At 72.0% G+C, this 40,638-nt stretch carries 38 protein-coding genes and 4 pseudogenes; 22 read left to right on the top strand and 20 right to left on the bottom strand.

All coding sequences use genetic code 11. The annotated features are described in order from the left end of the window. Positions 1-270, bottom strand: a pseudogene (locus B9S58_RS38530) (IS200/IS605 family accessory protein TnpB-related protein); the annotation flags it as partial. Between the two features lie 244 nt (positions 271-514). On the opposite strand from B9S58_RS38530, the pseudogene B9S58_RS30780 reads away from it, so the two are divergent. The 3 genes and pseudogenes from B9S58_RS30780 to B9S58_RS30770 all read left to right on the top strand — a co-directional run. Further along, positions 515-874: pseudogene (locus B9S58_RS30780) on the top strand (radical SAM protein); the annotation flags it as partial. 155 nt (positions 875-1,029) lie between these two features. Next, the gene (locus tag B9S58_RS30775) at positions 1,030-2,616 is read left to right on the top strand and encodes an alpha/beta hydrolase (RefSeq protein ID WP_103535217.1); all 1,587 of its coding nucleotides are present in this window, start codon (positions 1,030-1,032) and stop codon (positions 2,614-2,616) included. A 92-nt stretch (positions 2,617-2,708) separates the two neighbouring features. Then, a complete protein-coding gene (locus tag B9S58_RS30770) occupies positions 2,709-3,272 on the top strand; it encodes a GNAT family N-acetyltransferase (RefSeq protein WP_103535216.1) in 564 nt (187 codons plus the stop codon). Here the strand turns inward: B9S58_RS30770 and B9S58_RS30765 are convergent. Beyond that, positions 3,250-3,822 carry an adenylosuccinate lyase gene (locus B9S58_RS30765; protein WP_374935722.1) on the bottom strand — a complete coding sequence of 191 codons (573 nt, stop codon included), beginning with the start codon at positions 3,820-3,822 and terminating at the stop codon, positions 3,250-3,252. The two genes, B9S58_RS30770 and B9S58_RS30765, sit on opposite strands and share 23 nt — an antisense overlap. Positions 3,823-4,191: 369 nt before the next feature. Here B9S58_RS30765 and B9S58_RS30760 point away from each other — a divergent pair, with 369 nt between their 5' ends. From B9S58_RS30760 to B9S58_RS38295, 12 genes and pseudogenes are all read left to right on the top strand, one after another. Continuing rightward, entirely contained in the window at positions 4,192-5,973 is a 1,782-nt protein-coding gene (locus tag B9S58_RS30760) for a 3-hydroxyacyl-CoA dehydrogenase family protein (protein ID WP_103535215.1), read from the top strand. 91 nt (positions 5,974-6,064) lie between these two features. Beyond that, complete coding sequence (locus B9S58_RS30755; protein WP_103535214.1) at positions 6,065-6,883, top strand: TetR family transcriptional regulator; 819 nt, start codon at positions 6,065-6,067, stop codon at positions 6,881-6,883. A 65-nt stretch (positions 6,884-6,948) separates the two neighbouring features. Further along, positions 6,949-7,746, top strand: coding sequence for a GNAT family N-acetyltransferase (locus tag B9S58_RS30750; RefSeq protein WP_103535220.1), 798 nt, complete (start codon positions 6,949-6,951; stop codon positions 7,744-7,746). A 353-nt stretch (positions 7,747-8,099) separates the two neighbouring features. After that, the gene (ccrA, locus tag B9S58_RS30745) at positions 8,100-9,461 is read left to right on the top strand and encodes a crotonyl-CoA carboxylase/reductase (RefSeq protein ID WP_103535213.1); all 1,362 of its coding nucleotides are present in this window, start codon (positions 8,100-8,102) and stop codon (positions 9,459-9,461) included. Positions 9,462-9,470: 9 nt separating this feature from the next. Continuing rightward, positions 9,471-11,483, top strand: a complete 2,013-nt coding sequence (locus B9S58_RS30740; protein WP_103535212.1) for a protein meaA — start codon at positions 9,471-9,473, stop codon at positions 11,481-11,483. Continuing rightward, positions 11,480-12,502 carry a CoA ester lyase gene (locus B9S58_RS30735; protein WP_258045143.1) on the top strand — a complete coding sequence of 341 codons (1,023 nt, stop codon included), beginning with the start codon at positions 11,480-11,482 and terminating at the stop codon, positions 12,500-12,502. The genes B9S58_RS30740 and B9S58_RS30735 overlap by 4 nt, the downstream gene beginning before the upstream one ends. 2 nt (positions 12,503-12,504) lie before the next feature. Beyond that, positions 12,505-13,041 carry a MaoC family dehydratase gene (locus B9S58_RS30730; protein WP_103535211.1) on the top strand — a complete coding sequence of 179 codons (537 nt, stop codon included), beginning with the start codon at positions 12,505-12,507 and terminating at the stop codon, positions 13,039-13,041. Between the two features lie 48 nt (positions 13,042-13,089). After that, positions 13,090-14,295 carry an acyl-CoA dehydrogenase family protein gene (locus tag B9S58_RS30725; protein WP_103535210.1) on the top strand — a complete coding sequence of 402 codons (1,206 nt, stop codon included), beginning with the start codon at positions 13,090-13,092 and terminating at the stop codon, positions 14,293-14,295. A 180-nt stretch (positions 14,296-14,475) separates the two neighbouring features. After that, positions 14,476-15,123 (top strand): phosphatidylserine decarboxylase, encoded by a 648-nt coding sequence (locus tag B9S58_RS30720; RefSeq protein ID WP_030588983.1) that lies wholly within the window; start codon positions 14,476-14,478, stop codon positions 15,121-15,123. Then, positions 15,110-15,973 carry a CDP-diacylglycerol--serine O-phosphatidyltransferase gene (gene pssA / locus B9S58_RS30715; protein ID WP_181009515.1) on the top strand — a complete coding sequence of 288 codons (864 nt, stop codon included), beginning with the start codon at positions 15,110-15,112 and terminating at the stop codon, positions 15,971-15,973. The genes B9S58_RS30720 and pssA overlap by 14 nt, the downstream gene beginning before the upstream one ends. A gap of 282 nt (positions 15,974-16,255) precedes the next feature. Further along, positions 16,256-16,784 (top strand): annotated as a pseudogene (locus tag B9S58_RS40070) (hypothetical protein); the annotation flags it as partial. Continuing rightward, positions 16,764-17,189: pseudogene (locus tag B9S58_RS38295) on the top strand (serine/threonine-protein kinase); the annotation flags it as partial. The pseudogenes B9S58_RS40070 and B9S58_RS38295, both read left to right, overlap by 21 nt. A gap of 141 nt (positions 17,190-17,330) precedes the next feature. Here B9S58_RS38295 and B9S58_RS30705 read toward each other — a convergent pair. Genes B9S58_RS30705 through B9S58_RS30685 form a run of 5 tightly spaced genes read right to left on the bottom strand, consistent with a single transcriptional unit; the run spans position 17,331 to position 22,269 of the window. Continuing rightward, on the bottom strand, positions 17,331-18,584 hold the full coding sequence (locus tag B9S58_RS30705; RefSeq protein WP_103535208.1) for an ABC transporter substrate-binding protein: 1,254 nt from the start codon (positions 18,582-18,584) through the stop codon (positions 17,331-17,333). Continuing rightward, on the bottom strand, positions 18,581-19,795 hold the full coding sequence (locus tag B9S58_RS30700) for a branched-chain amino acid ABC transporter permease (protein WP_103535207.1): 1,215 nt from the start codon (positions 19,793-19,795) through the stop codon (positions 18,581-18,583). The genes B9S58_RS30705 and B9S58_RS30700 overlap by 4 nt, the downstream gene beginning before the upstream one ends. Further along, entirely contained in the window at positions 19,788-20,678 is an 891-nt protein-coding gene (locus B9S58_RS30695) for a branched-chain amino acid ABC transporter permease (RefSeq protein ID WP_103535206.1), read from the bottom strand. The genes B9S58_RS30700 and B9S58_RS30695 overlap by 8 nt, the downstream gene beginning before the upstream one ends. Beyond that, the gene (locus B9S58_RS30690; protein ID WP_103535218.1) at positions 20,675-21,475 is read right to left on the bottom strand and encodes an ABC transporter ATP-binding protein; all 801 of its coding nucleotides are present in this window, start codon (positions 21,473-21,475) and stop codon (positions 20,675-20,677) included. Before B9S58_RS30690 ends, B9S58_RS30695 begins: the two co-directional genes overlap by 4 nt. Further along, positions 21,472-22,269 carry an ABC transporter ATP-binding protein gene (locus tag B9S58_RS30685; protein ID WP_103535205.1) on the bottom strand — a complete coding sequence of 266 codons (798 nt, stop codon included), beginning with the start codon at positions 22,267-22,269 and terminating at the stop codon, positions 21,472-21,474. Before B9S58_RS30685 ends, B9S58_RS30690 begins: the two co-directional genes overlap by 4 nt. 248 nt (positions 22,270-22,517) lie before the next feature. Here B9S58_RS30685 and B9S58_RS30680 point away from each other — a divergent pair, with 248 nt between their 5' ends. Beyond that, a complete protein-coding gene (locus B9S58_RS30680) occupies positions 22,518-23,255 on the top strand; it encodes a CdaR family transcriptional regulator (RefSeq protein WP_103535204.1) in 738 nt (245 codons plus the stop codon). Between the two features lie 211 nt (positions 23,256-23,466). Here the strand turns inward: B9S58_RS30680 and B9S58_RS30675 are convergent, their stop codons facing one another. Beyond that, the gene (locus B9S58_RS30675; RefSeq protein WP_103535203.1) at positions 23,467-24,585 is read right to left on the bottom strand and encodes a glycerate kinase; all 1,119 of its coding nucleotides are present in this window, start codon (positions 24,583-24,585) and stop codon (positions 23,467-23,469) included. Positions 24,586-24,735: 150 nt separating this feature from the next. On the opposite strand from B9S58_RS30675, the gene B9S58_RS30670 reads away from it, so the two are divergent. Beyond that, on the top strand, positions 24,736-25,233 hold the full coding sequence (locus B9S58_RS30670; RefSeq protein WP_103535202.1) for an NUDIX hydrolase: 498 nt from the start codon (positions 24,736-24,738) through the stop codon (positions 25,231-25,233). Positions 25,234-25,243: 10 nt separating this feature from the next. Here B9S58_RS30670 and B9S58_RS30665 read toward each other — a convergent pair whose 3' ends face one another. Further along, on the bottom strand, positions 25,244-25,444 hold the full coding sequence (locus B9S58_RS30665) for a DUF2191 domain-containing protein (protein ID WP_103535201.1): 201 nt from the start codon (positions 25,442-25,444) through the stop codon (positions 25,244-25,246). Positions 25,445-25,509: 65 nt separating this feature from the next. On the opposite strand from B9S58_RS30665, the gene B9S58_RS30660 reads away from it, so the two are divergent. After that, positions 25,510-26,238 (top strand): Sir2 family NAD-dependent protein deacetylase, encoded by a 729-nt coding sequence (locus B9S58_RS30660; RefSeq protein ID WP_103535200.1) that lies wholly within the window; start codon positions 25,510-25,512, stop codon positions 26,236-26,238. 185 nt (positions 26,239-26,423) lie between these two features. On the opposite strand, the gene B9S58_RS30655 is transcribed toward B9S58_RS30660, so the two are convergent. Then, entirely contained in the window at positions 26,424-26,828 is a 405-nt protein-coding gene (locus B9S58_RS30655; protein ID WP_103535199.1) for a (2Fe-2S) ferredoxin domain-containing protein, read from the bottom strand. 373 nt (positions 26,829-27,201) lie between these two features. On the opposite strand from B9S58_RS30655, the gene B9S58_RS30650 reads away from it, so the two are divergent. Beyond that, positions 27,202-27,786, top strand: a complete 585-nt coding sequence (locus tag B9S58_RS30650) for a TMEM165/GDT1 family protein (RefSeq protein WP_103535198.1) — start codon at positions 27,202-27,204, stop codon at positions 27,784-27,786. 101 nt (positions 27,787-27,887) lie between these two features. On the opposite strand, the gene B9S58_RS30645 is transcribed toward B9S58_RS30650, so the two are convergent. From B9S58_RS30645 to B9S58_RS30605, 8 genes are all read right to left on the bottom strand, one after another. Continuing rightward, the gene (locus tag B9S58_RS30645) at positions 27,888-28,424 is read right to left on the bottom strand and encodes a methylated-DNA--[protein]-cysteine S-methyltransferase (protein WP_103535197.1); all 537 of its coding nucleotides are present in this window, start codon (positions 28,422-28,424) and stop codon (positions 27,888-27,890) included. Between the two features lie 22 nt (positions 28,425-28,446). Then, entirely contained in the window at positions 28,447-29,919 is a 1,473-nt protein-coding gene (locus B9S58_RS30640) for an AlkA N-terminal domain-containing protein (protein ID WP_103535196.1), read from the bottom strand. 245 nt (positions 29,920-30,164) lie between these two features. Continuing rightward, positions 30,165-30,701, bottom strand: a complete 537-nt coding sequence (locus B9S58_RS30635) for an O-acetyl-ADP-ribose deacetylase (protein WP_103535195.1) — start codon at positions 30,699-30,701, stop codon at positions 30,165-30,167. Positions 30,702-30,746: 45 nt separating this feature from the next. Beyond that, complete coding sequence (locus B9S58_RS30630; RefSeq protein WP_103535194.1) at positions 30,747-32,162, bottom strand: NAD(P)/FAD-dependent oxidoreductase; 1,416 nt, start codon at positions 32,160-32,162, stop codon at positions 30,747-30,749. A 95-nt stretch (positions 32,163-32,257) separates the two neighbouring features. Then, a complete protein-coding gene (locus B9S58_RS30625) occupies positions 32,258-33,103 on the bottom strand; it encodes an inositol monophosphatase family protein (protein WP_103535193.1) in 846 nt (281 codons plus the stop codon). A 58-nt stretch (positions 33,104-33,161) separates the two neighbouring features. Further along, positions 33,162-35,006 carry a gamma-glutamyltransferase family protein gene (locus B9S58_RS30620; protein WP_103535192.1) on the bottom strand — a complete coding sequence of 615 codons (1,845 nt, stop codon included), beginning with the start codon at positions 35,004-35,006 and terminating at the stop codon, positions 33,162-33,164. A gap of 68 nt (positions 35,007-35,074) precedes the next feature. Further along, the gene (locus B9S58_RS30615; RefSeq protein WP_258045142.1) at positions 35,075-35,239 is read right to left on the bottom strand and encodes a hypothetical protein; all 165 of its coding nucleotides are present in this window, start codon (positions 35,237-35,239) and stop codon (positions 35,075-35,077) included. A 386-nt stretch (positions 35,240-35,625) separates the two neighbouring features. Beyond that, the gene (locus tag B9S58_RS30605; protein WP_103535191.1) at positions 35,626-36,591 is read right to left on the bottom strand and encodes a LysR family transcriptional regulator; all 966 of its coding nucleotides are present in this window, start codon (positions 36,589-36,591) and stop codon (positions 35,626-35,628) included. A 107-nt stretch (positions 36,592-36,698) separates the two neighbouring features. Between B9S58_RS30605 and B9S58_RS30600 the strand changes: the two genes are divergently transcribed. After that, entirely contained in the window at positions 36,699-37,394 is a 696-nt protein-coding gene (locus tag B9S58_RS30600) for a type 1 glutamine amidotransferase domain-containing protein (protein WP_103535190.1), read from the top strand. 33 nt (positions 37,395-37,427) lie between these two features. Here the strand turns inward: B9S58_RS30600 and B9S58_RS30595 are convergent, their stop codons facing one another. Next, positions 37,428-37,796 carry a Zn-ribbon domain-containing OB-fold protein gene (locus tag B9S58_RS30595; protein ID WP_103535189.1) on the bottom strand — a complete coding sequence of 123 codons (369 nt, stop codon included), beginning with the start codon at positions 37,794-37,796 and terminating at the stop codon, positions 37,428-37,430. A gap of 125 nt (positions 37,797-37,921) precedes the next feature. Next, a complete protein-coding gene (locus B9S58_RS30590) occupies positions 37,922-38,602 on the bottom strand; it encodes a TetR family transcriptional regulator (protein WP_103535188.1) in 681 nt (226 codons plus the stop codon). A gap of 169 nt (positions 38,603-38,771) precedes the next feature. Between B9S58_RS30590 and B9S58_RS30585 the strand changes: the two genes are divergently transcribed. Together B9S58_RS30585 and B9S58_RS30580 are read left to right on the top strand one after the other, a co-directional pair. After that, positions 38,772-39,557: an electron transfer flavoprotein subunit beta/FixA family protein gene (locus B9S58_RS30585; RefSeq protein WP_103531570.1), complete on the top strand. Its 786-nt coding sequence runs from the start codon at positions 38,772-38,774 to the stop codon at positions 39,555-39,557. A 63-nt stretch (positions 39,558-39,620) separates the two neighbouring features. Then, positions 39,621-40,583 carry an electron transfer flavoprotein subunit alpha/FixB family protein gene (locus B9S58_RS30580; RefSeq protein ID WP_103531571.1) on the top strand — a complete coding sequence of 321 codons (963 nt, stop codon included), beginning with the start codon at positions 39,621-39,623 and terminating at the stop codon, positions 40,581-40,583. The last annotated feature ends 55 nt before the right edge of the window (positions 40,584-40,638 follow it).

The raw sequence follows: 40,638 nt of genomic DNA, 5'->3' as shown, positions 1-40,638 counted from the left end.
CTCCAGCGACCGGATGTGTGCGGCCTGGCAGCGACGGGCGAGCGCCCACTGATCATGACTGGCCTTGGTGATCGCCCCGGCGATCCGCGACGACGACACCTTCGTCAGCCCCCGCTTACGCGCAGCCCAGGAATCAGCACCAGGTTCCAGACCCTGCGCGCAGCGAACCTTCAGGTCACGTGAAGCGAGCACGCCCTGATGTTCACCGACCGCCCGCAGCACCCGCTCATCCTGCGGGGTGAGGTGTTTGAGACGGTCCCGGACCGCCACCCCCGAAGGTCCGGGCACCACGAACGGGCCGCCAACGCGCGCACACCATCCACCACCACACCCCCGCCCCAAAGCCGTGCAACCTGTCACCCGGCACAACGAGCAACCATCATCAAGGTCACCCATTCGACCCCAGAACACCCGTACCCGGTTTCCCGCCCTCACCCGTCACACCACCGGACCCACCCCCTGGCGCCACAACCCACTCACGCACACCAAACCAGCAACAGCTCACAACTGAGGGGCCCCGGTCATCCCGTTCCTCGGCGACCGCCCGGAGCAGTTGCGCGCCACCGTCGCCGCCGTCGCGAAGGCGGGAGCGGCCTCGGTGACCCCGCTGGTGCTGCATCTGCGCCCCGGCGCGCGCGAGTGGTACCTGCACTGGCTGGGGCAGCACCACCCGCGTCTGGTGGAGCGCTACGAGCGGATGTACGTGGACGGGGCGTACGCCCCCACCTGGTACCAGCGCCGGATCACGCGTCAGGTGCACGAGCTGGCGGACGAGTTCGGGATCGGCCCGGCGCACCGGGGCGAGGCCCGGCGGATCGGCCCGGCTCCGGCCGCTGCACCGGAGCCGGGACCCACCCAGCTGACCCTGCTGTGAGGTCCGCGTCGGAGTCCGGGGGACCGCGCGCAGGGCCGATGGCGTGACCGTACGGGTCGACTCCGCGCGGAACGGATCCGTCCGCCGGGGAATTCGGGGAGCATGCGGCGGGGACCGGTGATCCGGCGCCGCGTCCCGCCACCCCGGGAGGCCCCATGACAAAACGTGCAGGAATCCTGGTCGCCGTCGGTGCGACCGTCGCCGGTCTGCTGACCGCCGCGCCCGCGCCGGCCGCCGCCACCGCGGCAAGCGCACCGCCCGCCCCGAAGCTCAAGTGGACCGACTGTCCGACCGAGAGGTACCCGACGCTCCAGTGCGCGAAGGTCCGCGCCCCGCTGGACCACCGCCGGCCGTCGGGCCGTCAGGTCACGCTCGCCCTGTCCCGCATCCCGCACACCGCGAAGACCTTCCAGGGCCCGCTGCTGGTCAACCCGGGCGGTCCGGGCGGCAGCGGCCTGTCGATGGCCGGGTTCGTGGCGTCCTCGCTGCCGAAGAAGGTCGCCGCCCAGTACGACGTGATCGGCTTCGACCCGCGCGGGGTCGGCAGGAGCACCCCGGCCCTGAACTGCCTGCCCGGACACTTCGATCCGGTGCGCCCGGACTCGGTGCCGGACTCCTTCCGCTCGGAGCGGATCAACCGCGACCGGGCGGAGTCCTTCGCCAGGGCCTGCGGGGAGAAGCACGGCGACGTGCTGCCGTACATGGACACGGTCAGCGCCGCCGAGGACCTCGACGTGATCCGCCGGGCGCTGGGCTCCCGGCAGATCAACTACTTCGGCTACTCCTACGGCACCTACCTCGGCGCGGTCTACGCCAAGCTGTACCCGGAGCGTGTGCGCCGCCTGGTCCTGGACTCGGTCGTCGACCCGGACGACGTCTGGTACGAGGGCAACCTCGGCCAGGACCCCGCGTTCGACGACCGCCACAAGGCCTTCGCCGCCTGGGTCGCGAAGAACGACGCCGCGTACGGCCTGGGCACCGATCCGGCAGGTGTCGAGGCCGCCTGGTACCGGATGCGGGCGGACGTGGCACGGGAGCCCGCGGGCGGCACGGTCGGCGCGAGCGAGCTGGAGGACACCTTCCTGCCCGGCGGGTACTACAACGGCTACTGGCCCTACCTCGCCGAGGCGTTCGCCGCGTACGTGAAGAACCGGGACGCCGAGGCGCTGGTCGAGGTGTACGAGAACTTCGGCGCGGTCGACGCGAGCGGCGACAACGGCTACTCGGTCTACACCGCCGTCCAGTGCCGTGACGCCGGCTGGCCCGAGCACTGGAGCACCTGGCGCAACGACAGCCGCCGGATCCACAAGAAGGCGCCGTTCATGACCTGGAACAACACCTGGTACAACGCGCCGTGCGCGAACTGGCCGGTGGCGCCGCTGCGCCCGGTCCGGGTGAACAACCGTCAGCTGCCCCCGGCGCTCATCCTCCAGGCCACGGACGACGCGGCGACCCCGTACGGCGGCGCGGTCAGCATGCACCGCAAGCTCAAGGGCTCCAGCCTCGTCGTGGAGGAGGGCGGCGGCAACCACGGCATCACGCTGAGCGGCAACGACTGCCTGGACAAGCACCTGACGGCCTATCTGACCGACGGAACGGTCCCGCGCGGCCGGGGCGGGGCGGACGCGGTCTGCGCCGCTCTCCCGGACCCGGAGCCGCTGCCCGCCGAGAAGGCGGCGGCCCAGTCGGTGGACAACAGCAAGGGCAGCCGCCTGCACGGCCTGCTCGGCTTCCGCCACTGAGCCTGACGGGCCCGCCCCGGCCGCCCGGCCGGGGCGGGCCCACCGGAAAACAGGGCGCGCGCTTCACGGGTCGCACGCGAGGATGGACCGCCATGAGGCACTCCACCACTCCCCCGCGCCCGGCCGGCACCACCGTCCGCGACATGCGGATCGAGGACTGCGAGGCGGTCGCCACGATCCGGGTGCGCGGCTGGCAGCACGCGTACCGGGGCATGATTCCGGGGCCGTACCTGGACGCGATGGACATCGGCCGCGAGACCGAGCAACGACGCGCGCACTTCGCCGAACGCGGCGATACCGTCCACGTGGTGGCGGAACGGCCGGACGGCGCGGTGACCGGCTGGGCCTGCACCGGCCCGCACCGCGCCGCGGGCCGCCTGCTGCCCGGCTGCGAGCTGTACGCGATCTACGTGCTGCCCGAGCACGTCGGGACCGGGACCGGCCGCGCCCTGCTGACCGAGCTGACGGCCCGCGCCGCCGTCGCCGGTTCTCCCGGCATGGCGCTGTGGGTGCTCCGGGAGAACGCGGCGGCGCGCCGGTTCTACGAGCGGGCCGGGTTCCGGCCGGACGGGGCGGAGGAGGACTTCGCGGCCGGCGGGGTCATGGTGCCGGAGGTGCGCTACGTCCGCCCGCTCACCGCTCCGGCAGCCGGCTGAGCGCCTCCGCCGCGGCCGGGCCGAGGCGGGGATGCGGGAGGGCCGCCGTGAGGACCGGGCGGGCCTGTTCGTCGGCGAGGTGGCCGAGGCCCTCGACACAGGCCAGGGCCACGCGCCAGTGGGGGTCGCCGGGGGCCAGCAGGCGTTGGAGGGTGACGACCAGGGCGGGGACCGACTCGGGAGCCCGCAGGTCGGTCAGCAGGCGCACCGGGTGCAGGGCGTAGGCGGTGCGCAGGGCGTTGGTGGCGAGGGCGGCGGCCGCCCTCGGGGTGCGGGGGTCGTTGAGGCGGGCCAGGGCGTGGGCGGCGGATACGCAGCGCTCGGGGTCGCGGTGGTTGAGCAGCAGCACCAGCGCCTCGAATGCCCGCCGGTCGCCCGCGCAGCCGAGCCGGAAGGCGGCCATCTCGCGGGCCCACAGGGGCCGGTGCGGCTCCACGAGGACCAGGGCCAGTTCCTCGGGGTCCTCGGTGGCGACGAGCCGGGCGTACTGCGGTGACCCTGCCGCCTCGGGTTCCAGCCGGTCCATGAGTGAACGGAACTCCTCATCCATGACGCTCAGCGTATCGACGGACACGTTCCGTGCGGGCCGCATCGGGGAGTCATCGCGGAGTCCATGTGGTCCAGGGCACAAGGATCCAGGGGTGGCGCGCTCGTTACTCGCCAGTTAGTCTCATCTGAGCGGGGCACACTCCCCGCAGGCTCCGGTGGCCTGGTGACGCAGCCATCCGGAGTGCTTGTCGGTTCGGCTTTTCCGTGCGACGCGGCTCCGGGACAGAGTCCGTCACCCCTCACGGCCGGGCGCGCCTCTCGCGCGTCGGCCTCGTGCTCCACGACACGCAACTTCCGCACGCCACGCGCCGCTCCCTCATCGCCGCGCGTTCCGTGCTCCCCCAGTCGTCACTCACTCTGGAGTCCCGTGATGGACACCCCTCTCTCCACCATCGCCGTCGTCGGCCTCGGCACCATGGGCACCGGCATCGCCGAGGTCCTGGCCCTGGCGGGCCGCGAGGTCATCGGCATCGACATCAGCGAGGCGGCCGCCCTGGGGGCCGTCGCCTCCCTCGAAACGTCCACCGCACGGGCCGCGAGCCGTGGACGGATCACCGAACAGGAGCGGAGCGACGCCCTGGCCCGGTTCCGCACGTCCGACGAACTGCGCACCGCCGCCGAGGCCGAGCTGGTCATCGAGGTGGTGCCCGAGACGTACGAGATCAAGCAGCAGGTGTTCCGGGAGCTCGACGCGATCGTCTCCCCCACCGCGATCCTGGCGACCGGCACCAACGCCCTGTCGGTGACCCGGCTGGCCGCCGAGTCCCAGCACCCCGAACGCGTCCTCGGCCTGCACTTCTTCAACCCGGCGCCCGCGATGAAGCTGGTCGAGGTGGTCTCCTCGGTGCTGACCGCGCCGCCCGCCGTCGAGGCCGTCACCAAGCTGGCCCGGGAGCTGGGCAAGGAGCCCGTCGCGGTCGGCGACCGGCCCGGGTTCGTCGCGGACGGGCTGCTCTTCGGCTATCTCAACCAGGCCGCCGCGATGTACGAGTCGCACTACGCCTCCCGCGAGGACATCGACGCCGCGATGAAGCTGGGCTGCGGGCTGCCGATGGGCCCCCTCGCCCTGCTGGACCTGATCGGGATCGACACCGCCCGTACCGTCCTGGAGGCGATGTACGCCGAGTCCCACGACCGGCTGCACGCCCCGGCCCCCGTCCTCGGGCAGCTCAGCGGCGCGGGCCTGACCGGCCGCAAGGCCGGGCGCGGCTTCTACACGTACGACGCCCCGGGCGGCCAGGACGTGGTGCCCGACGCGCTGACCCCGGCGGCGGACGCCGCCTCCGGGGCCGGGCGCGATGTGGCGTCCGTCGGCGTCGCGGGCTCCGGCACCATGGCCTCCGGGATCGCGGAGGTCTTCGCGAAGGCCGGTTACGGCGTGGTGCTGGCGGCCAGGTCCCAGGAGAAGGCCGACGTCGCCAAGGGCCGGATCGCGAAGTCGCTGGAGCGTTCGGTGGCCAAGGGGCGGCTCACCGCCGGGGCCCGGGACGAGACGCTGGCACGGATCACGGCGGCCGGTTCGCTGGACGCGTTCGCCGAGGTCGACCTCGCCGTCGAGGCGGTCGCCGAGGACCTGGAGATCAAGCAGCAGCTGTTCGCCGCGCTGGACAAGGTCTGCCGGCCGGGCGCGGTGCTCGCCACCACCACCTCCTCGCTGCCGGTCGTCGCCATCGCCCGGTCGACCGCGCGCCCCCAGGACGTCATCGGGATGCACTTCTTCAACCCGGCGCCCGCGATGAAGCTGGTCGAGGTCGTCCGTACGGTCCTGACCGCCGACGATGTGCACGCCACGGTCCGCGCGGTGTGCGCGAAGATCCGCAAGCACCCGGTGGACTGCGGGGACCGGGCCGGGTTCATCGTGAACGCGCTGCTGTTCCCGTACCTCAACAACGCGATCAAGATGGTCGAGGAGCACTACGCCTCGCTGGACGACATCGACGCGGCGATGAAGCTGGGCGGCGGCTACCCGATGGGTCCGTTCGAACTGCTCGACGTGGTCGGTCTGGACGTCTCGCTGGCCATCGAGAAGGTGCTGCACGCGGAGTTCCGCGATCCGGGCCTGGCTCCCGCGCCTTTGCTGGAGCACCTGGTCGCCGCGGGCTGCCTCGGCCGCAAGACGGGGCGCGGCTTCCGCGAATATGCCCGTCGCTGACCCGGGAGCCGGGTGGGGCGGGCTGCTGGGACCCTCCGGCGGCCCGCCCCCGCAGGCGCGCTCTCCTGCGCCGATGCGTTACGTTCATGCCATGTCCCAGCCCGCCAAGTCACCCCGTGCCACCGCCGCGACCGACGCCCCGGAGACCACCACCGCGGGGACGCGCGCCGCCGCCCAACGGCTCAAGATGCGCCGCGAACTGGCCGCCGCCGCGATGGAGCTCTTCGCCACGAAGGGCTACGAGGCAACCACCGTCGACGAGATCGCGGGCGCCGCGGGCGTCGCCCGACGGACCTTTTTCCGCCACTTCCGCTCCAAGGAAGAGGCCATCTTCCCGGACCACGACGACACCCTCGTCAGGGCCGAGGCCGTCCTCAACGCCGCCCCCGCGCACGAGCACCCGCTCGACACCGTCTGCCGCGGCATCAAGGAAGTCATGAAGATGTACGCGGCCAAGCCCGCCGTCTCCGTGGCCCGCTACAAACTGACCCGTGAGGTGCCGACCCTCCGGGAGGCCGAGATCGCGTCGGTGGCCCGCTACGAGCGGCTGTTCACCCGCTATCTCCTGGGCCACTTCGACGAGCGCGACCACCATGTGGGCAACGACGACCCGCTGCTCGCGGAGGTCGCCGCGTCCGCCGTGGTCACCGCGCACAACCATGTGCTCCGCCGCTGGCTGCGGGCGGGCGGCCAGGGCGATGTGGAGGCCCAGCTCGACCGCGCCTTCGCCATCGTGCGCGACACCTTCGGCACGGGCATCGGAGCGGGGCGGACCGCGGGGGCCGAGCCCGAGCGGGCCCCTGCCGCGACGGTGGCCGCGGACGGCGAGGTCCTTGTGGCGGTGGCGCGCACCGACGCCCCGCTGGACGAGGTCATGCGGACGATCCAGCAGGCGCTCAAGGAGCGTTGAGGGTCCCTGCGGGCCGGGGCGTGAACCCGTTCGCGGTGGCCCCGGGCCCGTGGTGTGGTTCGCCCATGCGAACCGATGAAGTACGTGACCTGTACGACCGCACGATGCGGGAACACGCCTGCGCCGAGGGCCCCGGGGTCGGGGTGGAGCGCGCCGGGCCCCTGGTGCGCCAGGTCGGCGGCCCCGACGACTGGAACGGGGTCGTCTGGTCGGACCAGGCACTGGACACCGCGGGGGCCGACGCGGCGATCAGGGCCCAGATCGAGCACTACACCGCGCTCGGCCACGAGGAGTTCGAGTGGAAGCTCTACTCCCATGACCGGCCGGCCGACCTGGGCGACCGGCTGCGGGCGGCCGGATTCGTACCGGATCCGCCGGAAACCCTGCTGGTCGCCCCGGTCGAGGCGCTGACCTCCCGGCCCGGGGCCGGGCTGCCCGATGGTGTCGTCCTGCGTCCGGTGACCGACGCGGCCGGGGTGGAGCTGATGGCGCTGGCCCACGAGCGGGCGTTCGGCACGGACGCGGGCCGGCTGCGCCACCAGGTGCTGGCGCGGCTGGAGCGGGCGCCGGACGACTTCGTGGCGCTGGTGGCGACGGCCGGCGGGGAGCCGGTCAGCTCGGCCCGTATGGAGCTGTACCCCGGCACCGGCTTCGCAGGTCTCTGGGGTGGCGGAACGGTCGCCGAGTGGCGCGGCAGGGGCCTGTACCGGGCCCTGGTCGCCCACCGGGCCACCGTGGCCGCCGAGCGCGGCTACCGCTACCTCCAGGTCGACGCGAGCGACATGTCGGCCCCGATTCTGGCCCGGCTCGGCTTCACGGCGCTCGGCACGACGACGCCGTATGTGTACCGACGGGCCGGGTAGCCGCCCGCCAGCAGGACAGAACGTCTCGTAGCGCCCATCGTGTTGCTCATGCGTGCCCACGAGATGACAAGTGAGAGAAATTGTTGGCACTGGGTGCCTTGTCAGGTGTCACAGAGTGCCATACGTTGAAGGTGTCCGGGCGGCCGGCGTGCTGAGACCTCACACGTACGCCGGCTGTCCCCGCAACCACCGTGCTGCGCGCCCGGACGCCTGCGTCACAGGCACCCTTCTGCTCCACCGGGCAAAGCCGAGCTCCACCCGCCGAACCGACGGCAAACACCTCCACACCGCACCCCCCTGCCAGCAGGGCCCCTCAAGCGTTCCCTCGACGCCGCATCACCGGAGGCAACACCGTGAAGGAAATCCTGGACGCGATCCAATCGCAGACTGAATCGAAGGGCGGCTCCGCCGCGGGCAGGGCTGCGGACTTCGCGGCCCTGCCCCTCCCCGAGTCCTACCGCGCGATCACCGTGCACAAGGACGAGGCGGAGATGTTCGCGGGGCTCGAAACCCGTGACAAGGACCCGCGCAAGTCGCTCCACCTGGACGACGTCCCGGTCCCCGAACTCGGCCCCGGCGAGGCACTCGTCGCCGTGATGGCCAGTTCGGTGAACTACAACTCCGTCTGGACCTCGATCTTCGAGCCGGTGTCGACGTTCAGCTTCCTGGAGCGCTACGGCAGGCTCAGCGAGCTGACCAAGCGCCACGACCTGCCGTACCACGTCATCGGCTCCGACCTGGCGGGCGTCGTCCTGCGCACCGGACCCGGCGTGAACGCCTGGAACCCGGGCGACGAGGTCGTCGCCCACTGCCTGTCGGTCGAACTGGAGTCCTCCGACGGCCACAACGACACGATGCTCGACCCCGAGCAGCGGATCTGGGGCTTCGAGACGAACTTCGGCGGGCTCGCCGAGATCGCGCTCGTCAAGTCCAACCAGCTGATGCCCAAGCCCCAGCACCTCAGCTGGGAGGAGGCCGCGGCCCCGGGCCTGGTCAACTCCACCGCGTACCGCCAGCTCGTCTCGCGCAACGGCGCGGGCATGAAGCAGGGCGACAACGTGCTGATCTGGGGCGCCAGCGGCGGACTCGGCTCCTACGCCACCCAGTTCGCGCTGGCCGGCGGCGCCAACCCGATCTGTGTCGTCTCCAGCCCGGAGAAGGCCGAGATCTGCCGTGCCATGGGCGCGGACGCGGTCATCGACCGCAACGCCGAGGGCTACAAGTTCTGGAAGGACGAGCACACCCAGGACCCCAAGGAGTGGAAGCGGCTCGGCAAGCGCATCCGCGAGCTGACCGGCGGCGAGGACGTCGACATCGTCTTCGAGCACCCCGGTCGCGAGACCTTCGGCGCGAGCGTCTACGTCACCCGCAAGGGCGGCACGATCGTCACCTGCGCCTCGACCTCGGGCTACAACCACGAGTACGACAACCGCTACCTGTGGATGTCGCTCAAGAAGATCGTCGGCTCCCACTTCGCCAACTACCGCGAGGCGTGGGAGGCCAACCGGCTCATCGCCAAGGGCAAGATCCACCCGACGCTCTCCAAGGTCTACTCCCTTCAGGACACCGGCCAGGCCGCGTACGACGTCCACCGCAACCTGCACCAGGGCAAGGTCGGCGTCCTGGCGCTGGCGCCGCGCGAGGGCCTGGGCGTGCGCGACCAGGAAATGCGCGAGCAGCACATCGACGCCATCAACCGCTTCCGCAACGTCTGAGGTTCTCCGATGAACGAACGTCAGAAGGACCGGCCCTGGCTCATGCGGACGTACGCCGGTCACTCGACCGCCGAGGCGTCCAACGAGCTGTACCGCCGCAACCTCGCCAAGGGCCAGACGGGTCTCTCGGTCGCCTTCGATCTGCCGACGCAGACCGGATACGACCCGGACCACATTCTCGCCCGCGGCGAGGTGGGCCGTGTCGGTGTTCCCGTCTCGCACCTCGGTGACATGCGGCGGCTGTTCCAGGACATCCCCCTGGAGCAGATGAACACCTCGATGACGATCAACGCGACCGCCATGTGGCTGCTGGCGCTCTACCAGGTGGTCGCGGAGGAGCAGGGGGCCGACCCCGACAAGCTCCAGGGGACCACGCAGAACGACATCGTGAAGGAGTACCTCTCGCGCGGGACGCACGTCTTCCCGCCGGTGCCCTCACTGCGGCTGACCACGGACATGATCACGTACACGGTCAACCGCATCCCCAAGTGGAACCCGATCAACATCTGCAGCTACCACCTCCAGGAGGCGGGGGCCACCCCGGTCCAGGAGATCGCGTACGCCATGTCGACCGCCATCGCGGTGCTCGACGCGGTCCGCGACTCGGGCCAGGTGCCCGAGGAGAAGTTCGGTGACGTGGTCGCCCGGATCTCGTTCTTCGTGAACGCGGGCGTCCGCTTCATCGAGGAGATGTGCAAGATGCGCGCCTTCGGCCGCATCTGGGACCGCGTCACGCGCGAGCGCTACGGCATCGAGAACCCCAAGCAGCGCCGCTTCCGCTACGGCGTCCAGGTCAACTCCCTCGGACTGACCGAGGCCCAGCCGGAGAACAACGTCCAGCGCATCGTCCTGGAGATGCTGGCCGTCACCCTCTCCAAGGACGCCCGCGCCCGCGCCGTACAGCTGCCGGCCTGGAACGAGGCGCTGGGCCTGCCCCGGCCCTGGGACCAGCAGTGGTCGCTGCGGATCCAGCAGGTCCTGGCGCACGAGAGCGATCTCCTGGAGTACGAGGACATCTTCGCCGGTTCGCACGTCATCGAGACAAAGGTGGACTCGCTGGTCGAGGAGTCGCTGGCGGAGATCGACCGGATCCAGCAGATGGGCGGCGCGATGGCGGCCGTCGAGTCCGGCTACCTCAAGTCCGAGCTGGTCTCCTCGCACGCGGCCCGGCGGGCCCGGATCGAGGGCGGCGAGGAGAAGATCGTCGGCGTCAACATCTACGAGAGCACCGAGCCCAACCCGCTCACCGCCGACCTCGACGGCGCGATCATGACGGTCGACCCCGAGAACGAGGCCCGGGTCGTCGCCGCCCTGCACGAGTGGCGGGACAACCGCGACGAAGCGCGCGCCTCCGAGGCACTGGCCGCGCTGAAGAAGGCCGCCGCGGGCACCGAGAACATGATGGAGGCCACCGTCGAGTGCGCCCGCGCGGGCGTCACCACCGGCGAATGGTCCTGGGCGCTGCGGGACGTCTTCGGCGAGTTCCGCGCACCCACCGGGGTCTCCTCGGCCCCGGTGGCCGTCACCGCCGAGCCGGGCAGCACACTCGCCCTGGTCCGCGAGAAGGTCACCCGCACCTCCGCCGACCTGGGCGTGGGTCGGCTGCGCCTGCTGGTCGGCAAGCCGGGCCTGGACGGGCACTCCAACGGCGCCGAGCAGATCGCCGTACGGGCCAGGGACGCCGGGTTCGAGGTGGTCTACCAGGGCATCCGGCTGACCCCCGAGCAGATCACCGACGCGGCGATCGCCGAGGACGTGCACTGCGTCGGCCTGTCGATCCTGTCCGGCTCGCACGCCGAGCTGGTGCCCGACGTCCTGCACCGGCTGCGCGAGGCCGGGGCCCCGGACATCCCCGTGATCGCGGGCGGCATCATCCCGCCGGCCGACGCCGCCGCACTCATCGAAGCCGGTGTGGCCGCCGTCTTCACCCCGAAGGACTTCGGCATCACCGAGATCATCGGCCGTATCGTCGACGAGATCCGGAAAGCGAACGAGCTCGACCCTCTGGAGGTCCCCGCATGACCACGCCCGCCCACCCGTCGCCCGCCACCACCCCGGCACAGAGCGGCCATGCCGCGCCCCCCTCGTGGAACCGGCTGCGCCCCCGGCGCTCGTGTCTGGCCGTGCCGGGCTCGAACCCGCGCTTCCTGGAGAAGGCCCAGGGCCTCCCGGCCGACCAGGTCTTCCTCGACCTGGAGGACGCCTGCGCGCCGCTCGCCAAGGAGGGCGCCCGCCACCACATCGTGGACGCGCTGAACAACGGTGACTGGAGCGGCAAGACCCGGGTCGTCCGGGTCAACGACTGGACGACGCACTGGACGTACCGGGACGTCATCACGGTCGTCGAGGGCGCGGGTCCGAACCTCGACTGCATCATGCTGCCGAAGGTCCAGGACGCCCAGCAGGTCGTGGCGCTCGACCTGCTGCTGACCCAGATCGAGAAGACGATGGGCTTCGAGGTCGGGAAGATCGGCATCGAGGCGCAGATCGAGAACGCCAAGGGCCTGGTGAACATCGACGACATCGCCGCCGCCTCGCCGCGTCTGGAGACGCTGATCTTCGGCCCGGCCGACTTCATGGCCTCGATCAACATGAAGACGCTGGTCGTCGGCCAGCAGCCGCCCGGCTACCCGGCGGACGCCTACCACTACATCCTGATGCGCATCCTGATGGCGGCCCGTACGCACGACCTCCAGGCGATCGACGGCCCGTTCCTCCAGATCCGTGACGTGGACGCCTACCGCGAGGTGGCCGGACGCGCCGCCGCTCTCGGCTTCGACGGCAAGTGGGTACTGCACCCCGGTCAGGTCGACGCGGCCAACGAGGTGTTCTCGCCCTCGCAGGAGGACTACGACCACGCCGAGCTGATCCTCGACGCCTATGACTGGTGCACCTCCGAGGAGGGCGGCAAGAAGGGCTCCGCGATGCTCGGCGACGAGATGATCGACGAGGCCAGCCGCAAGATGGCGCTGGTGATCGCGGGCAAGGGCCGGGCCGCCGGCATGCAGCGCACCTCCAAGTTCGAAGCCCCGGAGGCCTGATCATGCAGTTCGGACGCACCTTTGAGGAGTTCGAGGTCGGTGCCGTCTACAAGCACTGGCCCGGAAAGACGGTCACGGAGTACGACGACCACCTCTTCTGCCTGCTGACCATGAACCACCACCCGCTGCACATGGACAGCAATTACGCGGAGAAGACGACCGACTTCGGGAAGAACGTGGTCGTCGGCAACTACATCTACTCGCTGCTGCTCGGCATGTCGGTGCCGGACGTCTCCGGAAAGGCCATCGCCAACCTGGAGGTCGAATCGCTCAAGCACATCGCGCCGACCTTCCACGGCGACACGATCTACGGCGAGACGACCGTGCTGGACAAGACCCCGTCGAAGTCCAAGAACGACCGCGGCATCGTGTACGTCGAGACCAAGGGGTACAAGCAGGACGGCACCGTGGTCTGCGTGTTCCGCCGCAAGGTGATGGTCCCCACCGAGACGTACATCAAGGAGCGCGGGAGGGGGCACCTCCCTGGCCATTCAGACCTTGGGGGAGAACAGCCGGGCCGCCCGACGCCGTCCAACTAACCGTGTGAAGCCTCAAGGCCACCGCGTGAAGCCACAGGAGAAGCAGCCATGACGCGACTCGCCCAGACCGCCGGTCTGAACGACATCCAGCGGGAAATCCTCGCCACGGTCCGGGATTTCGTCGACAAGGAGATCATTCCGGTCGCGACCCAGCTGGAGCACCGCGACGAGTACCCCACTCACATCGTCGAGGGGCTCAAGGAACTCGGCCTGTTCGGGCTGATGATCCCCGAGGAGTACGGGGGGCTGGGTGAGTCGCTGCTCACCTACGCACTGTGCGTGGAGGAGATCGCGCGCGGCTGGATGAGCGTGTCGGGCATCATCAACACGCATTTCATCGTGGCCTACATGCTCAAGCAGCACGGCACCCAGGAGCAGAAGGACACGTTCCTGCCGCGGATGGCACTCGGCGAGGTGCGGGGCGCGTTCTCGATGTCCGAGCCGGCGCTCGGCTCGGACGTCTCGGCGATTTCGTCGAAGGGCGTCAGGGACGGCGAGGAGTACGTTCTCAACGGCCAGAAGATGTGGCTGACGAACGGCGGAACGTCCAATCTGGTGGCCGTTCTCTGCCGAAGTGACGAAGGCCACCCCGAGGGCACCGCGCCCCACAAGTCGATGACGACCTTCCTCGTCGAGAAGGAGCCCGGCTTCGGAGAGGTCCGGCCCGGCCTGACCATCCCCGGAAAGATCGACAAGATGGGCTACAAGGGCGTCGACACGACCGAGCTCATCATGGACGACCTGCGCATTCCGGCCAATCGCGTCCTCGGGGGCACGACGGGCCGAGGGTTTTACCAAATGATGGACGGCGTCGAAGTCGGGCGGGTGAATGTCGCCGCGCGTGGCTGCGGCGTCGCACAGCGTGCATTCGAACTGGGCGTTTCGTACGCACAGCAGCGCCACACCTTCGGCAAACCGATCGCCCAGCACCAGGCGATCCAGTTCAAACTGGCTGAAATGGCCACCAAGGTCGAAGCCGCTCATGCGATGATGGTCAATGCGGCACGCAAAAAGGACTCCGGGGAACGAAACGACCTGGAGGCAGGGATGGCGAAGTACCTCGCCTCCGAGTACTGCAAGGAAGTCGTCGAGGACGCCTTCCGCATCCACGGCGGTTACGGCTTCTCCAAGGAGTACGAGATCGAGCGCCTCTACCGCGAGGCCCCGATGCTGCTGATCGGTGAAGGTACCGCCGAGATCCAGAAAATGATCATTGGCCGGCGCCTCTTGGAGGAGTACCGATTCCAGGGCTGATTGCCCCTTTCGAGGGGATTTGGTGGCGAAGAACATCACACCGAGTCATCCTCGGCGGGTGCCTTTCCGCCGTCCGACTCGGCTGCTGGCTTGCCCAGTTGCGCCCGGCAACCGATAGCATCGCCGGAAAGCCGCCGTCCCCCGTTGCCAGCGCGGCATCATCCGCTACGAAGGTCATCCATGCCCGACAGCCCTATCTCTGCACCCCGCGGCGGGGTCCGCATCGCCCGCGGAGCATCGCCGTGGCTCCTGCCGACCGTCGCCACCGCAGCCCTCAGCCTGGCCCGCGCCCGCAAGTCGGGCCGCTGGGCGGCCGTGGCCGTGCCCACCACCGCGCTCGCGGCGGGCATGCTGTGGTTCTTCCGTGACCCCGAGCGCGAGATCACTGACGGCCGGGTCATCTCCCCGGCCGACGGTGTGGTGCAGAGCATCATGCCGTGGAAGGACGGGCGCACCCGCGTCGCGATCTTCATGAGCCCGCTCAACGTCCACGTCAACCGCGCGCCGCTGGCGGGCACCGTGACGTCGGTCGAGCACATCCCGGGCGGGTTCGTTCCGGCGTTCAACAAGGAGAGCGAGAACAACGAGCGCGTTGTCTGGCACTTCGACACCGAGCTCGGCGACATCGAGATGGTGCAGATCGCGGGAGCGGTCGCCCGTCGGATCGTGCCGTACCTCCCCGAGGGCACGAAGGTGGAGCAGGGCGAGCGCATCGGCCTGATCCGCTTCGGCTCACGCGTGGACATCTACCTCCCGGAGGGTATCGATGTCGCGGTCGAGGTCGGTCAGGCCACCACCGCGGGGGTGACTCGAATTGACCGTGATTGATCCTGATACCAAGGCCGGCTGGGTACCGGAGGCCGCCGAGGAGAGCGACGCCGACGGCACGGAGGACATGCCACTGTCGATGCGGCTGTCGATAGCGGACACACTCACGCTCGGTAACGCGACGTGCGGGTTCATGGCGGTGTACTTCACCACCACGGGCATTCTGATCCCGCACCTCACGGGCAGCGACGAGACGGGCATGGCCCGGCACTCGGCCGCCACCGCGGTGATCCTCATGCTGATGGCCGCGATCTTCGACCTGTTCGACGGTCTCGTGGCGCGCAAGCTGCGCTCCTCGCCGATGGGCGCCGAGCTGGACAACCTCTCGGACCTGATCAGCTTCGGGCTCGCGCCGGCCTACTTCGTGCTCGTGTACGGCATGGTCGCCGACGACGCCCATCAGCGGGTATCGGCGCTGGCGGCGATCGTCGTGTTGCTGGCGGTGGTCCTCAGACTCGCGAGATTCTCCTGCGTGACGCTGAAGGACGGCATGTTCCAGGGCATGCCGAGCCCCTTCGGAGCGCTGACGGTCGTCTCGATCGTGCTCCTGGAGCTGCCCTTCCCGCCCACCCTCCTGGCGATCGTCGGTGTGGCCTGGCTGATGGTGAGCCGGGTGGAGTACCCGAAGCCGCGGGGCATCCTCGCGGTGGCGATGCTCGGCTGGATCGTGGCCGCGATGGGACTGCTCGCCGCGTGGGCGTTCGACGCGCCGGGCGGTCAGCTGCTGCTCCAGACGGGCTGCGCGCTCCAGGTGGTGCTCGGCGCGGTGATCCCGCTGTTCGCCACGGCGCGACGGGTGAACACGTTCCGTGACAACCGGCGCGAGGCGCGGGCGGCACAGCTGCCGTAGCGGCGGGACGACGGACAGGCGACAACAGGGCGAGGGCCCGGATGCTCCACGGCATCCGGGCCCTCGTGCGTTCCCGTCACGCCCGGGAGGGCGGCTCGATGCCACCTACCACCGCGCGCGCCGCGCCGCCAGAGGCGAAGCCCTCCCGGTGGCTGAGAGGTTTCGGCACCGAGGTGAGTACCGGTTCCCGTCCCTCCGCCGTACCCGGCTTCTAGAATCGCCTCGCAACCGACACCCGGGCCATGTCCGCCAGGGTGCGGTCCGGGGACCAGGGGGGCCGGGATGAAGCTCATACCGGTGGGGACACGCGTGGTGACGGTCGCGGCGGCGGGGGTGCTGCTGGCCGGATGCGGTGGGTCGGCGTCGAAGGACGGGGACGGGCCGGATCCGGGACGGAGCGGGTCGGCGAAGCAGGGCGGCCCGGCGCCCGACGGCGAGGAGACGGGGGCGACGGGGAAGCCGAACGCCAAGGAGTCCAACGCTGCCGGGAGCGCTGCCCAGCGCCTACGAGTTCACGCCGAATCCGGCGCGGGTGCCGAAGAACGCCGCCCAGGCCCGGAAGCTGACGCGCAATGCCGCGCTCGGGGAGGCCGACTGGACGGCGGGGATGGTCCGGCACGCACCGTACGAGAGCGGCGGCACCTGGCCCGTGCTGGCGGACTCCTGCGTCTGGAGCCGCTCCGCGCTGCCCGACGGCGTACTGGACAGTTTCACGCGGCGGCTGGACGTACCGGCGCAGGACGGCAAGGGCCGGGTCCAGGGGGCGGTGACCGTGACCGTGCGCCGGAGCGTGGCGGGCGCCGACACGGAGGCGCCGGCCCCCTGGCTGGCGACCGAGTTCGTGCCGGGGCCCGCCCTCGGCGAGGCGGTCGGCGGCGGGCCACTGCCGGAACGCGGGGTGCGGGCGCTGGGCTCGATGCTCGCGGAAGCACTGGAGGCCGTCCACACGGCGGGGCTCGTGCACCGGGACGTGAAGCCCGGCAATGCGCTGCTGGGCCTTGACGGGCCCCGGCTGATCGACTTCGGGATCGCGCGGGCCCTGGACGACACCGTCCTCACGGCGACGGACGTCATCGTCGGCTCCCCCGGCTTCCTCTCGCCCGAGCAGGCGCAGGGGCGGCGGATCGGCCCGGCGAGCGACGTCTTCTCGCTGGGCTGCGTCCTGGTGTACGCGGCCACCGGCGGGCGGCCGTTCGGCACCGGCCCGGTGGAGGCGTTCTTCGTCTACCGAGTGGAGCGGGGCCGCTTCCGGTACGTCGGGATGGACGGCCGGAAGGTCTGACCAGTCGGCCCCCTCAGCGCGGGAAGGCGTACGGGCACGGCCGCCCGTACGCCTTCCGCCGAGCTGGGAAGGGGCTCAGGAACCGGGAGTGAAGGACTCGGCTGCCGCGGCGACCTCGGCCGGCCGGACCACCTTCAGTCCGCCGGAGGCCTTGGCGTCCGGCTTCATGATGACGCTCTCCCGGGTGGACGGCGCCTTCGGGTCCGAGAAGTCGTGCGACACCCCGAACTCGCTCCCGTACCCCTTGATCGTGAGCAGCGCCTTGTCGATGCCCTCGCGGGTGAGGTCCTTGTCGTCGCACGCCTTCGACAGCGCCTCACCGAACAGGGAGGCCGCCGTGTATCCGGCGACGACGCCGTTGTCGAGGACGTCCTTCGGGTACTGGGCCGCGTACTCCTTGGCGAGCTTGGCGGGGCCGTCGCCCGGGTCCCCGACGGGCAGCGTGGAGGCGGCGACGTAGTAGTCCTTGAGCAGGGCGGGGCCCGCCTGGGTCTTCAACAGCTGCGGTGCGAAAGCCGAGTTGTTGCCGACGACCGGGACGTCGAAGCCGGTGGCCGCCGCGACGCCGACGAGCGATGCCGCCTGGCGCGGGCCCGCGCTGACGACCACGGCCTTGACCCCGGCCTGCTTGAGGGCGGCGACCTGGGCCGTCATGTCGTTGTCGGTCGGCTTGATCTTCTGCTCGACGACGGTGAGACCGGCCTCCTTCGCCGCGTGCTTCGAGCCGACGAGCGCGTTCTCGCCGTAGTCGCCCTCGAAGTACACGTGACCGATCTTGTCGCCCTTCGCGATGCGCTTCTCGGCGAGGAGATAGTCGATCAGGTTGATCGTCTCGACGTCGTAGGTGGCGCCGATGACCCGGATGTACGGGGAACCCAGCAGATTCGCCGACCAGGCCTGCGGCAGGACGAGACCCTTGTCCTGGCCGTCGATGCGCTGCTCGACGGCGGCGACGAACGGGGAGCCGATGAACTGGGCGAAGCCCAGCACCTCCGGCTCCAGCTCGGTGTACGCGGAGATCGCCTTCTGCGGGTCGTATCCGTGGTCGCGGACCGTCAGTTCGATCTTCCGGTCGCAGATGCCTCCCTCCTCGTTCGTCTGCTTGACCCACAACTGCTGCGCCTGGGTGACGCTCTTGCCGAGCGAGGCGTAGACGCCGGTCATGTCGGTCAGCACGCCGAGGGAGATCGTCGAGGAGGAGACCCCGGGGCCGGTCTTGATCCCGCCCTCGCTCTCCTCGTCCGCCTTTCCGTCGGTCGCCTTGCCGCTGCACCCGACGAGGGTGACGGCGAGGGTCGCGACCACGGCCGTGAGCACTCTCAGTTTCATGACTTCTCCCCTGGATTCTTCGGAGCCGCTGATTGCTTCGGAGCCGCTGGTTGCTTCGGAACACCCGGCTTCTTCGGAGCCTTCGGCTTCCTCGTGCGTGCGAGGCCGAGGCGGGCGAGGCCGCCGGGCAGGAACAGGACCACCGCGACCACCGCGGCGCCGTACAGATAGCGGGACGCCTCACCGGGTGCCAGCCCGCCCGTACCGGGGGCGGAGACCAGCGGCAGGGAGTCGCTGTAGTGCGTGAACACCTGCGGGAGCAGGGTGACGAACGCCGCGCCGATCACCGCTCCCGCGACGCTGCCGAGCCCGCCGATGACGATCATGGCGAGGTATTCGAGGGACAGGATCATGCCGAAGTACTCGGGCACGGTCCGCTGGAAGACCAGGGCGAGCAGGACGCCCGCGAGGCCCGCGTACATCGAGGACAGGACGAAGACGCCGGCCCGGTAGCGGGCCACCGGCACGCCCATCACCCCGGCCGCGATCCGGTGGTCGCGGATGGCGTTCATGGCCCGTCCGGGACGGCCGCGCAGCACGCCACGGGCGAACAGCGCGCTCAGCAGGAGCGCGGCCAGGCCCGCGTACCAGAGCTTCTCCGAGGAGCCGAACGGCACGGCGGCGACCACGACTTCGGTGTCGTCGAAGGTGAAGCCGAACAGCGACAGCGGCGGTACGGCCCGGCCGTTGTAACCGCCGGTCAGCGAGCCCGCGTTGAACAGGACGTGCTGCCCGATGAAGATCAGCGCGAGCGTCGCGATACCGAGGTACGCGCCGCGCAGCCGGCCGGCGATGGGGCTGAACAGTCCGCCCGCCGCTCCGGCGAGCAGCACGGCGAGGATCGCGGCCAGCCAGGTGGGCAGCCCGAGTCCGGTCAGCGTGTGCCCGTTCTCGGTACTGCTCTCCCCCGCCAGGACGCAGTAGCCGTACGCGCCGACGGCGAGGAAGAAGGCGTGGCCCATGGAGAGCTGCCCGGTGGCGCCGGTGAGCATGTTGAGCCCGATGGCGCCGATCGCCGCCGCCATCGCGAACAGTCCGGCCTGGAGCCAGAAGCGGTCCAGGTAGAAGGGGAGGACGAGGAGCAGGAGGGAGCCGGCGAGGACCGCGTACGTACGGGGCCGGCGCAGCCGTTCGGTGACGCCCCGGGCACGGGTGGGTGCGGTGGTGGGCGCGGCGGGGGCCGCGGGGGCGGCTTCGGCGGTGTCAGACACGGGCCAGCTCCTTCGTGCCGAAGAGTCCCGCGGGCCGGATGAGCAGGACCGCCACCATCACCAGGTAGGGCGCCAGGTCGCCGATGCCCCGGCCGAGGAAGGAGAGGTCGCTCTGGTAGCCGGTGGCGAGCGACTCGGTGACACCGACGATGAGTCCCCCGGCCAGCGCCCCGGTGGTGGAGTCGAGCCCGCCGAGGATCGCGGCGGGGAAGGCCTTGAGCGCGGCGAGCGAGGTGGCGCGTTCGAGGCCCGGGGTCGGGAACACGGTGAGGAAGAGCGCGGCGACGGCGGCGAGGGCTCCGGCGACGGCCCAGGCGGCGAGCGACACCCGTCCCAGCTTGATGCCCATGAGCGCCGCCGTCTGCGGGTTCTCGGCGGCGGCCCGCATCGACACGCCCCACGAGGTGTAGCGGAAGGCGAGCAGGAACACCGTGATCAGCAGCCCGGCGGCGAGGAACGCGGCGATCCGGGTCTGGGCGAGGGTGATGCCGCCGATGGAGACGACCTCGTTGCCCCAGGGGTCTCCGAGGGCGAGCACGTCCGTGCCCATCCGGCGGGTGAGTTCGGTGATCAGGAGGATGTCGACGCCGATGGTGACGATGGCCAGGACGCTGTGGTCGCTGCCCCGGTAGCGGCGCATCACGAAGAACTCGATGGCCGCCCCGACGGATGCCGCCCCCGCGATCCCGACGAGCAGCGCGGGCCAGAACCCGATGTCGTCGTGGAGCACGGCGGTGACGTATCCGCCCGCCAGCAGCAGGGACGCGTGGGCGAAGTTGACGACCTCGGTGGCCTTGAAGATGACGACGAACCCGAGCGCGATGAGTGCGTACACCGAGCCGATCGACAGGCCGCCGAGGAGGAGTTCGACGAACGTGGTCATTGAGGTGCTCCCAAGTAGGCCTGGACGACAGCCGGGTCGTTCTGGACCTCGGCGGGAGTGCCCCCGGCGATCCGTCGTCCGAAGTCGAGTACGGTCACCGCGTCCGCGAGCCGCATCACCACTCCCATGTCGTGCTCGACCAGCACGATGGAGATGCCGAGGCTGTCGCGTACGTCGGCCACGACGGCGGCGGTACGGCGGCGCTCGTCCGCGGTCATCCCGGCGATCGGCTCGTCCAGCAGCAGGACCTTCGGCTCCATGCACAGGGCGCGGCCGAGCTCGACGAGCTTCTGCTGCCCGTACGGCAGTGATCCCGCCGGGCGCTCCAACTCCTTGTCCAGGCCGATGAACGCGGCGATCTCCCGGACCCGGTCGCGGTGGCGCCGTTCCTCGCGGGCGGCGGAGGGCAGCCGCAGGCCGGTGGCGACGAACCCGGAGCGGGTCAGCCGGTGGCGGCCGAGCAGGAGACTGTCGGCTACGGTCGCGTGCGGGGGCAGCGCCAGGTTCTGGAAGGTGCGTGCGACCCCGAGGTCCGCGATGGCGTGCGGAGGGAGTCCGGTGAGTTCGGTGTCGCCGAGACGGACGTGTCCGGAGGTGGCGCGGTAGACGCCGGACAGCACGTTGAAGCAGGTGGACTTGCCCGCGCCGTTGGGCCCGATGACGGCGTGCACGCTGCCGGGTTCGACGGTGAAGGAGACGCCGTCCAGGGCGGTGAGCCCCGAGAAGCGGACGGTGACGTCCCGCACGGCGAGGGCGGCCGTGGTGCTGTGCGCGGAGGCCGTTGCGGTGGTGGTCACGCGGACCACCTGCTCAGGGTGCGGCGGGTCCGGGCGGCGGGGTCGGCGTCCGACGCCGCGTCCTCGTCGACGACGCCGAGGTAGCGGCGGCGCACCTCGTCGGACGCGGCGAGTTCGTCGGCGGGCCCGGACAGGGCGACCTCGCCGACGTCGAGGACGTACGCCGTGGAGGCGAGCCGCAGCGCGATGGCCGCGTTCTGCTCGACGAGCATGACGGAGGTGCCGCTCGCGTTGATCTCCTGCACGGTCTCGGCGATCCTCGCCGCCATCAGCGGGGCGAGGCCGAGCGAGGGCTCGTCCAGCAGGAGCAGCCGGGGTCCCGCCATCAGGGCGCGGCCCATCGCCAGCATCTGCTGCTCGCCGCCGGACAGCAGCCCGGCCCGCTGGTGCGCGCGGTCGGCGAGCACCGGGAACAGCTCGTGCACCCGGGCCAGTGCGGCGCTCGTCTCCTTGCGCCCGCCGCGTGCCCCGAGAGCGCCCGCCCGCAGATTGTCGGCCACCGTCATCCGGGCGAAGACCTGTCGGCCCTCCGGTACCTGGACCACACCGGCGGCCACCACCTGGGCGGGCCGCAGCCCCTCCAGGGGGCGGCCGTCGAACCGGATGGTGCCCGTACCCGTCCCGCGGTGGAAGCCGAGGGTCCGCGACACGGCCCGCAGCAGCGTGGTCTTGCCCGCGCCGTTGCCGCCGAGTACGGCGGTGATCCCGCCGTCCGGCACATCGACGGAGATGTCGCGCAGCGCCCGGACCGGGCCGTAGCCGACGGACAGCGCGCGGATCTCTAGCGTTGCCATGCGTCCTCCTCCTTCCGCCTTGTCGTGTCGTGTTCGTCTGTCGTGCTGGTTGGTGGGGTGGTGCCACAGACCAGCACCGGGCGGGACGCGCGTCCACGGCGCGGGACCGACTCGATGCGGACGACCAGCGAACGGAGGGCCTCGTTGTGCACGTGCACAGAGGCGGTGACGGGCGGGCGCCCGGTCGCACGGCCGGTGGCATCCTCATCGGTCATCAGGTGCGCCCGGACCCGGGGACGGAGCGGCGGATGCGGCGTGGGACGCGGTACGGGGCGCTGCTCGGCCCGCTGCTGGCGGGCGGGGCCGTGGCGGACCTGGCGGAGTGCGCGGCGCGCGGCCTCGGGCTGCCGGAACGAGGGTGTTACGCGGTGGTGGTGCTGGGCGCGCCCGTGCCGGAGGCCGCGGTGGCGGATGTCCCGGACCCGGACGGGACACGCTGGTGCTGGTGCGGCTCCGGGGACGAGGACCGGGACGGGGGCGGGGACGTCGCGGTGGTGCTGCTGGGTACGGCGGGCCCGGCCGGGGCGGTGGCACGGCTCGGGGAGCACGGTGCGGGGCCGGGGGGCATGAGTCCGGTGGTGGGCTCGTTGGCGGAGCTGGGTACGGCACGGCGGCTCGCGGGCACGGCGCTGCTGACGTGTGCGCCCGGCACCCGGGAGGTCGTACGGCTCGATGAGCGGCTGCCGACGGCCCTGCTGGTGAGCCGGCCGGAGCTGTCCGCCCGGCTCCTCGCGGAGGTGTTCGGTCCGCTGCTGGCGCTGGTTCCCGCGGAGCGCGCGGTGCTGGTGGGGACGCTGGAGGCGTGGCTGGAGTGCGGGGGCTCGGTGGGGCGGGCCGCGGTACGGCTGCGATGTCACCGCAACACGGTGTTCAACCGGCTGCGGCGGCTGGAGCGGCTGACCGGGCGCTCGCTGTCACGGCCGCGCGAGCTGGTCGACCTGGTGCTGGCGCTGGACGTGCTGAGGCTGTCGTCCGCGCCGCGGTGAGCGGCCGTGTGCGCGGGGGCAGGAGATGGGGGCGGGGAGGCATGGGGTGCGGGAGAGCGCCCGGGTCCGGCGTACGGCACGGGGCCCGTCGTACCGGAGAGGCCCGGCGTGCGGCGCGGGGCCCGGTACGCGGCACGGGACCGACCCGGCGTACCGGAGGGACCCGGCCCGGTCCCCGGGCCCCTCCCGTCTCCGTGCCTCCGCGCGTGCGTCAGCTCAGCAGGAAGTCCCGGGCGATCGACTCCGCCGCCCGCTCCAGCAGCGGCCCGGCCTGGGCCATGGACACCGCCGGGTCCGGTTCCAGCTCGGCCAGGGCGTAGGCGCGGCGGATGCCCGCCTGCTCCAGGGCCTGAGGGGGCAGGGCCAGCCGGCCGCAGACCGCGACGACCTCGATCCCGGCCGCGCGGGCGGCGGCTGCGACCCCGGCCGGTGCCTTGCCGTGCAGCGTCTGCTCGTCCAGCGAGCCCTCGCCGGTGATGACCAGGGTGGCCCGGGAGAGCGCGGGGGCGAAGCCGAGCACGTCGAGCATGACCTCGATGCCGGGGCGGAAGCGGGCGCCGAGGGCGACGAGCGCCCCGTAGCCGATGCCTCCGGCCGCGCCCGCGCCGGGCAGGGCCGCCGTCTCCGGCCCCAGAATCGAGGCGAAACGCGTCAGGGCCGCGTCGAGGACCGCGATGTCCTCCTCGCTCGCGCCCTTCTGCCGCCCGTACACCTCGGGGGCGCCCTTGGGCCCGGTCAGCGGGTTGTCCACGTCGCTGGCCAGCACCAGGTCGACATCCGCCAGGCGCGGGTCGAGCCCCGAGAGGTCGGCCTCGGCCAGCTCCGCGAGCGGGCCGCCACCGGGGCCGACGGGCTTGCCGTCCGCGCCCAGGAAGCGGGCTCCTAGGGCGGCGAGCATGCCCGCGCCGCCGTCTGTCGTAGCACTGCCGCCGACCCCGAACACGATCGTCGTCGCCCCCGCCTCCAGGGCGGCCCGCAGGAGTTCGCCCGAGCCGTACGTGGTGGCCGTGAGCGGGGCGAACACCCCGTCGGGCAGGAGCTGGAGGCCCGAGGCCTCGGCCATCTCCACCACGGCGGTGGACCCTTGCAGCGCGTACGCCGCCGTCACCGGGTCCCCGAGGGGGCCGGTCACCCGCGCCTCGCGGCGCTCGAATCCGGCGGCCACCGCCGCCGCGACCGTGCCGTCGCCGCCGTCCGCGACCGGCAGGGTCTCCACCCGTACCCCGGGGACGACGCGCCGCAGCCCGGCCGTCACCCGCTCCGCGACCTGTACGGCCGTGAGCGAGCCCTTGAACTTGTCCGCCGCGACGAGCACGCGGGCGGTCTCCACATCTGCTCCGTCCGTCACCTTGCATCCCTTGCTTTCGAACAGGCAGTCGCGCCGCCCCGACCCTATCCGCACGACCCCTGATCTGCCCATGGCCGTCCACAACCGTGCGACAGGCCCCAGGGCAGGGCGGGCCCCACTACGCTGTCGGCCGTGACGGCTCCCGATGCCGACTACGCCGCGTACATCGCCGGGCTCCCCCGGATCCTGGCCGGTGCCGCCTCGCTCTTCCGTGACGCGGACGGGCGGATCCTGCTCGTCGAGCCGAACTACCGCAAGGGCTGGGCGCTGCCCGGCTGGACGGTCGAGTCGGAGACGGGTGAGGCCCCCCGGCAGGGCGCCCGGCGCGAGACGGCGGAGGAGATCGGCCTCGACATGGCTCCGGGACGGCTGCTCGCCGTGGACTGGGTGCGGGGCGTCGGACGTCCGCCGATCGTGGCGTACCTGTACGACGGCGGGGTGCTCACCGCCGCCCAGCTGGCGGCGATCCGGCTGCAGGAGGAGGAACTGCTCTCCTGGAGGCTGGTGGCGCCGGCCGATCTGGACGGCTATCTGCTGGGCACGCTCGGCCCCCGGGTGCGGGCGGCGCTGGCGGTCCTGGCGTCCGGTGGCGGAGCGGTGGAGCTGGAGGACGGCGAGCCGGTCGCATGACGGGGGGCGGTCAGCCCTGCTGCGCCTCGGGCTTGATCTCCACGTCGCGCTCCGCCCCTTCGCGCTCGGCGACCAGGGCCTCGGTTCGGTGGCCGCGCGCGATGTAGTCGCGCATCACGAGTTCGACGGCGTCCTGGGGGTTTCCGACTCCCGCGAGCACCATGACTTCGACGACGAGTTCGGCGTCCAGACTGACGCTCACCTTGGCCATGCGCGCACCTTACACGGGCGAATTGCGCTCGCACGCGAGGTTTTCGCTTCTCTAGGGTCGCCCCCATGACTCTCGTCGCGATCCTCAGCGGTGCCGGCATCTCCACCGACTCCGGCATCCCGGACTACCGGGGGCCCAACGGGGTATGGCGCACGGATCCGGAGGCCGAGAAGCTCGTCACGTACGACTTCTACCTGGCCGACCCCGCGATCCGCCGCCGCTCGTGGCTGATGCGCCGCGATGCCGCCCTCCGGAAGCCCGAGCCGAACGCGGCCCACCGGGCGGTCGCGGAGCTGGAGCGGTCCGGCGTACCGGTCCGGGTGATCACGCAGAACATCGACGGGCTGCACCAGCGGGCCGGCCTGCCCGACCGCAAGGTCCTCGAACTCCACGGCACCGCGCACCGGGTGGTCTGCACGCGCTGCCACGCCCGGTCCTCGATGGCCGTGGCCCTGGAACGGGTCGAGGCCGGCGAGTCCGATCCGGCGTGCACGGCCTGCGGCGGGATCCTGAAGTCGGCGACGGTGATGTTCGGCGAACGGCTCGACCCGCGAGTGCTGGCCGATGCGATGGCTATCGCCAAGGCGTGCGAGGTGTTCGTGGCGGTCGGTACGACGCTGCGAGTGCAGCCCGCCGCTTCGCTCGCCGGGATCGCGGCCGAGCACGGGGCCCGGCTGGTCGTGGTGAACGCGGAGCCGACCCCGTACGACGAACTCGCCGACGAGATCGTCCGGGAGCCGATCGGCGTCTCGCTGCCGAAACTCCTGGCGGGGCTGACCGGGCCGGACGGCTGACCGGGCCTACGGGGCCGCGGCCGGCCCGGGGCGCTCCGTACGCTGTCGGCGTCCTGCGCCGCTCCGTCCCGGTCGTCGGCTTCGGTCTCCTCCTGATCCGTCGATCCCGGCCGATGCGCTCCGTGCGCGCCGGCGGGCGGGCGGCTGCGCCCGGCACGGGACCGCGGCCGACCGGGGCGGCGTGCTCAGCCCTCCAGGCCCGCCCGGACCCGGCGCGACGGCTGGAAGACGTACAGGTCGAGGATGTCCGGGGCGTCCGCGAGGCCCGGGCCGCCCGCCGCCGCCCAGGTCGCGATGTCCTGCTCGGCATGCTCGTCGTTGACCAGGCCCAGCCAGACCGGCCGGCCCCCGGCGCGGCGGCCCTCGGCGGAGGGCTGCACGACGATCACGTTGCCCTGCTCGCAGGCGTCCAGGCACTCGACCGCCCGTACGGTGGCGGCGCCCTCAAGACCGGAGCGCAGCCGAGCCAGCTGGGCCGCGTGATCGACGCCCGGGATCTTCTCGGTGCCGCAGCAGCAGCCCCGGCAGACGCTGACGGTGGGCCGGGGGACGCCCTGGGCGGGTACGTCCTTGCGGGGGCGGCGGCTCATGGGGGACCTTCCCGTCGCGGTGGGTGGGATGGAGTGGGACCACCGGCGGCACGGGTGATCATCACGACTCTACCGAGGCGCTCACGGCTCGAACACCAGCACCCACGACCGACCGGGTGGGGTACTGTTGATGGCTGCGAAGGGGAGTAGCCCCGCAAACCGGTCGTCGACACACTGGAGCCCCCGGGTTCCCGGTGGCCGGGCTCGTGAATCCCGCAAAGGGGTTCCCACGGGCGGGCGAGACCTTCGGTCCTGTATGACACGTCCACGTCCTGTGGGCGCTGCCGTCATGCCGGGCCGAGTGGTCCTCCGAGAAGCCCGAGCGGCGCTTCGCGAAGATCCGGGGCCCGGCTCGAAAAGAAAGCCACCCGGAATGGACCTCGATCCTCTGGCGGTCATCACCGCCTTCGGGCTGATCTTCCTCGCGGAGCTCCCCGACAAGACGATGTTCGCGTCGCTGGCCATGGGCACGCGGATGCGTCCGCTGTACGTCTGGTTCGGCACCTCGTCCGCGTTCGTCGTGCACGTCGCCATCGCCGTGGGCGCGGGCGGCCTCATCGGCCTGCTGCCCGACTGGATCGTCAAGCTCGTCTCGGCCTCGCTCTTCGCGCTCGGCGCGTTCCTCCTGCTGCGCGGCAGCGGCGGGGACGACGATGACGAGACCGAGGTGAAGACCGTGACCGGATTCTGGCCGGTCTACTCGACCGCGTTCATGGCGGTCTTCATCAGCGAGTGGGGCGACCTGACACAGATCACCACCGCCAACCTCGCGGCGAGCAACGGCACCTGGTCCACGGCGATCGGTTCGGCCGCCGCCCTGATGTCCGTCTCGGCCCTGGCGCTGCTCACGGGGAAGTTCATCGCGAAGCGCGTACCGCTGAAGACCGTGCAGTGCATCGGCGGGATCTGCATGCTGGGCCTCGCCGTCTGGACGGCTGTGGAGATCTTCACCGGCTGAGGACGGTGTGCGGAGAGGCGGGGGGCGTACCGGCTTCGGTACGCCCCCCCGCCCGTTGTTCCCTCAGAACAGCGCTGCTCCCTCAGAACAGCGCTGCTCCCTCAGAACAGCGCCTGCACTCCGTCCTCCTCCCCGCCGCGCTCGAACGCGAGCAGCCGCTGCTTGCGGTCCAGCCCGCCGCCGTATCCGGTGAGGCTCCCGGAGGCGCCGATCACCCGGTGACACGGCACGATGATCCCGACGGGGTTCTTGCCGTTGGCCAGGCCGACCGCCCGCGAGGCACCCGGCTTGCCGAGCTCCTCGGCCAGTTCGCCGTACGAACGGGTCTCGCCGTACGGGATCTTCAGCAGCTCCGCCCACACGCTCCGCTGGAACGGGGTGCCGTGCAGGTCGAGCGGGAGGTCGAAGGTGGTGCGGTCGCCGGCGAAGTACTCGGTGAGCTCCTGGACCACCTCGCCGAAGGGCTCCGGGTCCGGGACGCCGAAGGTCTCCTGGGGTGGGCGGTGGCGCTGGTCGGTCATGTAGAGGGCGGAGAGGACGCCGTCGGTGGCGACGAGCGTCAGCGGGCCGTAGGGGCTGTCGACGACCGTGTGCCGCTTGGTCACCGGAGAGGCGGGGGTGGTGTGGGTCGTGGTCATGGGAGCGTTGTCCTTGTCTGCGTCAGGCGGGCAGGCGGTTGATGGGGTGGTCGTCCACCGTCCAGAGGTACTGCACGGCGTACGCCCGCCAGGGGCGCCAGTCGGCGGCCCGTGCGGTGAGGGCGGCGGGGGTGGCCGGCAGGCCGAGCCGCTCGGCCGCCCGGCGGATGCCGAGGTCGGTGGGGAGGAAGGCGTCGGGGTCGCCGAGGGCCCGCATCGCGATGGACTCGACCGTCCAGGGGCCGAATCCGGGCAGGGCGGCCAGCTCGGCGCGGGCCTGCTCCCAGTCGGTGTCGGTGTCGAGCCGCAGCCGGTCCTCCGCGAGGGCGGCGACGAGCGTGGTGAGCGTGGTGCGGCGGGTGCGCGGCAGGGCCAGGGCCTCCGGGTCGAGGTCCGCCAGCGCGTCCGGGGACGGGAAGAGGTGTGTCAGGCCGCCCTCGGGGTCCTCGACCGGGACGCCGTGGGCGGTGACCAGCCGGGCCGCGTGGGTTCGGGCGGCGGCGGTGGAGACCTGCTGGCCGAGCACCGCGCGTACCGCGAACTCCGCCCCGTCCACCGTGCGGGGCACCCGGCGGCCGGGGCCCGCGTCGACCAGCGGGGCGAGCAGTGGGTCGGTCCGCAACTGCGCGTCGACGGCGACCGGGTCCGCGTCCAGGTCGAGGAGCCAGCGGCAGCGGCTGATGGCCCGGGTGAGGTCACGGGGGTCGGTGAGGGAGAGCCGGCAGGCGATGTGGTCGGGCTGCGGGCTCAGGGCGACGACGCCGTGCCCGTACGGAAGGGTGAGGGTGCGCCGGTACGCGCCGTCCCGCCACTCCTCGACGCCGGGGACGGCGGTCGCGGCGAGATGGCCGAAGAGGTTGCTGGGGTTGAGCGGGGCCCGGTACGGGAGGCGGAGTGCGATGACGCCCGGTACGGCGGCGGCCCGGGGGCCCCGGTCCGCCCGGGTGCGCAGTTCGCCGGGGGCCAGGCCGAAGACCTCGCGGACCGTCTCGTTGAACGTGCGGATCGAGGAGAAGCCGGCGGCGAACGCCACCTGCGCCATGGGCAGTGCGGTCGTCTCGATGAGCAGGCGGGCGGTCTGCGCCCGCTGGGCGCGGGCCAGGGCCAGCGGGCCCGCGCCCAGCTCGGCCAGCAGCTGGCGTTCGATCTGCCGCGCGGAGTAGCCGAGCCGGGAGGCGAGCCCCGGCACGCCCTCGCGGTCGACGACCCCGTCCCGGATCAGACGCATGGCGCGGGCGACCGAGTCGGCGCGGGCGTTCCACTCGGGGGAACCGGGGCTGGTGTCGGGGCGGCACCGCTTGCAGGCCCGGAACCCGGCCTGCTGGCAGGCGGCGGCGCTGGGGTAGAAGGTCATGTTGCGGACCTTGGGCGGCACGACGGGGCAGCTGGGTCGGCAGTAGATCCGGGTGGTCAGGACCGCGGTGAAGAACCAGCCGTCGAAGCGGGCGTCCTTGGACTGGACGGCCCGCACGCAGCGCTCGGTGTCGGTGTGCATGGTTCCAGGATCGGTCACCGGTCAGGGGCTTGGCTGGCGGAAATCCGACAGGGCGCTCGCGCGGAATTCCGACAGGCGTCCGGATCCTCGCGGTGGCCGCCGAAGACCTTGAGCATCTGCTCGTGGCGGCCGCCGGACTCCTCGTACACGCCCCGTGGCGGGTCGCCGGGCACCTTGGGCGCTCGTGGCGGGTCGCCGGGCACCTTGGGCGCTCGTGGCGGGTCGCCGGTACGGAACTCGCGGACTCAGCCGCGCATCGCGAGGACTTCCTCGAACTCCACGTACGCGTGCGCGTCGAAGAGCACGAAGCGCACTTCTTCGACCGGCTCCACGGTCTCCGCCAGGACCGTGCGTACGGCGATCCGGGCCCCGTCGTCCATCGGCCAGCCGTAGATGCCGGTGGAGATCGCCGGGAAAGCGATGGTCCTCGCCCCCAACTCGGCTGCCAGGCGCAGGGATTCGCGGTAGCAGGAGGCGAGCAGGGCGGAGCGGTCCTGGGCGCTGGAGAAGACCGGGCCGACCGTGTGCACGATCCACCGGGCGTCGAGGCGTCCGGCGGTGGTGGCGACGGCCTGTCCGGTGGGCAGGCCCTTTCCGTGGTGCGAGGCGCGCAGCTCACGGCAGGCGGCGAGGATCTCGGGTCCGCCGCGCCGGTGGATGGCGCCGTCGACTCCGCCGCCGCCGAGCAGCGAGGAGTTCGCCGCGTTGACGATGACGTCGACGGACTGGTCGGTGATGTCGCCGCGGACCAGACGTACGGCGGGGGAGACAGAGGTGCTCATGCGGACATCATGCCGCGCGCCGGGGGCCTGCGCCGCCCGGTCGGTTCAGGAGGCCCGCAGTCGTCGCCATACGGCCTTGGCGGCGTGGTGGCCGGACATGCCGTGCACGCCGGGGCCGGGCGGGGTGGCCGAGGAGCAGAGGAAGACCGCCGGGTGCGCGGTGGCGTACGGGACGCGGGCGAGCTTGGGGCGGATGAGGGTCTGCAGGCCCGAGAAGGCTCCGCACGCGATGTCGCCACCGACGTAATTGGCGTTCCGCTCGGCCAGTTGGGGCGGGCCCGAGACCGCGCGGGCGAGCACCAGATCGCGGAAGCCGGGGGCGAAGCGCTCCAGTTGGCTTTCGATGACGTCGGTGGCGTCGCCCTCCCAGCCGGCCGGGACGTGCCCGTACACCCAGAAGGCATGGCGCCCTTCGGGGGCCCGGGAGGGGTCGGTGAGGCTCGGCTGGGCGGTGATGAGGAAGGGGACGCCGGGGTCGCGGCCCTCGACGGCGGCGCGCAGCGCGGTGTCGATGGTCCCGGCGTCGGGGCCGATGTGGACGGTGCCCGCGCGGCGGGCCTCGGACGCGGTCCAGGGGACGGGGCCCGACAGCGCGTAGTCGATCTTGAAGGCGGAGGCGCCGTAGCGGTAGCGGTGGTACGCGGAGCCGAGGCCCGCGATCCGGGCGACCGCGGAGGGCGAGGTGTCGAAGATGTAGGCGCGGGCGGGCGGGAGTTCGTCCAGCCGCTTGACCTCGCTGCCGGTGCGGATGGTGCCGCCCTGTTCGCGGAGGTAGGAGGCGAGGGCGTCCGAGATGGCCTGGGAGCCGCCGCGCGGCACCGGCCAGCCGTTCTCGTGGGCGGCGAGCGCGAAGACGAGCGCGATGCCCGAGGTGGCGAAGCCGCTGGTGGGAGCTATGGCGTGGGCGGCGAGCCCGGCGAAGAGGCCGCGGGCCTTCTCGCCGTCGAAGCGGCGGGAGACCCAGGTGGCGGGCTGGAGGCCGAGCAGGCCGAAGCGGGCCAGCCGGTACGGGTCGCGGGGCAGGCCGTCCCAGGGGGTACGCAGGAAGTCGGCGGCCAGGGTGTCCCAACGGCCGACGAAGGGGGCCATGAGACGGCGGTAGGCCCCGGCGTCGACGGGCCCCAGCGACATCGCGCTCTCGCCGACGGAGCGGGTGAGCGCGGCGGCGGTGCCGTCCGGAAAGGGGTGGGCGAGGTCGACCTCGGGGTGCAGCCATTCCAGGCCGTGCCGGGCCAGGGGCATCGCCCGGAACGCGGGCGAGCCGATCCCGAGGGGGTGCACGGCGGAGCAGGGGTCGTGCCGGAACCCCGGCAGCGTCAGTTCCTCGGTGCGGGCGCCACCGCCGACGGAGTCGTGCGCCTCGTGGACCTCCACTGCGAAGCCCCTGCGGGCCAGTTCGGCCGCGGCGGTCAGCCCGTTGGGCCCGGCCCCCACGACGACCGCGTCAAGCATCGAGGGCACCTTGGGACTCCTTCGTCGGCCGGCAGGCTGAGGCTCCAGGATATTCCGGCGCACCGACCGTGCGGACGCGGGTACCCCGTGGCCGGCCGGGCGGGTCAGCCGCCCGACCGCAGAGCGGCCAGGACGCGCTGGACGGTGGCCTCGTCGCGGGCCGCAGTGAACGGCAGGTCGTTGCCGCCCGCGATACGGAACGGAACACCGGACAGGGTCGACTGGGCGCCGCCCGCCTCGGTGACCAGGAGCAGGCCGGCGGCGTGGTCCCAGGCGTACTCCCAGTTGAAGGCGGTGGCGTCCTGGGCGCCGCGGGCGACGGCGAGGTACTCCAGCCCGGCCGAGCCGCAGGGGCGGGCCGCGATGCCTTCGGTGCGCAGGCCGAGCAGGGCCCGCTTCTGGGCCTCGGTGGTGTAGTCGGGGTGCGACATCGCCACGTCGAGCACGGCGCCGGGGGCGGGCGACCCGGAGTGTATCGGCGTCCCGTTCAGCGTGGCGCCCCGGCCGCGTACGGCGACGGCCATCTCGCCCAGGACCGGGGCGTACGTCCAGGAGGCGTGGACCTCGCCGTGCTGGGCGAGGGCGACCAGGGTGCAGAAGCCGGCCTCGCCCCGGACGAACTGGCGGGTGCCGTCGACCGGATCGATGATCCAGACCGGGGCATCGCCGCCGAGGGCGTCGTAGACCGACGGGTCGGCGTGCACGGACTCCTCGCCGACGACGACCGAGCCGGGCAGCAGCTTGGTGAGGGCCGCGGTGAGGTACTCCTCGGCGAGCCGGTCGGCGGCGGTGACCAGGTCGTGCGGGCCGCTCTTCTCGATGATCTCGTGGGCGGCGAGCTTCCGGTGGCGGGGCATGATCTCGGCCGCGGCGGCGGCGCGCACGGCCTCCTCGACCTCGGCCAGCTGTCCGGTGTGCCCGGCGGTCCCGTGCAGGAAGTCATCGATCATGGCTCCAGCTAAGCACGGTCGCCCGGCGACGCTGCCGCCGGGCGTTCGAAGGTGCTGGTCAGCGGCCGACGGCGTACCCCTGCATGCCACGCGGATTGGCGGCGGCGGACAGGACGCCGGTCCCGGGGTCCCGGGCCACGGCGCACAGGCGTCCCTCCGACCATGGCTCCCCGACCGTGACGTCGTGGCCCCGGCGGCGCAGTTCCGCGATCACGTCGGGATCCATGCGGCTCTCGACGGTGACGCTGCCGGGGCGCATGGCGCGCGGGTGGAACGAGCCCGGGAAGCTGTCGTTGTGCCAGTTCGGCTCGTCGATCGCGCCCTGGAGATCGAGCCCGCCGCGCACCCGGGCGCGCCGGGCCACGGCGAGGAAGAAGTGCACCTGCCACTGGTCCTGCTGGTCCCCGCCGGGCGTGCCGAACGCCATCACGGGGACGCCGCCGCGCAGGGCGAGGGAGGGCGTGAGGGTGGTGCGGGGGCGGCGGCCGGGTGTCAGGGAGTTGGGGAGTCCCTCGTCCAGCCAGGCCATCTGGAGCCGGGTGCCCAGCGGGAAGCCCAGCTCGGGCACGACCGGGTTCGCCTGGAGCCAGCCGCCGCTGGGCGTGGCGGAGACCATGTTTCCCCAGCGGTCGACGACGTCGAGGTGACAGGTGTCGCCCCGGGTGGCCCCGTCGGGCGCGACGAGTTCCCCGCCGCCGGGGCGCGCGCGTCGAGCCATGGTGGGCTCGCCCGCACCGGGCGCCGGGACGAGGCCGGGTGCGGCCTCGCCGGGCTTTCCGGCGCCGACCGCGCGGGCGTGCGCGGAGAGGACCGGGGTGCGGCCGCCGGGGCTGCCGGGACGCAGTTCGGTGGCCGCGGTGTCCGTGATCAGCTTCCGGCGGTCGGTGTTGTACGACTCGGAGAGCAGGTCGTCCAGGGGCACGTCACCGGCGTCCCCGTACCAGGCCTCGCGGTCGGCCATGGCAAGCTTGCAGCCCTCGACGAGCAGGTGGACGTATTCGGCGGAGCCGTGGCTCGGGAGCTCGGGCGGGAGGAGCGCGAGCTGCTGGAGGAAGGCGGGTCCCTGGCTCCACCCGCCCGCCTTGGCCAGCGTCCAGCCGTTCCAGTCGTACGTGACGGGGGCTTCGTACGACGCGGACCAGCCGGCCAGGTCGGCGGCCGTCAGGGTGCCGGTGTGCCGGTCACCGCTGGTGTCCAGGGTAGGAAGCGCCGCCTGCCGTACGAGGGCCTCGGCGACGAACCCCTCGCGCCAGATCGCGCGGGCGGCCTCGATCCGGGCGGTGCGGTCCGCTCCCCCGGTCTCCTCCGCCTCGGCGATCAATCGTCGCCAGGTCTCGGCCAGCGCGGGGTTGCGGAACAGCTCGCCGGGGCGCGGGGAGCGGCCGCCGGGGAGGTAGACCGCGGCGGAGGAGGTCCACTCGGTCTCGAAGAGTTCGCGCACGGTCTCCACGGTCTCGCCGACCCGCTCGACGGGGGCGTGGCCGTCCTCGGCGTATCCGATCGCGTAGCGCAGCACCTCGGCCAGGTCCTTGGTGCCGTGGTCGCGCAGGAGCAGCATCCAGGCGTCGAAGGCCCCGGGGACGGCGGCGGCGAGCGGCCCGGTGCCGGGGACCAGTCCGAGGCCGAGGGAGCGGTAGTGCGCGACGGTCGCCCCGGCGGGCGCGGGTCCCTGGCCGCAGAGGACGCTCACCTCGCCGTGTGCGGTCGCCAGGATCATCGGGACCTCGCCGGCCGGGCCGTTGAGGTGCGGCTCGACGACGTGGAGGACGAATCCGGCGGCGACGGCCGCGTCGTAGGCGTTGCCGCCGTCCTCCAGGACCGCCATCGCGGACTGGGAGGCCAGCCAGTGGGTGGAGGACACCATGCCGAAGGTGCCCTGGAGGGTGGGTCTGGTGGTGAACACGGCTGTTCCTTCCGGTCGTTGCGGGTGGTGGGCGAGCCGGTCGCGCGGGTGGCCGGCGGACTGGGCCCTCAGCTTCCGGGGCCGTGGTCCGAGCCGGAGACCAGGAGGACGCGGGTGCCGGGGCCGTTGGCGCGCCGGCGGTGACGTACGCCGCCGGTGGGATCGAGCGTGTCGCCGGGTTCGAGCCGACAGACTCGGCCGTTCGTCCCGGCTTCGGCCGTGCCGTCGGCCACGTACATCAACTCGTCGTTCCCGTGCAGGAATGCACGGTCGGTGTGCTGGTCGCCGGGCCGACCGGGGAGACGGCGCGCGGGTCGGTCCCCCTGGCGGGCATCACGGTGGCGGTCACGCTGACGGCGTACCTCTTCCTGTGCGGTGTGGGGCGGCGGAGCGCGGTGCTCATCGGCATGGCGGCAGCCACCGCATCGCGGTGTTCAGCGGGCTCGGCACCTTCGGCCCGCCCCGGCAGCGGCTTCTCGCTCCCGGCGCTCCTCTCCCGCGGGACACCGCGGTTCGATGTCCTCGCCGCGCCGCTTCTGCTCGTCCTGAGCCTCAGTATGCTCGCCGGGAGCACCGGCCGGACCGTCCTCAACAGCGCGGCCTCGGGGCGCGCGGCCCCTCACCACGCGCGGGCGGCCCCGATCAGCAGCTCGCGCACCCGCGCCACCTGGGGGTTGACGGCGGAGCCGGGGCGCTGCACCAGGTACGCGGTGTTGATCGGCGGGTCCTCGGGGGCGTACAGCTCGACGAGGGCGCCCGAGGCCAGTTCGTCCTCGCAGAGGTAGCGCGGCAGCACCGTGAAGCCGGCCCCCGCCACCACGGCAGCGAGCACCCCGCGCAGGTCGGGCACGGTGACGGCGGCCCGGCAGTCGAGACGGCGGCCGAAGACGTGGCGCCAGTAGCGGCGGGCGATGGGCAGGTCCTCGGCGTACGTGATCAGGGGCAGGCCGTGCAGCACGCCGGGCCCCCGGGCCGCGATGCGCTCGGGTCCCCCGGTCCGGGCTGCCCAGTGCGGGGCGGCCGTCAGCACGAACTCCTCGTCCATCAGCGGCACCGCGGACAGCGCCCGGCCGCGCGGCCGGGCGGTCGCGATGACCAGGTCGTGGCGGCCCGCCCGCAGCTCGTCCAGGAGCGGATCGGTGAGCCCGGTAGCGGCGCGCAGCAGCAGCCCGTCCGCGATCCGCGCGGCCAGCGCGGGCAGCACCCGCAGGCACATCACCTCGGCGGGGCCCGCCAGGTGGACGGGGGCGGCCGGGCGCTCACCGGCCACGAGCGTCTCGCCCGTGACCTCGGCCAGGGCGTCCAGCGGGGCGTCGATCCGGGCCGCCAGCTCGTCCGCGTACGGCGACGGGGCGACCCCGCGCGGCAACCGCTCGAACAGTTCCCGGCCCACCTGCCGCTCCAGGGCACGCATCTGGGCGGTGACCGTGGGCTGGGACAGGCCGAGCAGCCGGGCAGCGGCGGTGAAAGAGCCTGACCGGTGCACGGCGAGGAAGGTCCGCAGCAGATTCAGATCGGCCGGACCCGGCTGCGCGTCCGCCGTCCGGCCCGGCACCAGAGACCCATCAGGATCCTTATCCCTCATAGCCGCCAGCCTATTGGATACCTATGGGTGATCCGTCCTACGGTCGTCCCGGGTCAGCTCTTACCGAGACCCCCCGCACACCCACTCGATCTACGGAGACACACGACATGGCAAAGATCCTTTTCGTGGTGACCGGCGCGGACCACTGGACCCTGGCGGACGGCACGAAGCACCCCACGGGCTTCTGGGCCGAGGAGGCCGTGGCTCCGCACCGGGCCTTCACCGGCGCCGGGCACGAGGTGGTCGTCGCCACCCCGGGCGGCGTCGTCCCGACCGTGGACCGCGGCAGCCTGGCGCCCGACGTCAACGGCGGCCGGGAGGGCGCCGACGAGGTGACGGCCGGTCTTGAGGCGTTCGAGGAGCTGCGGCGGCCGGTCGCGCTGGAGGACGTGGACCCGGACGCGTACGACGCGGTCTTCTACCCCGGGGGCCACGGCCCGATGGAGGACCTCGCGGTGGACCCCGCCTCCGGTCGGCTGCTCACCCGGGCACTGGCTTCGGGCAAGCCGCTCGGCGTCGTCTGCCACGGCCCGGCGGCGCTGCTGGCCGCGACCGGCCCCGACGGGGGAAACGCGTTCGCCGGGTACCGGCTGACCGGCTTCACCAATACCGAGGAGACCCAGGCTGGCTTCGCGGACAAGGCCAAGTGGCTCCTCCAGGACCGGCTGGTGGCGCTGGGCGCGGACTTCCAGGAGGGCGAGCCCTGGGCCCCGTTCATCATCACCGACCGGAACTTGATCACTGGTCAGAACCCGGCCTCGTCCGCGCCGTTGGCCGCCGAGATGCTCAGCCGGCTCGACTGAGCGGAGACCGACGGCTCGCCGGGCGGACGGCGTTCAGACCCAGTCCCGCTGTGCGGGCGGCTCGCAGAGCTCCAGCACCACCGCGCCCGTCTCCGGCTCGTCCCCGGAGACGGGCCGGACGCGCGCGCCGACCGTCACCAGGTGCGGAGCCGCCCCCACGATCTGACAGCGGAAGACGAACCCTTCGGAGAACCGCACCAGGGACTCGTTGCGCGCCGCCTCGGTGTAACGGTGGACCACGGCGGTCCGGACGACCACGCCGTGGGCGGTGGTGCGTTCAGGCTCCAGTTCGCTCGACGCGCATACCGGGCACAGCAGCCGCCGGAACGAGGCGGTGCCGCACCAGCGGCAGCGGTGATAGGAGAGGCCGCACTCCTCGTGCGCCTTCTGGACGGTGCCCATTCCTGTCTGGGACACGGCTCGACCCCCTGCGCTCGACTCGGACGCGCCGCACCTGCACTGCCGGCGCGTCCGCACCATATGGCACTCAGTGCCGGACAGTAAAGGCACTGAGTGCCCATTGATACTCAACTCTCGCCGACGGCGGCCTCGATCTGCTGCACGACGCGCCACATCGGGGTGCCTTTCCGCGCGACCATCACGATCACCTCATCGTCGCCGGAGACGGGAAAGGGGGAGACGGGAAGGGAGTCGGCGGACCGCCCCCACACCTCACGCACCAGGGCGAGCGCATGATCGACGGCCGCCTCGGGGTCGCCCGCCCCGCCCGAACGCAGCCACAGCCGCAGCCCGTTGTTGTGCGCGGCGACCACGGAAGCCGCGATCACCTCGGCCCGCAACTCCCCGTCACCGCCCTCGCCGAACCGGCCCCGCAGATAACCGGCGAGGGTCTGTTCGTAGCGGCGCACCACGGAGAGTTCGTACGTCCGCAGTCCCGGTACCTCCCGGGTGAGGCGGTAGCGCTGCACGGAGAACTCGGGGTCGGCCGCGTACATCCGCAGCACGATGCGCGCGGCATCGCACACCGCGCCGACCGGATCACTGTCGTCGACGGCGGCCAGGAACTCGGTCATCTCGGCGAGGCACCGCTCGTGGTCCGGGAAGACCGCGTCCTCCTTGGACGGGAAGTAGCGGAAGAACGAACGCCGGCCCACCCCGGCCCGCGCCACGATGTCGTCCACGGTCGTCCGCTCGAAGCCCCGCTCCAGGAAGAGCTGGAAGGCCGCCTGTGCGAGCACCTCCCGCATGGGTGCCTTCTTCTCGGGTCCTCGTGCCTCGCTCATGCGGCGAAACGTAGCACCGGCGGGGCACTTTTGGCACTGCGTACCTTTACAGAGGGTACTGAGTGCCATATTGTCTTCACCACTACGAACGACACCCAGGTGGGACCACACCCAGGTAGGCAGGAGAGCCGGCGTGAGCTTGAGGATCGTTGTCTGTGTGAAGTACGTGCCCGACGCGACCGGTGACCGGCGTTTCGCCGATGACCTGACGCTGGACCGTGAGGATGTCGACGGTCTGTTGTCGGAGCTGGACGAGTACGCGGTCGAGCAGGCGTTGCAGATCGCCGGCGAGGCGGACGATGCGGAGATCACCGTGGTGACGGTGGGTCCGGAGGATGCCAAGGACGCGTTGCGCAAGGCGTTGTCGATGGGTGCGGACAGGGCGGTGCACGTCGAGGACGACGGTCTGCACGGCAGCGATGTGATGGGGACGTCGCTGGTGCTGGCGAAGGCTGTGGAGAAGGCCGGGTATGACCTGGTGGTCTGCGGGATGGCGTCGACGGACGGTGTGATGGGTGTGCTGCCGGCGCTGCTGGCGGAGCGTCTGGGTGTGCCGCAGGTGACGCTGCTGTCCGAGGTCGCGGTGGACGGGGGTGTCGTGACGGGGCGGCGTGACGGTGACACGGCTTCCGAGCAGTTGGAGGCTTCGCTTCCGGCGGTGGTGTCGGTGACCGACCAGTCCGGTGAGGCGCGCTACCCGTCGTTCAAGGGGATCATGGCGGCGAAGAAGAAGCCGGTCGAGTCGCTGGACCTGGACGATCTGGGTCTGGACGCGGACGAGGTGGGTCTGGCGGGTGCGTGGACGGCGGTGGACTCCGCGACGGAGCGCCCGGCGCGTACGGCGGGCACGATCGTGAAGGACGAGGGTGAGGGCGGCCGGCAGCTCGCCGGGTTCCTCGCGGGCCAGAAGTTCATCTAGGTCCCGTGCCGTTCCTCTTCCCTCTCCCTCTCCCTCTCTCTTCTCTTTCTGGAGTGCGTTGTCATGGCTGAAGTTCTTGTTCTGGTCGATCATGTGGACGGTGCGGTCCGTAAGCCCACGCTGGAGCTGCTGACGCTGGCGCGTCGGATCGGTGACCCGGTCGCCGTCGCGCTGGGTGCGGGTGCGGGGGCGACGGCGTCGGTGCTGGGTGAGCACGGTGCGGTGAGGGTCCTGACCTCGGACGCCCCGGAGTTCGCGGAGTACCTGGTGGTCCCGAAGGTCGATGCGCTGCAGGCCGCGTTCGAGGCGGTCTCGCCGGTGGCTGTTCTGGTGGTGTCCTCGGCGGAGGGCAAGGAGATCGCGGCGCGGCTCGCGCTGCGGGCCGGCTCCGGGATCATCACGGACGCCACTGATCTGGAGGCCGGTGAGGAGGGTGTCGTGGCGACGCAGGCGGCGTTCGCCGCCTCGTACGCGACGAGGTCCCGGGTCTCCAGGGGGGTTCCGGTGATCACGGTGAAGCCGAACTCGGCTCCCGTGGAGCCGGCCCCGGCGGCGGGTGCGGTCGAGGCGCTGCCGGTGTCGTTCGGTGCCGCGGCGACGGGTACGAGGGTCACCTCGCGGACGCCGCGTGAGTCGACCGGGCGCCCGGAGCTGACGGAGGCGGCGATCGTGGTCTCGGGTGGCCGTGGGGTCAACGGTGCGGAGAACTTCCCCGTCATCGAGGCGCTCGCGGACAGTCTGGGTGCCGCGGTGGGCGCTTCGCGTGCGGCGGTGGACGCGGGCTGGTACCCGCACACCTCCCAGGTCGGGCAGACGGGCAAGTCGGTCTCCCCGCAGCTGTACATCGCCTCGGGCATCTCCGGTGCGATCCAGCACCGGGCGGGCATGCAGACCTCGAAGACGATCGTCGCGATCAACAAGGACGCCGAGGCCCCGATCTTCGAACTCGTCGACTACGGCGTCGTCGGCGACCTCTTCGCCGTCGTCCCCCAGCTCACCGAGGAGATCAACGCCCGCAAGGGCTGATCCCCGGAGAACAGACCCGCCCCGGGCCGCACGGTGAACCCCACCGTGCGGCCCG

Source organism: Streptomyces sp. SM11, from assembly GCF_002910905.1.
Lineage (GTDB): Bacteria > Actinomycetota > Actinomycetes > Streptomycetales > Streptomycetaceae > Streptomyces.
This window is presented reverse-complemented; position numbering and strand designations above follow the sequence as displayed.

Bases quoted from the DNA above. Each gene is read 5' to 3' on its own strand.
- B9S58_RS30775 (WP_103535217.1), top strand. From the start codon at position 1,030: ATGACAAAACGTGCAGGAATCCTGGTCGCCGTCGGTGCGACCGTCGCC.
- B9S58_RS30770 (WP_103535216.1), top strand. From the start codon at position 2,709: ATGAGGCACTCCACCACTCCCCCGCGCCCGGCCGGCACCACCGTCCGC.
- B9S58_RS30765 (WP_374935722.1), bottom strand. From the start codon at position 3,822: ATGGATGAGGAGTTCCGTTCACTCATGGACCGGCTGGAACCCGAGGCG.
- B9S58_RS30760 (WP_103535215.1), top strand. From the start codon at position 4,192: ATGGACACCCCTCTCTCCACCATCGCCGTCGTCGGCCTCGGCACCATG.
- B9S58_RS30755 (WP_103535214.1), top strand. From the start codon at position 6,065: ATGTCCCAGCCCGCCAAGTCACCCCGTGCCACCGCCGCGACCGACGCC.
- B9S58_RS30750 (WP_103535220.1), top strand. From the start codon at position 6,949: ATGCGAACCGATGAAGTACGTGACCTGTACGACCGCACGATGCGGGAA.
- B9S58_RS30740 (WP_103535212.1), top strand. From the start codon at position 9,471: ATGAACGAACGTCAGAAGGACCGGCCCTGGCTCATGCGGACGTACGCC.
- B9S58_RS30735 (WP_258045143.1), top strand. From the start codon at position 11,480: ATGACCACGCCCGCCCACCCGTCGCCCGCCACCACCCCGGCACAGAGC.
- B9S58_RS30730 (WP_103535211.1), top strand. From the start codon at position 12,505: ATGCAGTTCGGACGCACCTTTGAGGAGTTCGAGGTCGGTGCCGTCTAC.
- B9S58_RS30725 (WP_103535210.1), top strand. From the start codon at position 13,090: ATGACGCGACTCGCCCAGACCGCCGGTCTGAACGACATCCAGCGGGAA.
- B9S58_RS30720 (WP_030588983.1), top strand. From the start codon at position 14,476: ATGCCCGACAGCCCTATCTCTGCACCCCGCGGCGGGGTCCGCATCGCC.
- B9S58_RS30705 (WP_103535208.1), bottom strand. From the start codon at position 18,584: ATGAAACTGAGAGTGCTCACGGCCGTGGTCGCGACCCTCGCCGTCACC.
- B9S58_RS30695 (WP_103535206.1), bottom strand. From the start codon at position 20,678: ATGACCACGTTCGTCGAACTCCTCCTCGGCGGCCTGTCGATCGGCTCG.
- B9S58_RS30685 (WP_103535205.1), bottom strand. From the start codon at position 22,269: ATGGCAACGCTAGAGATCCGCGCGCTGTCCGTCGGCTACGGCCCGGTC.
- B9S58_RS30680 (WP_103535204.1), top strand. From the start codon at position 22,518: ATGCGGCGTGGGACGCGGTACGGGGCGCTGCTCGGCCCGCTGCTGGCG.
- B9S58_RS30665 (WP_103535201.1), bottom strand. From the start codon at position 25,444: ATGGCCAAGGTGAGCGTCAGTCTGGACGCCGAACTCGTCGTCGAAGTC.
- B9S58_RS30660 (WP_103535200.1), top strand. From the start codon at position 25,510: ATGACTCTCGTCGCGATCCTCAGCGGTGCCGGCATCTCCACCGACTCC.
- B9S58_RS30655 (WP_103535199.1), bottom strand. From the start codon at position 26,828: ATGAGCCGCCGCCCCCGCAAGGACGTACCCGCCCAGGGCGTCCCCCGG.
- B9S58_RS30650 (WP_103535198.1), top strand. From the start codon at position 27,202: ATGGACCTCGATCCTCTGGCGGTCATCACCGCCTTCGGGCTGATCTTC.
- B9S58_RS30645 (WP_103535197.1), bottom strand. From the start codon at position 28,424: ATGACCACGACCCACACCACCCCCGCCTCTCCGGTGACCAAGCGGCAC.
- B9S58_RS30640 (WP_103535196.1), bottom strand. From the start codon at position 29,919: ATGCACACCGACACCGAGCGCTGCGTGCGGGCCGTCCAGTCCAAGGAC.
- B9S58_RS30635 (WP_103535195.1), bottom strand. From the start codon at position 30,701: ATGAGCACCTCTGTCTCCCCCGCCGTACGTCTGGTCCGCGGCGACATC.
- B9S58_RS30625 (WP_103535193.1), bottom strand. From the start codon at position 33,103: ATGATCGATGACTTCCTGCACGGGACCGCCGGGCACACCGGACAGCTG.
- B9S58_RS30605 (WP_103535191.1), bottom strand. From the start codon at position 36,591: ATGAGGGATAAGGATCCTGATGGGTCTCTGGTGCCGGGCCGGACGGCG.
- B9S58_RS30600 (WP_103535190.1), top strand. From the start codon at position 36,699: ATGGCAAAGATCCTTTTCGTGGTGACCGGCGCGGACCACTGGACCCTG.
- B9S58_RS30595 (WP_103535189.1), bottom strand. From the start codon at position 37,796: ATGGGCACCGTCCAGAAGGCGCACGAGGAGTGCGGCCTCTCCTATCAC.
- B9S58_RS30590 (WP_103535188.1), bottom strand. From the start codon at position 38,602: ATGCGGGAGGTGCTCGCACAGGCGGCCTTCCAGCTCTTCCTGGAGCGG.
- B9S58_RS30580 (WP_103531571.1), top strand. From the start codon at position 39,621: ATGGCTGAAGTTCTTGTTCTGGTCGATCATGTGGACGGTGCGGTCCGT.